This is a genomic window from Rahnella sp. PAMC25617, assembly GCF_050606005.1.
Taxonomy (GTDB): domain Bacteria; phylum Pseudomonadota; class Gammaproteobacteria; order Enterobacterales; family Enterobacteriaceae; genus Rahnella; species Rahnella variigena.
This window is the reverse complement of sequence record NZ_JBOCUM010000005.1, coordinates 21,057-76,239: the sequence shown is the minus strand read 5'-3', so window position 1 is coordinate 76,239 and position 55,183 is coordinate 21,057. Positions and strand designations below refer to the sequence as shown.

Below are 55,183 nucleotides of genomic sequence, written 5' to 3'. Positions count from 1 at the left end.
CGAAGCAAGGCATTGACCCGTTGCCACTGCTTTCATCAGGTATGGGGATGAGCTATCGAATTCTTTCTCGAAAATAAGTGCACCGTGAACACGTGTACCGGTCAACTTACCGGTATTACCATCCGTGGGGATATAGAGGTTATGGCTGAAGCTGGTGATTTCTATTGAATGCTCACGATCGTTAACATCTACAGAACCTTTGATCAGTGCGCCGCCATCGTCTTTAAGCCACAGATAAGCTGGGATTGCCATTTTTATAAATTCCTTTTAAATGTGAGGCTCTAAGCTATTCCTTCGCAGAGCAGGAAACAATTAGCGAATCTTGTAAAAATGAAACTTTCAGAAGTTTATTATGAGTTTTTGGCTGATTAGAAAAAGCATCAAAATCGCTTTTGTTGAACCTTTTAATTCATTGAAAACAGCGGCTTATTTTTTTCGTGAAGGCAGCAGGAAATTTAAAAACACAGTTATTGATAGCAAACATTAGAATGACTAGCTTCTAACATTCTAATAAATCACTACACACGCAGAGAAGCACAATTAATATATGAATAGAATAATTCGCCCCGCATCCTGAATGGACTCTACCGTGGACTACTCAGTCCGCCCTGATGGTTTCTCTTGTTGTGGGATTTTTTCCTTACTTATTCATTATCGCCGCCAGCACATCGCCCGGTTTTTCAAGTACAGCCAGATGAGTTCTCGCATCTTCAAGGCGTTTCACATCAAAGAAATCATGCGCCTGAGCAAAACGCTGCTGTAAGGCTAAGTAATCGTCATCTCTGTCGAGGGAGTAGATGTGGGTAGCCCTGGGGGGGTTTTTGAGTTTTTCCAGACGCTGGAGCGGTGAGCCGTATTGATGATAGGCGTCGCTAATCACCTGTCCTGCAAGGCGCCACAGTGTGTAACCGGACTCAGACATCCCGATTTTTAGATGATCATTAATAATGGCCGAGTCGCTGCCCGCTAACCAAAAATCGTACAGTTCATCCCGCGCAGATTGCCAGCTGTCTTCACGCTGCATCTCTTTGATCGAGGTGAAGAACGCCGGTGCAGGTTCATTCATGATCCAGTCAAGGAATATGACTTGAGGCACGCGATCCGCCATACTTTCTACCAAATCAACCGCTATCCAGCTGGCATGCGCGACGGAAACAGGCACAACGCGGGTCAGGCCAAGATGGTCAATCAGGGTCAACGCATCGGTTAATAACGCCGCACCGTCAAAATCATGACCATCGGTCGATGACTTACCATGGCCACGCCAGTCAATGATGACGACACGGAAGAATTCGGCGGCCAGTTTAGCGAAGTCATTGAAGACGGTTTTCGGCTGACACCAGCCCGGCATGAGGAACAGCGTCGTGTCGGCCTGACCGATATCCAGATAATCAATATCCCCATGATGCGTAGGTAAAATAGCCATGTCACTGTTATTCCTGATACTTTCTTGCGAAGACCTCGCAGAACCAGTCGATAAAAACGCGGACTTTCGAAGGCAGGTAGCGGCGATCGGGATACAGAACAGACACTGGTTTTGTGACAGGCGCATAATCGGTGAGCACTTCCGTCAGTCTGCCAGACTGAATGTGAGGTTCCAGCGCTGTCCGTAACGCATGCACTAAACCCAGCCCTTCCAGCCCGCAGGAAAGAAGTACATCGGAATTGTTAACCAACATATTGCTCCCCGGTCGCCGTGACATAATTTCTCCGTTCATCATATACTTCCAGTCCATCACTTCACGGCTGTGTTCACTGAAAAAATTGACCGCTTTATGATGCACAAGCTCATCCGGCGTCAGCGGAATACCGTACTTATCCAGATATGACGGCGCAGCACAGGTGGTCATACTGACGCTGCCCACACGGCGCGCGCTAAAACCGGAATATGGGTATGCCGCTGCCGGGAGCACTGGCTGAATATATGATTATTCACGAAGACAGTGCCGTCCGAGCCCCGGACAACATGACTGATGAGGAAGCGTCAACATTACTTATCGCCGCGCTGACCGCCTGGTATTCGCTGATGGACATCGGTCATCTTCAGCCCGGCCAGACGGTTTTGGTGCAAGGTACCGGTGGGGTATCTGTTTTTGCTTGCCTTTGATTTTCCGGCAGACGACGATACGCGGTATTGCTGTTGCACCGCGTTCATCCTTTGATCGCATGAATCCTTTCCTCACTGAACATAATATCAGGCCGGTCATTGAACAGGTGTACAGCTTCAGTGACGCGATCGAAGCGTTCAGACACCTCTCCCGTGGTGCATTTGGTAAAATTGTTATTAAGATTGGTGACTGATCGCCAGGGATTGCGCTTTGCACACAACGTGGTATGACCCTCTGTCCCTTGATATTAAGGAACAGGGGTCATATCAGTATGATGAGTCTGAAGGTGAAAAAACTAGAGGATCAACAGCGGTTTCAAAGCTGCGTCGCCGTTAGCGCAATCTTGTGATTCAACGTATCACTGATTGTATCGACCCAAACTTTGGTATTTTCCTGTGTACGGATCTTGCGCGGAATATCGATTTTAAATTCATCTGTGATGGTACCGGGTGAACCCGTCAATAAGAGAACGCGATCGCACAGCATCACGGCCTCTTCAATATCATGCGTCACCAGAATCATCGACTTGGTTTTAATGTAGTGCTTCTCCCACAGCTCCAGCAGATCCTGACGCAGCTTATGGCCGGTATAAATGTCGAGCGCGGAGAAAGGTTCATCGAGCAACAACAGCTGAGGTTCAACCGCCAGAGCACGTGCAAAACCAATCCGCTGGCGCATCCCGCCGGATAACTCTTTTGGATAGGCGTCCGCATAACCTGAAAGACCGATCAGGTCGATCATATCTACCGTTCTTCGGTTCACCTCACTGGCGGGTAAACCTAACGCCTGCAGGCCAAAGGAGACATTGCCAAACACGGTTAACCATGGGAAAAGCGCAAATGTCTGAAAGACCATACTGGTATCCGGGCAAGGGCCGGTGACGGGTTGATCATTACACACGATGGAACCGAAGCTGCTGTCAACCAGACCGGCAATCATGCGCAGTAAGGTGGATTTCCCTGAGCCAGATCGTCCGAGCAAGGCAACAATTTCATTTTCGCTGACCTCCAGATTGATGTTATCCAGAACGCATTGCGTATGTTTTTGGTCCTTCTGAAAGGACTTCGACACATTTTTAATTTCTAAAACAGTACGGGTATTTTTCATGTCATTATCTCTTTTTAACTTTATTTATAAGCGAGTTAGTCAAATTTAAACCGGGTTTCTGCAAAACGATAAAGTGGCTGCCAGATGAATATCACGCAAAGGGCAACCATAAAGCACATGGCAATGCAGCCCAGTGCAGCCTCAGGGTTTTGCCCCGCCTCGGTGGTGGTGGAAATGAATGCGCCCAGTCCGTTGGTTTTAAGAGTGACGTCGCCCCAGTTCAGTACTTCGGCAGCAATGGCAGCGTTCCAGGCTCCGCCGGCGGCAGAAATAATGCCTGTCACGATGTACGGGAAAATGGCGGGCAAAATATACTTGCTCCACCACATCCAGCCTTTCACGCCAAAGACCCGGCTCACATCCACCATCTGACTAGGGATAACAGACGCCCCGGCAATCACGTTAAACAACACGTACCACTGCGTACCCAGCATGATCATCGGGATTGTCCAGGCATTCAGACTTTGATGCCAGGTGATCAAAATGACGGTGACAATCGGATAGAAAACGTTAGACGGAATGGCTGCCATGATCTGAATCACGGGCTGGAAAATACGCACCAGTCGCGGACGCAGGCCGATCCATACGCCAAGCGGCGTAAAGATAACAATGCTTAGCAGCATGGCGATGATTACCCGCGCCGCCGTCAGTCCCATCCATTCAGGAAGCTTTGACAGATACTGGAAGGGCAGATAACCCCATAAAATATTGCCGTAGTACAAGCAGGCGACGGCAATCGCCAGATACCACAAACTCGCCCATAGCCAGTTGAGTAATCCGAGGAAATTAAACAGACGACTCAGCCCCAGCAGGTACCACGCCTTAGGCAATGTGAACAGCCAGAACTGGCAGAAGCGGCTGCCCAGTTTTCCCAGCAGCTGCCCGGTGAATGACCGCTGCAAACAGCTGTAAAACCAGGAGGTTGGCCGTTCAGCATAAGAGGTATCTTCATATTTAAACTGGCTGGCAAAGCGCACTAACGGGCGGAAAAGTAACTGGTCAAACAGCACGATGGTGATGACGAGAGCCAGCACGCCCCAGAGCACACCGTGGATGCTTCCGGCATCAATGGCCTGACCCAGCCAGGATCCGATACCGGGCAGATTGACGTTATTGTCGCCGATAGTCAGCATCTCGGAGGCAATCAGCGCAAACCATGCCGCCGACTGAGACACCATGGTATTCCACAGCAAACCGGGGAATGAGTAGAGAAATCCCAGCCGCCAGAACCGTTGCCACGGGTTGCATTGGAACGCGCACGAGACTTCGGTGAGTTCGTTCGGCACAACGCGTAAAGTCTGATACATCGTCAGCATCATATTCCACGCCTGCCCGGTAAATACGGCAAAGATGGCGAGCCCCTCAAGCCCCATAACACTGTGCGGATATAGCCCCAGGAAGAAAGCAGTGGTAAAGGTCAGGAATCCCAGGAGAGGAACGGACTCCATAAAGTTCACAAAAGGCAAAATAATGCGACGCATCGCAGCATATTTTGCTGCCAGCACACCAAATACGATGGTGAAAATGAGTGAGAACGCTAACCCAAACAGCAGGCGCATGGTGGTACGTAATGCGTAATAAGGTAAGTCTTTATAGTCTTGTGTGACTGGCGGCAGCGTGCTCCCGTCAAAAGGAGTATGCATACCTTGCCAGCCATAAATCAGTAATCCTGCTAACAGACACAATATTGAGATGATAATCAGATCATTCAGGCCGAATTTATTCCGGCTCATCACTGGGGTGTTCTTCTGCATAACGTTAATTCTCAGTGGGAATTTTTATATCGATTAAAACCGATAAGCAGAGAGAATAGGGCGTAATTAATCCCTCCGGATAAATGGAGTTATTTTTTGCGCCGTATTCAATTTAGAATAATGTTCATCACGATAACAGTGTAAGACGTCGATACCGTAATGAACCTCGCCCTCTCAGGGGAGAAGACTGTCTATTTGCGATTTAATCGCACGCTGATAATGGGTTGAGAAGTATTGCTTCAGGGTCTGAACGAAAGGAAAGGACCGCGGCGCCCTGGCAGTTGGGGCCGTAATGCTTTTATTGGCAAGCGTATCGCTGAAAGATGAAGAATCTGTAGTCTTCAACATCAATGGAAAAACAAATTTTTGTAACAGCATAAAGCACCTCGATATAACAGCATCGAAATAAAGATAATCTTCGCCCTTAATTTATCGGGCTTGTGGTTCTGATTATCCTTACAGACACTGACAGGTGCTGAGGATAATCAGGTGTTGGTCGGGATACCCGACGGGGGTTCATCGTTTAACATACACGTCCTCTTTAGATTTATTATTAATTGCAGGCGGATACTATCAGGGCAATATTAAACAGAACGTATATATACACACAATTGAGGCGACTTTCTCTGGGGGTGTTAATCGGGCAGGATATCCGAAAAGAATAACCCCGTTTCGTGAGCAAGACGTAACAGAGCCTGATTGTTTATCGAAAGGCATTATTAATATTATGTGGAGTGTTACTGAAGCGTAGTGACAGCGCCCGACGTCATATCGGGCGCTAATTTTTTGTCAGTCACGCATGATCAGAACGAGAAACACGAACATCCCAGCGCGCCCCAGAAGGCGTTGTCATTGGAAACGGGGACATCGGACCCGCGGGCGATGTCATGACTGTGTTTATGCACGCCACAAGGACCGGCGCACTGATGTGCCTGACGCACCAGTCCGATGCGCGCCGCCCCTTCTGGCGGGGCAGAGCGGTAATGGCCCGGCACGTTGGTGACCGGCGACCAGTCCGGTAAAACCGGGATCGCCGGCGGGGCGAGCGGTGAGAAACTGCCTGCCGCGTACACTACTTTGCCATCGACAACAGTCATCACCGATTCGATACCCTTGATGCGTTCTTCCTGCACACTGAAAAAATCCTCCGAAAGCACCGCCAGATCCGCCAGTTGTCCGGCTTTGATCTGCCCCTTTTTGCCCTGTTCGCTGGAGAACCAGGAACTGCCCTGCGTCCACAGCATCAGCGCGGTTTCGCGGTCGATGCGCGCATCGTCATCGTACATTGCCATGCCGCCGACGGTACGGCCGGAAACCAGCCAGTACAACGCCGTCCACGGGTTGTAGCTGGCAACGCGCGTGGCGTCAGTGCCCAGCCCGACCGGCAGACCGGCAGAGAGCATTTTCGCCACCGGCGGCGTGTGTCTGGTGGCCTCGATACCGTAGCGGTCAGCGAAATATTCCCCCTGAAACGCCATACGATGCTGGACGGCAATGCCGCCACCTAGCGCTTTTACGCGTTCGATATTACGCTCCGTAATGGTTTCCGCATGGTCAAAGAACCAGTGCAGGCCGTTGAACGGAATGTCGTTATTCACCTTTTCGAAGACATCGAGCATACGGCTGATCGACTCATCGTAAGTGGCGTGCAGGCGGAACGGCCAGCGGTGCTCCACCAGATGACGCACCACGCGTTCCAGCTCAACTTCAGTGCCCGGCGGTAAATCCGGACGCGGTTGCAGGAAGTCTTCAAAGTCAGCGGCGGAAAACACCAGCATCTCGCCCGCGCCGTTGTGACGGTAGAAATCGGTGCCTTGTCCCGGTTTCAGCATATCGGTCCACAGCTCGAAATCTTCCAGCTCATGCTGCGGCCGCTGGGTAAACAGGTTGTAAGCGATGCGCACGGTCAGCTGATCTTTCTGATGAAGTTCATCAATGATCTGATAATCCTCAGGATAATTCTGGAAGCCGCCACCCGCATCAATCGCACTGGTCAGGCCGAGGCGATTCAGTTCGCGCATAAACTGGCGTGTAGAATTCACCTGCTGCTCAAGTGGCAGTTTCGGGCCCTTCGCCAGCGTCGAATAGAGGATCATCGCATTCGGTTTGGCAATTAACATACCGGTCGGATTGCCGTTGCTGTCGCGCTGAATTTCTCCGCCCGGCGGATTCGGCGTGTCTTTGGTGTAACCGACGACCTTCAGTGCGGCGCGGTTGAGCAGGGCGCGGTCGTATAAATGCAGGATAAATACCGGCGTGTCGGGTGCGACCTGATTGATCTCTTCCAGCGTCGGCATCCGGCGTTCGGCGAACTGAAATTCCGTCCAGCCACCGACCACGCGTACCCATTGCGGTGATGGCGTGCGCAGTGCCTGTTCTTTCAGCATCCGCAACGCATCGGCCAGAGAAGGCACGCCTTCCCAGCGCAGTTCCAGATTGTAATTCAGCCCGCCACGGATGAGATGCAGGTGGGAATCGTTCAGACCGGGGATCGCCGTGTGACCGTGCAGATCCACCACCTGAGTAGACGCATCCGCGAACTGCATCACTTCATTTTCAGTGCCGACAGCAAGAAATTTGCCGTCTTTAATCGCCACGGCGTTCGCCAGGGGTTTCTCCCGGTCAACGGTATGAAATTTGCCATTAATCAGGATCAGGGAAGCAAAACTTGTCATTGGAAAAGCTCCTGTCATTGCGCGGAAGTGCGCGTCAGCCATGAATGGAAAACCCGGGTAATCACTGGCATCCAGAGGAAAACCACCAGCGCAACCACAGAGGCGTCATTGAGTAAATGACCGCCTTCCGTGCCTTTAAGCTGCGGCAAAAATTGCCCCCAAAACCAGGGCACAATGTGGGTCGAAGGGTAAATCACCAGCAAGGTAAGCAGGTATTGTTTCCAGCGGGCAGGGGGACGAACCGTCGCACTCGGCGGGGTAAACCAGAATTCCGCGCCGGGACGCACTTCGGTGCTGTCGTCCTGCAACAGCAGCGGACTGACTTCTGCCACCAGTTGTTTACGCAGTTCAGAGTTGTGCCAGGCGTTGAGATTTTCCAGCGTGTCGAAGCGCACCAGAATGGTGTACGGATCCCCGCTGCGGCTTGGACGGATGACGTTGACGCCCAGATGTCCCGGGAACGTGCTCGCCTGCGGCATGATTTTGTTCAGCCAGGCTTCATATTGCGCCTCGCTGGCGGGGGCAATTTTGTGCGTAATGACGAGCGTAACGTGTTGCTTGTGGGACTGGGACATACATCACCTCAGCTGATTTAAATAAAAGCATTTATCGAATCAATGAAATGATGTTAGTCGGCAGGTTGAATCAATGATAGGTGAGAATTTTTGCGTTCTTGTTAAGATTTTTTGAGGGTTATTCTTCGCCGACCACGCGCAGCTCGCGCTGCCTGAGAATGCGGTGCAGATTGAATTCCAGCCAGTCGGCCAGCCCGGCAACCTGGTCTTTCATCTCAAGTCCCAGAGGAGAGAGACTATACTCAACGTGCGGCGGCACCACCGGAAACGAATGCCGGTCAACAAAGCCATCTTCTTCTAAGGCCTGCAACGTTTGCGCCAGCATCTTTTCGCTGATGCCCCCGACTTTGCGGCGCAGTTCACTAAAGCGCAGCGTTTCGTCGCACAGGGCGATCAGGATCAGTAAACCCCAGCGGCTGGTGACGTGGCGCAGAATTTCGCGTGATGGACAATTCGGGTCGAGGACTTTCCCCTGACGAATTTGTTCTGACAGCGGCAGGCGTGCCTCAGCCGGGTCTGACGTAATTATTTTCATACTTACCTTTTGGTGCGTACTTACGAAAAGTAAGTGTATCGCATAGGATGTCTTCACGGCGACGAATTTCGCGTCTTGCAGAACATAAACCCAGAATATGAACAGTGTGTCGAACCCTTCAGGAGAATAAATATGATCGCAATTACCGGTGCTACCGGCCAGTTAGGCCGCCTTGTTATTGCCGCGCTTCTGAAAAAAGTGCCCGCTAATCAAATTATTGCCGCAGTGCGCAGCCCTGAAAAAGCCAAAGATCTGGCGGATTTAGGCGTTCAGGTTCGCCAGGCGGATTACAGCAAGCCGGAGACGCTGGATTCAGCGTTTAAAGGCGCAGAGAAACTGCTGCTGATTTCCTCAAGCGAAGTCGGTCAGCGTGAAGCGCAGCACAACACAGTGATCGCGGCGGCTAAACGTGCGGGCGTGAAACTTCTGGCTTATACCAGCCTGCTGCACGCGGGTAAATCTCCGCTCGGTCTGGGCGTGGAACACCGTGCGACCGAAAAAGCGTTAAGTGAATCTGGCATTCCTTTTGTCCTGCTGCGTAACGGCTGGTATACGGAAAACTATGCCGCGAGCATTGCACCGGCTTTGGCGCATAACGCCTTTATAGGTTCTGTCGGAGAAGGGCGGATTTCTTCTGCTGCCCGTCAGGATTATGCCGAAGCGGCGGCTGCCGTTCTGGTGCTGGAGGATCAGGGCGGGAAAATCTACGAACTGGCGGGCGATGAATCCTACACGCTGGCTGAATTCTCGGCGGAAATCGCGCATCAGTCCGGCAAAAAAGTGGATTACGTGAATCTGCCGGAAGCAGAATTTGCTAAAGCGTTACTGGGCGCCGGTTTACCGGAAGGTCTGGCGAATATGCTGGCAGATTCTGACGCGGGCGCAGAGAAGGGCGGTCTGTTTGATGATTCTCATTCATTGAGCAAACTGATTGGTCGTCCAACGACGCCGGTGAAAGACGTGATCGCTGCGACACTGAAATCGCTGTAATACACGAAAACTTCATTAAGAAGTGAACACCGGCCTGCTAGCACTGATGCTTATCAGGCCGGTGTATTTGTTAAATTACGTCATCTTGCGTGGAGAGCAAAACCAGCTCCAGCAAATTACGGCAACCCTGCTGGTTGCTGACGTTAGACTCCTGCTCCAGCTGGCGCAGCAGCCCTTCAATAATCGCTTTGTTACTCACCGGATAGCCGTTGTTTAACAGTCCAGAAACGATGGTGCCGAGGATCTCGACTTCGCTTAATGTTGGGGTTTCACGGACTTTGAAATAATCACTGATTTCTGTAACTGTTTGTTCTGCTTCGAGTTGCATGTAGACCTCCTCAAACTTTTCTGCGAATTATCATCGCCGGAAAAGTGCCTATTGCCAGTCAGAAAAGAGAATATTGTGAAGCGTTTCTTCACAATTGCCTTCCCTGTTCATCCCGTGATTATTTTGTACAAAAATAAAATCAGCCGTGAAAAAAACCTTTGGAAGAAGGGAAATCCAATTTTTTCTTCCAAAGGCCAGGCTGAAATTGCCCGTAAAAGACGGACTAATGATGAAGCAGGGGTACAAGAAAGTTATACAATGATTACAATTTTGTACAGGTATGGATGCGAAAATTCTTAAATAGTGTTGCTAGCAATGTTTAAAAAAGCACGAAATGCTCAATTTCTTCTAAAGCGGTTACATTCACAGGACGCGTTAGTTTCATATGTAATGGTAAATAAGGTGACTTCTGCGGTTGTCTATTGTGTCTGTACAACAGTCTGCCTGTGCGGCAGAATAACCGCCCTTTTTTTCGCCATCCGGCGAATTCTGCAACGGCAGATCAGGAGTCTTGCGGTGAAAGTTAACGTCATAGGCACCAGCGGCAGCGGCAAATCAACGCTGGCACGCGGCATTTCTCAGAAACTGAATATTCCTTATATTGAACTGGATGCCTTGTTCTGGCGGTCTGACTGGCAGGGTACGCCTGACGAACAATTTTTTGCCCGCCTGGAAGAAAAAATGGCAGCCAGCGAAAGCTGGGTCATCGACGGCAATTACAAACGCTCGCAACCCGTCAAATGGCGCAATATTGATGTGATCGTCTGGGTGGATTATTCGTTCGGGCGCACGCTGTTTCAGGCAGTTAAAAGGGCGGCTACGCGTGCGTGGGGCGGGCAGGAAATCTGGGCGGGGACAGGCAACTACGAGACGTTTCGCAAAAGCTTTTTCAGCCGGGAGTCGATAATTCTGTGGACGCTGAAAACTTACAGGAAAAACCGCCGCCAGTATGAGGCGTTACTCCGTGACCCCGCATGGCAGCATGTCCGGTTTGTGCGTTTACGCTCACCCCAGCAGACTGAGGTTTTTCTCAGAGATCTGACCCAGCTGTAACACCATCCACGGGCTGAAGGCCCACGGCGTTGTCTTTACGCTGCTGAGTAAATCTTCCGGTTTCACCCACTGATAATCCATTACTTCAGACTCGCGCGGTGCGGGTGTCTGGCCGGTGAAGGCGGTAAAAATCGGGCAGAATTCATTTTCGACAATGCCGGAAGCATCGGTGGCGTAATACTGAAATTCATCCACCAGCGAGGCGATGTTTTCCACGGATAAACCGATTTCATACTGACAACGGCGCAGAACCGCCGCCTGCAGGGACTCGCCGGGCAGCGGATGCCCGCACACGGAATTCGTCCAGACTCCCGGCCACGCGACTTTGCCCAGCGCACGGCGCGTCAGCAAAATCTCGCCACGATCATTGCGGATGTAACAGGAAAACGCCAGATGCAGCGGAGTATGTCCGGAATGCACCAGCGCTTTGTCCATGGTTCCCCATGGCTGATGTTGTCCATCCAGCAACACGACTTCTTCAATCATACAAACTCCCGTGACTCCTCAACCTTCAGTCTTCTGTTTCCAGCATTTGCTTTAGTAAACGCACCAGATGCTGCTGATCGTCAGGAGACAATCTTGCCAAAAACTCCGTATCTACCTGCTCACCGACTGGCTGAGTATTCGCCAGAACGGCTTTCCCCTCTGTGGTCAGCGAAATAAAACGACGGCGCTTATCCGCCGGATCGGCCTGACGCACCAACAGCCCGCGTGATTCCAGCCGCGACAGCATTTCTGCCAGGGTGGCCTTACTGCTGATCGCCACACCGGTCAGTTGTACCTGTTCAATTCCCGGATTTTCAGCAATCGAGCGCAATACGGCGTACTGCGGTTTGGTCAGTTCCGGGATGCATTGCTGCCAGCGCGCGGTGTGCTGCTGGAATACCTTACGCATTATGTGAAAGGCTTCCTGTCTCAATTGTGTGCTCATCATCGGTTTCCGCTGTTCTTATAGGTCTCCGGCTATTTTAGCAACCTCTGAGGAATGAATGCGACAGACCATTGCGGTGATTTGAAAAGGAGTATAAGGTAAAAATCATTCGTATACGAACGAAATGTTCGGGATCATGATCTGTGTGAGGCTGGAATGAAACTGATTGTAGGGATGACGGGCGCGACGGGCGCCCCGCTGGCGGTAACGCTGTTGCAGGCGTTACGGGATATGGACGGTGTGGAAACACATCTGGTGATGTCGAAATGGGCGAAAACCACGATTGAACTTGAAACGCCTTACACCGCACGTGAGGTGAGTGCCATGGCGGACTTCACGCACAATTGCGCCGATCAGGGAGCCACGATTTCTTCCGGCTCATTCAAAACTGACGGCATGATCATCATCCCGTGCAGCATGAAAACGCTGGCGGGGATCCGCGCCGGATATGCCGAAGGGCTGGTCGGGCGCGCAGCCGATGTGGTGCTCAAAGAAAACCGCAAACTGGTGCTGGTTCCGCGTGAAACCCCTCTCAGCACCATTCACCTTGAAAACCTGCTCGCACTTTCCCGCATGGGGGCCGCAATCGTGCCGCCGATGCCGGCTTACTACAACCATCCTGAAACCATTCAGGACGTGACCGATCACATTGTGACCCGCGTGCTTGACCAGTTTGGCCTTGAATATCATCGGGCTAAGCGTTGGGCCGGGTTAACGGCAAAGGGTGACAGTGTCACTAATTAGTTTCTAAAACGTGTTAAATTTACTACGTACCAAGTACAGGAGAATCGAGATGGCTTTTGATGATCTGCGCAGCTTTATGCGCGCACTGGATGAGAACGGACAACTGCTGAAAATCACCGAACAGGTGAAAGCGGAGCCGGATCTGGCTGCGGCGGCGAACGCCACAGGCCGTATCGGCGAGGGCGCACCTGCGCTGTATTTTGACAATGTGGAAGGGTTTACCGACGCGCGTATCGCCTTAAATACGCTGGGGTCATGGCCCAATCATGCCATCGCCATGGGGTTGCCGCCTTCCACGTCGACCAACGAACAGATTGCCGAATATATCCGCCGCTGGGATATGTTTCCGATCACACCCGAACGTCGTGAAAATCCGGCGTGGGCAGAAAATACCGTCGACGGGGAAGACATTAACCTGTTCGATATTCTGCCGCTGTTCCGTTTGAACGACGGCGACGGTGGTTTCTATCTCGATAAAGCCTGCGTGGTGTCCCGCGATCCGACCGACCCGGACAGCTTCGATAAACAGAATGTCGGCATTTATCGTATGGAAGTGAAGGGCAAACGTAAGCTCGGGCTGCAACCGGTGCCGATGCATGACATTGCGCTGCACTTACATAAAGCGGAAGAACGGGGCGAAGATTTACCGATAGTCATCACGCTGGGTAATGACCCGATCATTACGCTGATGGGTGCAACGCCGCTGAAATATGACCAGTCGGAATATGAAATGGCGGGCGCATTGCGTCAGGCGCCGTATCCGATCGCGACGGCACCGCTGACTGGTTTTGACGTGCCATGGGGTTCAGAAGTGATCCTCGAAGGGGTGATCGAAGGGCGTAAACGCGAAATCGAAGGGCCGTTCGGCGAATTCACCGGGCACTATTCCGGTGGCCGCAATATGACCGTGGTGCGTATCGATAAAGTCTCTTACCGCAATAATCCCATTTTTGAGTCCCTCTATCTCGGCATGCCATGGACCGAAATCGATTATCTGATGGGGCCAGCCACCTGCGTGCCACTGTATCAGCAACTCAAAGCCGAATTCCCGGAAGTGCAGGCGGTTAACGCTATGTACACCCACGGTCTGCTGGCGATTATCTCCACCAAAAAACGTTACGGCGGTTTTGCCCGTGCCGTGGGGCTGCGCGCAATGACTACGCCGCACGGTCTGGGGTACGTGAAAATGGTGATTATGGTCGATGAGGATGTGGATCCGTTTAACCTGCCGCAGGTGATGTGGGCGCTTTCCGCCAAGGTGAATCCGGCGGGCGACCTGGTTCAGCTGCCGAATATGTCCGTGCTGGAACTGGATCCGGGGTCATCGCCGGCGGGGATCACTGACAAACTGATTATTGATGCCACCACGCCGGTCGCGCCGGATAATCGCGGTCATTACAGCCAGCCGGTACGCGATTTACCGGAAACCAAAGACTGGGTCGCTAAACTCAATGCCATGCTGGACGGGCGCAAAGCCTGAACATTCATTAAAGATAGTAAGGAGTGATTATGATTTGTCCACGTTGTGCCGATGAGCATATCGAACTGATGGCCGTGTCCCCGGTGAAAGGTGTCTGGACCGTGCATCAGTGCCAGCGTTGTTTATACACCTGGCGTTCTACCGAGCCGTTACGCCGCACCAGCCGCGAACATTATCCCGAAGCGTTTAAGATGACGCAGGCCGATATCGACAACGCGCCGATGGTGCCGTCGATCCCGCCACTTCTGGCGGAGTAATGTGACTTTCTCCTCCCTCTGAAAACAGGGAGGAGAAGCTTCAGAAGCCGTTTTTACGGAAATTCATCTGAACATAAACTTTTCGCGTAAAAACAGTTTAGGTAATCTCTAAGAAAATTCCTGAAATCAAGTAGTTAAAATTCTATTTCCCTGAAAACCCCCTTCTTTTTTCTCCTGAATAGTCCCACATTTTTGCCAACATAAACTCTGTAAAGGTAGACAGTTGTCGACTTTTCCTCTAAAAGTTCTGCAGTTCTCGCCAGACAAAACTAGTTTCTAATGGCAAATAATAATTTCTGAATGTTAAAGAGCGGCGAAATGATAACCGCCAGGCATTGAGATTTTACAAACACTACGACACACCTTTTGGAGAGTTTATGCATTCCTCTGATCACAAAAACGAGAGCCGGACGTTCTTCGGTCATCCTTATCCGCTGGGTTCTCTGTTCTTCACAGAAATGTGGGAGCGGTTCTCGTTTTACGGTATCCGTCCCTTACTGATCCTGTTCATGGCAGCGACGGTGTATGACGGCGGCATGGGACTGGCGCGTGAAAACGCATCGGCCATCGTCGGTATCTTTGCGGGCTGTATGTATCTCGCGGCGCTGCCGGGCGGATGGCTGGCAGATAACTGGCTTGGGCAACAACGTGCAGTCTGGTACGGCTCGATCCTGATTGCGCTGGGTCACCTGGCGATTGCCTTGTCGGCGTTTATGGGCGACAACCTGTTCTTCATCGGCCTGATGTTTATCGTGCTGGGTTCCGGCTTGTTCAAGACCTGTATCTCGGTCATGGTCGGCACGCTGTATAAGAAGGGCGACGCACGCCGTGACGGCGGTTTCTCGCTGTTCTATATGGGCATCAACATGGGGTCGTTTATCGCACCGCTGATTTCCGGCTGGCTGATAAAATCGCATGGCTGGCACTGGGGCTTTGGTATCGGTGGTATCGGTATGCTGGTGGCGCTGATTATCTTCCGCGTTTATGCCGTACCGGCAATGAAACGCTATGACAGCGAAGTCGGTCTGGATTCCACCTGGAACAATCCTGTCGCGAAGAAAAACGGCGTCGGTGCCTGGTTACTGGCGCTGGCCGTCGGCGTGGCTGTCGTTGTAACGCTGATTGCGCAGGGCGTGATTGTCATCAATCCGGTCGCTGTCGCCAGCGTGCTGGTTTATGTGATTGCGGCATCCGTCGCCCTGTACTTTATCTACCTGTTCCTGTTCGCCGGGCTTAACCGCAAAGAGCGCGCCAGACTGCTGGTTTGCTTTATCCTGCTGGTTTCCGCTGCGTTCTTCTGGTCTGCGTTCGAGCAAAAACCGACCTCGTTCAACCTGTTTGCGAATGACTACACCAACCGCATGATCGGCGATTTTGAAATCCCGGCGGTCTGGTTCCAGTCTGTCAATGCGTTGTTTATCATTCTGCTGGCACCGGTATTCAGCTGGGCGTGGCCGATGATGGCACGTAAAAACATCCGTCCGAGCAGCATCACCAAGTTCATTATCGGTATTTTGTGCGCAGCGGCAGGCTTTGGCCTGATGATGCTGGCGGCGCAGAACGTGCTGAACAGCGGCGGCGCAGGCGTTTCACCGTTCTGGCTGGTGGGCAGTATTCTGATGCTGACGCTTGGCGAGCTGTGTCTGAGCCCGATCGGTCTGGCGACCATGACATTGCTGGCACCGGAGAGAATGCGCGGTCAGATGATGGGGCTGTGGTTCTGTGCCAGTGCGCTGGGTAACCTGGCGGCGGGTCTGATCGGCGGTCACGTGAAAGCCGATCAGCTGGATATGCTGCCTGATCTCTTTGCGCGTTGTTCCATCGCGTTGCTTATCTGTGCTGCCGTATTGTTCGTGCTGATTATTCCGGTACGCAGAATGCTGGAAAACGCACAGGCCAGTTCAGAACAGAAACCTGTCACTCACGCCTGACGGGAAATGATGTGATTATCGACCCGTAACCGGTCGGTGCAGTAACAGAAATGAGGTGGTCTTCGGACTGCCTCATTTTTTTTTGATCATATCCATGTTACCGGTATCACATTAATCAAAAAACATAAGAAATTTATAACATCTCGCAATTGTGACGGCCTTTTAACCATTCTATAACAAGTCCTCGGGCCACGGACGGACTGACTTTTTTGTGTTTAACCCTACAAAAGGCAGGACGAAAAATGACGGCGAAGTTATCCGTAAAAGAAAAAATCAGCTACGGTCTGGGAGATATGGCGAGCCATATTGGCCTGGATAACGTGATTATATTTTTGACGTTTTATTACACCGATGTTGTGGGATTACCGGCGGTTTTCGTCGGGACAATGTTTCTGGTCGCACGCGTCGCGGATGCGATTGTTGACCCCGCAATGGGGCTGATTGCCGACCGCACGCAAACCCGTTTTGGCAAGTTCCGCCCCTATATTCTCTGGCTCGCGCTGCCATTTGGTGCCAGTTGTTTACTGGTTTATGCGGTGCCGGAATCGCTGTCTTTGGGCGGCAAAATGGTTTATGCCAGCGTCACGTATTGCGTGATGATGCTGATGTATACCGCCATCAACATTCCTTACTGCTCGATGGGGGCGATCATTACGCCCGATAATACCCAGCGTATTTCTCTGCAATCCTACCGCTTTTTCCTCGCCACGCTCGGCGGCGCGATGTCCACGTTCCTGATGATGCCGCTGGCAGAAATGATGGGCGGCGGCAATAAACTCGACGGCTATTTCGGCGCGATGGCCATCATGGCGTCGATTGCCGTGGTGATGTTCCTGCTGTGTTTTCTCAATACGAAAGAACGTATCAGCGCACCGCCAACGCACGAGAATTTCCTCTCCGATCTGCGCGATTTAGTACGAAACGATCAGTGGCGTGTGGTCGCGGCCCTGATCTTCTTCAACATCTCATTCGGCGTCGTCCGCCTTGGCGCGATGATGTATTACGTCACTTATTATCTTGGCAATGCCAGCTACTTTATGTGGCTGCTGGCGGCGCACATTATCGGTAAAAGTCTAGGCAGTTTGATGGTCAAACCGCTGACCCGCAACCGCAGCAAACTGGCGGCGTTTACGCTGTGCGCCATTCTGACCGGCTTGCTGAGCATGGCGATATTCTTCGTTCCGGCGTGGATTTCCCTGCTGGTCGGCATGACGTTGCTGGTGTCCACGTTCTATCAGGTCACGACCACGCTGATGTGGGTGATGATGTCCGACGTGGTGGATTACGGCGAATACAAACAGGGCAAACGCATGGACGGCACGGTGTTCTCGACCTTGCTGGCGATCCTCAAAATGGGGATGGCGGTGAGCGGGGCAGTCGTTGGCTGGACCCTCGGCATGAGCGGTTACGTGCCACACGCCGCGCAACAAAATACCGCCGCGATGCTGTCAATTATCGCGCTGTTCTCACTGGTGCCGGGCGTGTTGTCGATGTTCAGCGCGCTGTCGATGCGCTGGTACAAGCTTAACGACGCGACCATGAAACAGATTAACCAGTCCAAAATTTCACGGGAACACGAGCCTGTCCCTCAGGCCACCTTGCATACACAGGAGTCCGCATGAGCGAATTAATCGCCGAAAAAAACCGTATCCTCTGGCATTTCGATCAGCAAACGCTGGTGATTGAACCCTGGGGTGAAAACAGCCTGCGCGTGCGTGCTACCTGCCGGCCTGAACTGAATGAACATCTTTGGGCGCTGCTGCCGCAAACCGAACAGCCGCAAACTGACATCAGCCGTGGCATGGAAACGCTGAGCATCCGCAACGGCAACATAACGGCGACGGTCAATATAAAAGGGCAGCTGGCATTTTATAACCAGCGCGGTGAGCTGATCCTCGAGGAGTTTTGGCGTCAGCGTTCGACGGTCGGTATCGGCGCGACGGAGAAAAGTCAGGACAAATACATCAGTGCGCTGAAAATGGATGCGCGCGAATTTAAGGCTATTCCCGGCGGCAAGCATCAGCTCACCGTGCGTTTTGAGTCGCGCTCCGACGAGAAAATCTACGGCATGGGGCAATATCAGCAAAGCTGTCTGGATCTGAAAGGCTGCACGCTGGAACTGGCGCAGCGCAACTCGCAGGCCAGCGTACCCTTTATGCTCTCGAGCCTTGGCTACGGGATGCTGTGGAATAATCCGGCAATTGGCGAGGCGACGTTCGGCAAGAACATTACCCGCTGGGAAGCGCAGGTTACAGAGCAGATGGATTACTGGATAACCGCCGGTGATACGCCGGCTGACATCATGCATCAGTACGGTTGCGCGACCGGTACTGCGCCGTTAATGCCGGAATACGCCACCGGTTTCTGGCAGTGTAAATTGCGTTACCGCACGCAGCAGGAAGTGCTGGAAGTGGCGCGTGAATACAAGCGCCGTCACCTGCCGATTTCAGTGATTGTGATCGACTTCTTCCACTGGCCGAATCAGGGCACCTGGTGTTTTGACCCGGTGGACTGGCCGGATCCGAAAGCGATGGTCGCGGAACTGAAATCGCTGGGCATCGAAACGATGGTCTCGGTCTGGCCGACGGTGGACAGCCGCACCGATAACTACAAAGAGATGAAATCCAAAGGTTATCTGGTGAATACCGACCGTGGCGTGTCAGTGAATCTGGATTTCCTCGGCAACTGCACGTTCTTCGATGCGACCCATCCAGGCGCACGTCAGTTTGTCTGGGAAAAAGTGAAGCAAAACTATTACGACCTGGGGATCCGCACCTTCTGGCTGGACGAAGCCGAGCCGGAATACCGCGCCTATGATTTTGATAACTATCGTTATCACCTCGGGCCTGTGCTGGAAGTCGGCAATATCTATCCGCAGAAATTTGCCCAAGGTTTTTACGACGGCCTGCAACAGGAAGGCGAGCACGAAATCGTCAATCTGGTGCGCTGTGCCTGGGCGGGAAGCCAGCGTTACGGCGTGCTGGCGTGGTCCGGCGATATCCATTCCTCCTTCCACGCGCTGCGCAATCAGATTGCCGCCGGACTGAACATGGGACTGGCGGGTATCCCGTGGTGGACGACAGATATCGGCGGTTTCCAGGGCGGCAACGTCAACGATCCGGCGTTTCAGGAACTGCTGATCCGCTGGTTCCAGTGGGGTGTATTCTGTCCTGTGATGCGTCTGCACGGTTACCGCGAACCACAAATCCAGCCATCAGAGCCGTGGCGTGACGGCATCGCCCAATGCAACAGCGGGGCGCCGAATGAAGTGTGGAGCTACGGCGAAGAGAATTACCAGCTGATGAAAAGCGGCCTGTTCCTGCGCGAAAAACTGCGTCCTTACATCAGCCGCGTCATGCAGCAAGCCCACGAAAATGGCGATCCGGCGATGCGCACGATGTTCTACCAGTATCCGCATCAGCCCGAAAGCTGGCAGGTTGAAGACCAGTACATGCTTGGCGCCGACATTCTGGTTGCGCCGGTCCTCTACGCGGGTCAGCGGGAGAGGGAAGTGTGGTTACCGGCGGGAGAGACGTGGGTGGCGCTGAATGGGGAACGCTATGAAGGTGGAAGGGCGGTTACGGTCGCCGCGCCAATGAGTGAAATCCCGGTGTTTATCCGCGGTGGCGCGGATGCCAGTGCTAAGGCGATCTTATAAAAATAGTAAGGTGACAGTTTCGGTTGCAGATGGCCGCTGCAATGGGCGGCTGTTTAGAACAGTAAGGTAACAGTTTCGGTTTCTCACGTGCGGTGACTGCTTAACGCGCTGCGCCGAAACCGCCCAAGAGAGGGAAGTGCTTTCCCTCTCTTGGATCTCTCCCCGCTTTTTTACTGCGCGCTCCGCTTGCTGGCTATGTTTCAGTTAACACAGTGATAGCCGCAAAATCCCGCCGCTGCGCGGTGCCCTCCGTTCGGGTTACAACCCGCGCAAACTACCGCGCGGTTTTACACCTCTCCTCCGGCGTGATTTTGGAACCGGCCTCAGGTTTATACTTGACAACCTCACATTTTTTATCTTTTAAAATGCTGCGGGCGATTCAGAAATCTTGCTGAACGGAGCGGCCTGAAGACCAGAGGCTTCAGGACCGAGTGAAGGCACCGCAACGCGGCAAGATTTCCAGCCTGTCGCTGCGGCGACTGAAACATAGCCAGCAAGCGGAGCGCGCAGTTTAAGGCGTGGAGATTCCAAAGAGGGCTCGTCATAGCCCTCTTTGGTCGGTTTCGGCGGCAATTGCTGAGCAGTCACCGCACGTGAGAAACCGAAACTACCTAATCCCAGCTTTACCCGAGCCCCGCAGTGCAACTGCCATCCCCCATTTATCACAAAACTGTTAACTCTCCGCGAGGATTCCGTAATCCCTCCCCTTGTAGTCTGATGCCATCGACAACAACCGGCACGGTGGCAAAAAATGATTAACAGACGCAATTTCCTGCTGGGCAGCAGTGCGGTTTCTGCGGTCGCTGTCATGGGGCTGATCCCGTCTTTTTTCCCGCGTAAAGCGGATGCCCAGGCGAAAGCCGAAAAGTTTGAATTTACCCTGACCGATGAGCAGTGGCATCAGAAGCTCAACGATGATCAGTACCACATTTTGCGCGAGGCGGGCACCGAACGGCCTTATTCCAGCCCGCTGAATAACGAACATCGGGCGGGCGAGTTTGCCTGTGCGGGTTGCAATCTTCCTCTCTTTTCCTCTGCGACCAAATTCGACAGCCATACAGGCTGGCCGAGTTTCTGGAAGCCGTTACCCAATGCCGCGCTGACCAGCCGGGATACCTCGTTTGGCATGGTGCGCGATGAGGTGCATTGCCGCCGCTGCGGCGGGCATCTGGGACACGTATTTGATGACGGCCCGCAGCCAACCGGCCTGCGTTATTGCATGAACGGGCTGGCGATGACGTTCACTCCGAAAGCTTAATCAGTCAGGACATTCATAATGAAAAATGCATCCAAAAAAGTGCGCAGCTTGCGAAATTACAGCCTGATCGCCGGACTGGTGCTGGCTTCAGCCTTTGCCTTTCAAAATAACGCCTGGTCGTGGGGCGGTGGCGCAGAACCGGCGGTGGTGATCCCGGCACCGGCAAAAGATGAGCCTGCGGGAACGTCGCACAGCGAGACGGCGCTGTTTGCCGGTGGCTGTTTCTGGGGGATTCAGGGCGTGTTTCAGCATGTGAAAGGCGTGACCAGCGCGGTGTCGGGTTATGCCGGAGGCGAGGCACAAACGGCGAGTTATGAACAGGTGAGCAACGGCGATACCGGCCACGCAGAATCCGTCAAAGTCACGTTTGACCCGACGCAGGTGAGTTACGGTGAACTGCTGCATATTTTCTTCTCAGTGGGACATAACCCGACGGAACTGAACCGTCAGGGGCCGGACACCGGCAGTCAGTATCGTTCGGCGGTTTTCCCGCTCAATCAGGCGCAGGCCGACGTGGCGAAAGCGTACATTGCCCAGCTCGATGCCAGCCACAGTTACAGCGAACCGCTGGTGACGAAAGTGGAAAACAATGCACACTTTTATCCGGCTGAGGCTTATCACCAAAACTTCTTAAACGATAACCCGGACTATCCGTACATTGTGGTGAACGATCTGCCGAAAATAAAAGATTTGAAACAGCATTTCCCGGCCGATTATAGCGAACAGCCGGTGCTGGTGAAGGGCGTTAACCCCTAGGAAAAAATAAAGAAGCCGCGGCGTTATCCGCGGCGGCTTCTTAAGGGGTTAACTGAACAGATTATCCGGATTTACCGTGGCTTAAAATCCGTAACGGATAGCATCTTTACTTTGCTGCATCAGCGCATCAATTTTTTCTGAATAGGCTTCCAGCCCTTTGCCGTCACCGGCCTCTGAGCACTGACGACGCCGCGCGTTGTAGGCTTTCATCAACTGTGCTTGTGCAAATCCCGGTTTGCCGTAACAGGCCATGCTTTGCTCCCAGCAGGCAATTGCGGCATCCAGATCCTGCTGCTCCTGATACTGTTTTCCCAGCTCGTTAAGCGCTTTCGCCGACTCCTGAGGCGGCAGTTGCTGCGCTAAAATTTGCTCAATACGAGTGTCCATAATCATGACCTCCGGCTCGCTTAATGGAAGAAGTTAAGGATATGACCAAATACCAGCCCGACGCTGATGACGTCCGAATCACTGAAAGTCACGTTCGAGAAACCGAACTTGCCGAGCAGTGGGAGTAAAAGAGCCGGCAGCAAAGTGATAAACAGGCCGTGGAAAATCCCGCCGATAATCGCGCCGCGACGCCCGCCGACGGCGTTACCGAAGATGCCCGCCGTGCCGCCCGCGAAGAAGTTGGTCAGCATGCCCGGTAAGATCATCGCCAGTCCGAGGCTCGGGAACAGGAACATGCCGATGACGGAACCGATGGTGGTCGAGATAAAGCCGATAATGACCGCGTTCGGGGCATAGGGGAAAAGCACCGGACAGTCGAGCGCCGGAATGGCGTTCGGCACAATACGCAGGGCGATACCGCGGAAAGCCGGGACGATTTCCGCCAGCAGCAGGCGGACACCTGACAGCAGCACGTAAACGCCGACCACAAACTGAATGGATTGCAGGAACGAATAGACCAGATAGTTAACGCTGCTGGCATAAGGCGCGATGACTTCTGGGCCTGCTGCAATTGCCGGGATCAGGTAAATCGGGATCATCACCACCATCATCGACAGATAGGTGTCTTGCAGGAAAGAGAAGGATTGCGGCAGCTCGAAGTCTTCGGTGCTTTTACTGACATCGCCGGTAAGTTTCGCCACACCGGCCTGCACGATATAGCCGATAGTGCAGAAATGGCCGAGTGCAATGTCATCGGAGCCGGTAATTTTGCGCACAATCGGCTGAGCCAGCACCGGCATCCCGACGGCCATTACACCGGCAATAATCCCGCCGGTCAGGATAAGCTCGGTACCGCGCAGACCGCCCATGTAGCCGATGACGGAACAGACCGTGGCCATCCACAGCGACGCCTGTCCGGTGAGGAAGATATATTTGAATCGGGTCAGGCGGGCAATCAGGATATTGACGATAAACGCCAGTACCATAATTAATGCCGTTTCACGCCCGAGAGTTTGCTGTGCGATACCGGCAATCGAACCGACGTCGGTAACAATCCCGCGCATATGAAATCCTTTCTGGAATATTTCACCCAGAAAGGTCAGGGTATTAACAATTATGCTGGCACCCGAAAGCAGAACCAAAAAGCCCAGAAGCGTTTTTAATGTACCGGTAATAACTTGTCCGGTGCTTTTCTTTAATGCGATCAGGCCAATCATGGCGATCAGTGATATTAATATTGATGCCTGGCCTAATACATCATTGACAATAAAGTGAAGGAAAGACATAAGCGTCCCCTGTAGAGTTCACGGTAATTGTTCTGTCGATTTATAAGTGTTTTTAATTTAAATAATAATTTATTAAATGGCCAGATGTCCCATTTCCTGAAGGATAGGAGTCAGCTTGGTCTTTATTTCATTTTTATCAACCAGACGCTTCAGATAAATAATGTTGGCGTTGATTGTATAATGCTGGAATTGCGATCTGAAGTTTTCGCCGGTCATAATAATGTCGGCTCTCGATGACGTGGCACTGGAAATATCACAATGTGATAAATCGGCTTCCACACCCAAATCTTTTAACGCTGCTTCGATACTCATTTCACAGGCAAAACTGCTGCCCAGACCCGCACCGCATACCGCCAGGATTGATAGCTTTTTCATCATTTTTCCTTACGTTCTTTGTAGGTGTTCATAAAGGGTTATGTTTATCTCTTTTCACTTCACGTTTAAAACTGCCGGATGATATCTAATGCTTCCTGTCTGTTTTTACTGCGTTTTAACCGCTCTGCCGCCTCGTCATCACAGAACAGATGGGAAAGGCTGGCAATCATTTCTATGTGCGAATGGCTGTCCACAGCGGCCAGCGCGAAGATGACGTAAACCGGATCGTTATCTTCACTGCCGAACTCAACGCCTTCTGAAACAATCACCAGGGACAGTGCCGTATGGTTAACCCCTTCTTCTGGCCGGGCGTGTGGCATTGCTATACCTTCGCCCAAAACATAATAAGGCCCGATTTCCCGGTGCATATCATATATAGCCTGAAGATAACGGTTTTCCGCTGCGCCCGAATCAATTAACGGTTGCACGGCAAATGCCACTGCACTTTTCCAGTCTTCTATTTTACTGATGATTTGCGTGTTATTTTCATTAATCCAGTCGCTTAACATAATGCCTCTTCATAAGAGTAGGGTATTTTCTCAGTATGATATTTAATTAAAATAAAAACTGTGATCTATCCAGTCCTGTTAGCCATCAATGAAAGATAATAATTTCAGGCGACCTGAAAGAATGAATGATAGCAGAGGTTTAACAACGTCCTGATATCAGAATTAACTTACTTTTTCGGTAAACGAATATTTCCTCTGGTCAGCTTTCATTGAATTTGTGTGTCGAATGAATTCATTATCCACTGATGAATATCAACAATATTTACAGGCTTATTTCGTTCAATAACATTCTGATCAACAGAATAAACTGGTCCTGATGTTATTGGCCGTGCATTTCCTGCAAGAATTTTTAATTCGGGAATATATTCTGCCCCGACATGTCCCGGTAAACGTTCGCCCAGTCGTGAGGCAAAACGTCCGGCAACCAGTTCAGCATCAATCTGGCACCAGATTTCCACGACCTGCGTGACGCCCGCCCGTTGCAGATAATCCTGCAAGACTTCCTGGGGCTGAAAACCAAACCACGCATCGACAATAAAAGTGCTGCCCTGTGGTGCGCCGCCGATGATGTCCCAGATAACCTGATAGCTTGCCAGCCCAAGTACGCGGTTAAAAGGGCGGTCAACGTTCTCTAATCGCTGAAGAAAAGGATTTTTAATGCCATCAAGCGACAGTTGCAGCCAGCCGCTGTGTGCAGAAAGCTCAACAGCGAGCCGGCTTTTACCTGACGCCGGGATCCCGTTCACCAGGATAACGCGTTTGCTGGTAAAGCCATTTCGTGAGGCGCTTCTGTTATCAGACATGTTCCACCTGTTGTGTTTGGTTATGTGCCGGTGCATGGAAATACTGCTGAATGACAGCCTGCAACTCGTTCAGACGCGGTACTGCCAGCGATTCCAGACGGGATTTCGTTGCGTTGCGATCCAGCGAAATGCAGTCTTTCCACAATGAACGGCCTGCGATAACGCCTGACGCGCCCTCACTCATGGCATCTGCTACTTGTTTGAGGAAAGTGGAATGGTCAACGCCCGCTGAAAGCACCGCCCAGGGCACGACCCCTGCAAGTTTGGTGATGTCAGCACAGGCTTGTTTCGAGCCCGGATAAGGGAGTTTTAGCACTTTCGCGCCGCATTCCAGGCAAATCTTCGTGCCGCCATAAATCAGTGACGGGACTTTTTCTTTATATTCTTCCTCGGTTTCGTTGTCGAGTTTATAGGTCAAAAACTCCACCACCAGCAGCAGGTCTTCGCGGGCGAAGTCCTCAATACACTGACGCAGAATATCAATGTTATGTCGGTTAGCAGCTTCCTGATCGGAGCGCAGATAGACCATGATTTTACCACCGGTCGCCCCCAGTTCACGTACGCGGCGTGCATCTACGTTAGCGACCAGGCGTGACAGACGATAACCTTCCGGCGAATTATCCCAGCCAGAAGCATCAAGGCCAATGAGCAGCGCGGTGTCGCGGGCAATAATCCCGTTATCCACCAGTTGCGGGACGGCGCAAACCGGATCGACCAACACACAGGAGGCTTTACTGGCGAGATATTGGGTGATGTCGGCTTTGATAAGCCCGAGTTCGTGCTCAGAAATGGCGGATTGTTGTTGCGGGTCGCTGGCGAGCAGGCTGCGCATGGCGCCACGCTGGTCACAGGCGATCACCAGCATCGCACCGTTCTTGCCGCAAATCTGCTGATAACTGCGTAATTCTGAAGTAGACATTTTTGACATGGAACTCTCCTTTGCGTGAAATTTATTACAGATGAAAAAATCTCGATTACACTGGACGTTCTGTCTTTGCCCCCTGACGAAAAGGGGCGGAAAATCGCGTAACACGCCGTTTTACTAGGGTTGAGGCCCGATCCGGCACATTGCATTTTTACAGGTGTTGCGCAATAATCCCTCAATCGACGATTTGAGTGTAATTCATTACTGAAAGGAATTTCAAGCTGAAAGAGCCAATTTTGCAAGATATTGCAGCAACGCGTGCCATGATGCATCTGGTGGCGAAGCTGCATTACGAGTCTGATATGTCTCAGGTGGAGATTGCACGCAAGCTGGATGTGTCGACGGCAACCATTTCCCGGTTGCTGAATAAAGCCCGTGCGGCAGGGATTGTGCGCATCGAAGTGGTGGGTTTATCGTCGCCGGAAGACATGACAACTGACCTGATGAAACGCCTCGGACTCAGACACGCTTATGTGGTGGATGCGCCACCGGGCAACGTGCTGGGCGCGTTGGCGACACCGCTGGCTTCTTTGTTACAGGAAGCCGGTTTAGGTGCCGGATCAGTGCTCGGTATCGGCTGGGGAAGGGCCGTGCGGGAAGTGACGCTGGCGGGTATGCCGCGTCTGCCGGGCATTATGACCGTCGCGCTCAACGGGGGTATGCAACAATCGGCCCCGCATTTCCAGATAACCGAGTTCGTGCGTCGTGCGGCAGAACAGATGGAAGGCACGCCGTATTTTCTGCACGCCCCTTATCTTTCATCGGCGGAATTGCGTGATGCGTTTCTCGCAGACCCGAGTGTGCAGGAAATTATTTCACTGTGGGATCGGCTCGATGCGGCGATTGTCGGTGTAGGCCTGACGCATACCCCTAAACCGAGTGAATCCACCACGGCAACACCGGGTGAGCAGGCGCTGAGTGATGCAGCGGGGGATGTGCTGCGTCATTACTTCACCGAATCTGGCGATTTACTGCATTGGGAAGGGGAAGAAAGAATGATTGCCGCCTCGGCAGAACAGCTGCGCAAAACGCCGCTAACCATTGGTGTGGCCGCCACCCCCGAAAAAGCCGCGGGGATTATTGGCGCAGTGCGCTCAGGAATGATCAATTCGCTGGTGACAGATGTGAATACTGCCCAGGCGATTCTGGACAAATTGCCGGTGTCCTGAGTTAAAAGAAAATTAAACGGAGGGGAGCGATAGCGGGGTAGTGAGTTGGCGACCGTTTTGATCGCTCAACTCAGACTATGTTCTTTTCAGCTTTGTGCTGGCTGACCACGTTATTTCGCCAGCAGTTCCTTACGCACGATTTCAGCACCGGCGCTTAACGCATCCAGCTTGCCGCGTGCCACGCCACGCGGTAACGGGATCATGCCGCAGTTAGTGCACGGATAAAGTTTGTCGGCGTCGACAAATTGCAGCGCTTTACGCAGCGTTGCGGCAACTTCTTCCGGTGTTTCGATAGTATTGGTGGCTACGTCGATAGCACCAACCATCACTTTTTTACCGCGGATCAGCTCCATCAGCTCCATCGGAACATGCGAGTGATGGCATTCCAGCGAGATAATATCGATATTAGATTTTTGCAGTTTCGGGAAGATCTCTTCGTACTGTCTCCACTCTGTGCCCAGCGTTTTCTTCCAGTCGGTGTTGGCTTTGATGCCGTAGCCGTAGCAGATGTGGACAGCCGTTTCGCACTTCAGCCCTTCGATAGCTCTTTCTAACGTGGCAATGCCCCAGTCATTAACTTCGTCGAAGAACACGTTGAAGGCCGGTTCATCGAACTGGATGATATCGACGCCCGCTGCCTCTAATTCTTTGGCTTCTTCATTGAGAATTTTAGCGAATTCCCAGGCGAGTTTTTCACGGCTTTTATAGTGATTGTCATAGAGCGTGTCGATCATGGTCATCGGTCCCGGCAGGGCCCATTTGATCGGCTGCGTGGTTTGCTTACGTAAAAACTTCGCATCTTCGACAAAAACGGACTTCTTGCGGCTCACCGGCCCGACAACGGTTGGCACACTTGCTTCATAGCGGTTGCGGATCTTGACGATTTCACGCTTCTCGAAATCCACGCCTTCGAGATGCTCGATAAATGTGGTGACAAAATGCTGACGCGTTTGCTCGCCATCGCTGACGATATCAATACCGGCCTGTTGTTGATCTTCCAGACATAAACGCAGCGCATCGAGTTTCCCGTCAACTAATTCCTGACCTTCCAGTTTCCACGGCGACCAGAGTGTTTCTGGCTGCGCAATCCAGGAGGGCTTCGGTAAACTGCCCGCAGTCGATGTCGGTAATAATTTTTTCATCACAGGTGACCTTATATTTTTTTGGGTAAATCAGAGAACGGGTTCAGCAGACCATTGTTTAAGAACGGTTTGGTAAGGTTTAATAAATTGCTCTTCAGTAAACCTCCCCTGTTCAACAGCCAGCTGACTACGTTCTTCCCGGTCATAAACAATCCGGGTTAATGAATAATCCTGGAAATTCAAACTCGGCTGATACTGTTTTCCCGCCGGTGAATTCGCGTTGTAAATTTCAGGGCGATAAATCTTCTGGAATGTTTCCATGGTGCTGATGGTGCTGATCAGCTCAAGATTGGTGTAATCACTTAGCAAATCGCCACTGAAGTAAAACGCCAGCGGCGCAACGCTGTTTTCAGGCATGAAGTAGCGGGCACGCAGTCCCATTTTGGCGAAATATTCATCCGTCAGGGAAGGCTCATCCTGCTGATATTCGATGCCTAAAACAGGATGTTGATTGCCGGTACGGTAATAGGTGTTTTTACTTGAAACGCTCAGGCAGATAACCGGTGTCTTATTAAAATACTGTTTGTAGGTATCTGAAGTAATAAAACGCTTAAAGATATCACCGTGTAATACGCCAAAATTCTCCGGAAGGCTGAATCCGGCTTTGTCCTTATTATGCTCAGGTAGCACAACGCTGAAATCATAATCACGAACATAAGAGGAAAAATTATTTCCCAGAATGCCTTCAAAGCGTTCGTTGGTTTTTTTATCGACGATATTGGTTTTTAATATTTCAATCACCGGGAAGGTGTCGGATTTTCCTTCACTACTGATATTCAACTGAGCGGTGATGATGTCCAGTTCAACCGCGTAGCGGTCACTGGTTGGGTTGTCCCAGTGTGCCAGAGAATTGAAGCGATTATTGATCATCACTAAAGTGTTGCGCAGGTTTTCCTGACGTTTTTCGCCCCTCGCCAGATTGGCAAAGTTAGTCGTAATACGCGTATTTTCCGAGGGGTTATAATCTTCGTCGAAACGAATGCTCTTAATAGTGAATGTAATTTCTTTTTTCATTTTTATCAGGTGTCCCGGCTGCTGAAAAACCTACATTATTTCAGTAGTCTTCATATTTTAAGGGTGAATCGCGATGACTCTTTTATGCCTGAGTCATTGAGTGAAAAAAAGTGATTTAAATTCACTGAACATGAGCAAAGTTCATGATCCTGCCTGCGCGTCGCCGACATACTTCGGCGCTGACCGAAGCATCCCCTTTTTGCCGGTAATAAGCTGAGTGAAATTCATGAGGGAGCAGAAAGATGATCGCTGTACTTTTTGAGGCAGACGCAGTACCCGAAGCGCGTGAGCGCTACCTTGAGCTGGCGGCAGAGCTAAAGCCGTTGTTGTCGGACACCCCGGGATTTATCTCTATTGAACGCTTCCAGAGCCTGAGCACGTCCGGGAAAATTCTTTCTTTGTCGTGGTGGGAAGATGAAGAGTCGGTCGCCGGATGGAAACAAAATCTGACGCATCTTGCCGCCCAGAAAGAGGGCAAACAGTCGATTTTTTCATACTACAGAATTCGCGTTGCCCGTGTATTTCGTGACTATTCTTCCGACAAATCTTCTCATCAGCCGTCTGGTAAAGGAGCGCATCAGCATGTATGACATTCACGTTATTCTCGACGATACTTCAGGTTCGCTGGCTTCATTCGGACGCGTTCTCGGTCTCAACGGCGTGGGTCTGGAAGGTGGCGGAGTATTTACCACGCCGGAAGCCACGCACGCGCATTTCCTGATAGAAGATGGCGAGAAAGCCCGTCAGGTGCTGACTGACGCAGGTTTTAACGTGAGAAACCTGTCACGTCCGCTGATCAGGAAATTACCCCAGAAACAGCCGGGCGAACTGGGCGAAATCGCCCAGACTCTCGCCCAGGCTGGCATTAACATTCTGGTACAGTACAGCGATCACGATAACCGGCTTATCTTGCTGACGGATAACGATATCCGCGCGGCAGAAGTCACCCAACAATGGGCAATACACTCTGCATGAATTTTCTTCATACCGAATACAACAGTGAGCCGGATGATTCTCTTGAAAAGTCCATGTCACTGGTCGCTTCTGCCATTTCTGACCCGTCGAGGGTCAGTATTTTGTGCGCGCTGATGGACGGGCGTGCATGGACAGCGACTGAGCTCAGTGCGGTGGCGGGCATCGCTGCCTCCACCACCAGCGGACATCTTACCCGGCTGCTCAGCAACGGGCTGGTGATTTGCCTGACGCAGGGACGCCACCGGTATTACAGTCTGGCGGGACATCATATCGCCGGACTGCTGGAAAATCTGATGGGCGTTTCTATGCGCAGTCACCGTTCTTTTACGCCCGGTACGCCGGTCGTTCTGCGTTACGCACGAACCTGTTACGACCATCTGGCAGGAGAACTGGCGGTAAAAATCTATGATTTTATGCTGCGTGAGCGATGGCTTGAGCCTGACGGTAATGCGCTGACATCCGAGGGAAAAGCGCATTTTCAACGGATTGGCGCAGTGCTTGATCCGCGTCCGCGTCGTAAGGCTTGCTGTCCTTGTCTGGACTGGAGTGAAAGACGTTTTCATCTGGGCGGGGATGCGGGGCAGGCATTGATGGCGCTGTTACTGCAAAAAGAGTGGATAACACGCACGCCGGGCTATCGCGAAGTGACCGTGACTGACAGTGGCAGAATTGCCCTGAGCCGCCTGTTCAGTTTAGATCCGGTCTGAACTCATGCTTAACATCCGTCCGGATGTTAAGCATGAGAAGTGTGATGTGCCTTCCTCAGACTGCCACTTTCGCTCGTTGTTTCACGGCATAAATCAGTACCACGGCGAAGCACACCATTGGCAGGGCGTAGGAAACGGCGGTGTTGTAATGGTCAGCAATCGCACCCATCAGATACGGCATCACCGCGCCGCCGACAATCGCCATGATCATCACTGAGCTGGCGCGTTTAGTTTGTTTGCCCATATTCTTGATGCCCATGGCGAAAATGGTCGGGAACATGATCGACATAAAGAAGAATATCGCCACCAGCGCAATCACCGAGACGTTATCAATCCCCGCCACCACCACGCCGCACAGCACAATATTGATGATGGCGTAGAGCACCAGCAATGTGGCAGGGCGGACGAAGCCCATCAGCCAGGTGCTGAAGAAACGCCCGACCATGAAGCTGATCATGCCGACCGAAAGCAGGTACGACGCATTCTGGTTCGACAGCGTGTGCCAGTGTTCGGTGGTGTAGTTGATGAAGAACGCGCCGACGCCAACCTGTGCCGCGACATAGAAAAATTGTGCGATTACGCCGCCGGTAAAATGACCGTGCTGCCACAATCCTTTCGCGATGCCGTGATCTTCCGACGTACTTTGCTCGCGGATGTCCGGCAATTTGGTGCGCCCGAACAGGAAAGCGATCAGCAAAACTAAGACTGCAATGGCGACGTAAGTGGTTTTGACCGAGGACAGGCCATCCGCCGTGGTGCCTTGCGTGGCGGAGAAGAACAGCGAGCCGCCGATGATCGGGCCGATAAACTGACCTAATCCGTTGAATGACTGTGAAAGATTCAGGCGACGTTCCGCACCGGCAGGGTCACCCAGGACGGTAGCGAACGGGTTAGCGGCGGTTTCCAGACAACCCAGACCAAGGGCAATCACGAACAGCGCAAACAGGAACATGCCGAAACTGCCTGCAGACGCGGCGGGGACGAATAACAGCGCGCCCAGCGCATACAGGCATAATCCGACCAGGATCCCGGCTTTATAGCCGAATCGGTCCATGAAGAAACCGGCGGGCAGGGCGATGATGAAATACGCCCCGAAATAAGCGGCCTGTAACAGGCCGGACTGGGCTTTATTTACGTGCAACACTTCCTGGAAATGTTTATTCAGGACATCCAGCAGCCCGTAGGATAACCCCCACAGGAAAAACAGCGTGGTGACCAGAATGAACGCCAGTCTGAAACCGGACGTCGTTTTGCGCTGCGCATAAGCAGGCGCGGCAGTTTTATCGGCAAGCATAGTGTATTCCTCAGTATCTGGTGATGCATGTAGGGGTTCAGCTCAGGTGGCTGATTTTTTATGTCAGATAATGTGAAAAACGGTTAACTACCTCACAGCAGGGAGGTGTATAGCTACTTCTGTTCGGCCAGAGAAAAAATCTTCTCCATTTCCACCCACTTTGCACCGGCGGGCGTCCACGGCGTGGGGCGCTGATATTTCCACATCAGGGCTTCCCATTCGCAGACTTTCGGATCCTCCAGACTGCGGCGTTCGAACAGACCGCTGTCAAAATCTTCCGTGGTTTCCATCACCATCATCAGCCGGTTGCCAAGCCGGTAAATTTCCATGTCTTCGATGCCATAACGGCGCAGATGTGCGGTAATTTCCGGCCAGATTTCGCGGTGATAACGCTGATATTCTTCGATAAGCGCCGGATCGTCCGCCAGATCCAGCGCCTGACAATAGCGGCGCGTCATGTCAGCGCCCGGTCGAGATGCATATAGCCGCCGTCTACGGTCAGCCACTGGCCGGTGGTGTGCGAGGCGCGGGAAGAAAGCAAAAACACCACGGTATTAGCGATTTCCTGCGGCGTGGTCATGCGCTGCCCCAGCGGAATATGCGAGGTAATTTGTTGCAGCTTTTCTTCAGGGTGATCGAAGCTTTTGATCCAGCGTTCGTACAGCGGGGTCATCACTTCTGCCGGGATCACCGCATTCACGCGGATACCGTCGCCGAGCAGCGCCGCCGCCCATTCGCGGGTCAGCGCCAGAATGCCGCCTTTGGCCGAGGCATAACCGCTGGTATTGCCCTGTCCTGTTAATGCGGTTTTCGAACTGATATTGACGATGGCTCCCCGGCTGGCGCGCAGGGCGTCAAGGCTCAGATGGGCCATCAGGTAATAGTGGATGAGATTCTGTTCGAGTGATTTCACAAAGGCTTCGCGACCGGCTTCCAGTCCCACGCTGTCGTTGGCACCGGCGTTATTCACCAGCCCGTCGATGCTGTCGAAACGGCTGAACACGTCGTCGACGGCGGCTTTGCAGCTGGCTTCGTCACGCAGTTCAGTCAGCACAAAACTGGCCTGTGGCGAAAGCTGTTGTAGTTTATGCATCAGTTCATTGGCCGGTTCGGTATTACTGATGATCACCGGGATCGCGCCTTCTTCCGCCAGCGTGAGCGAAATCGCCGCACCGATACCGGAACCGCCGCCGGTGACCATCACCACTTTATTTTGCAGATGCAGATTCATCAGTCATTTCCTGTAATCGGTAAAGGCTGTAATCGGTAAATCGTGCAGGCGTTGCCGCCATAAATGGCTGCCTGCTCATCAGTGCTTAATGTCGCTGTGGCCTGTTCGCATAAATCCCACGGATTTTCATCCACATCAGCCAGCAGGCACACCGGCCAGTCGGAGCCGAACATCAGCCGCTCAGCGCCAAAAATCTCCAGCGCGGCCTCAAAATATGGCAGCAGGTCGCGGGCTGACATGCCTGCCGGACGCGGCTCGGTCAGCAGCCCGGAGAGTTTGCAGCTGACGTGTTTTAACCCCGCCAGCGGCGCTACCTGCTGCTTCCAGTGCGCGGCACCCCGGCTCAGTTCGGGCTTGCCGAAATGATCGAGCACCAGAAAATAGTCGTCATGACGTTTGGCAAATTTCACGGCGTCCGTCAGATGGCGGTGCGTTACCAGAATTTCGTAGACATAACCCTTCTGCTGTAACTGACGGAGTCCGGCATTTATTGCCGGATCTGCCAGCCATTGCGCGGGCGCAGGTTCGTCCTGAACCTGATGACGGAAACCGCGCAGCAGGGGATGTGAAATCGCGTCCAGCGCCTGTTGCAGTGCGGGCGAAGACAGATCTACCCAGCCTGTCACGGCGCGCACAAAATCAGTTTTCCCGGCGAGATCCAGCAGCCAGCGCGTTTCCTGCACAGAAGAACACGCCTGAACCAGAACCGTGCCTTGAATGTCGTGACGTTGTAACGCGGGCCGTAACGTTTCCGGCAATAAGTCCTGCTTCAGCACCGCCATGTCATCGCCTATCCAGCGATAATCCTGCGGCGTGTAGCGCCAGAAATGCTGGTGGCTGTCGATGCGCATCGGCGTTCTCCTCGAGCTTTCTTTCGTATGGGTTTCAGGCGTGATGGCGATATTTTTCGATCGACGCCTGATGCATTTCGATGGAGAACCCCGGCGCTTTCGGCGGCATATACGCTGCGCCACGGATGTCGCACGGATGCACAAAATGCTCGTGAAGATGGTCAACGTATTCGATCACACGGCCTTCGTGCGTTCCCGCGATGCACAGATAATCAATCATCGACAGGTGCTGAACGTACTCGCATAACCCGACGCCGCCTGCGTGCGGACACACCGGCAGATTGTATTTGGCGGCCATCAGCATCACGGCCAGCACTTCGTTGACGCCGCCCATGCGGCAGGCATCAATCTGCACCACGTCAATGGCTTCCCGCATGATGAACTGTTTAAACATGATGCGGTTCTGGCACATTTCGCCGGTGGCGACTTTGACCGGCGCAACGGCCTGACGGATTTTGCGGTGGCCTTCGATATCGTCCGGGCTGGTGGGTTCTTCGATAAACCACGGACTGGCGAAGGCGAGGGCGTTCACCCACGGGATGGCGTCGTTGGTTTCCCAGACCTGATTGGCGTCGATCATCAGTTTGCGATCCGGGCCGATAACTTCACGCGCGATGCGCACACGGCGGATGTCATCTTCCAGGTCGCGTCCGACCTTCAGTTTCAGATAATCGAAACCGGCATCGACGGCTTCCTGACATAAACGGCGCAGTTTATCGTCGGGATAACCCAGCCAGCCCGCGGACGTCGTGTAACACGGATACCCTTCTGCCAGCAGTTTCTCTGTGCGTTGCGCCTTGTTGTCAGAACGCTGCTGCAATAGTGTCAGCGCTTCCTGCGGCGTGATGCAGTCGGTGATGTAGCGAAAATCGATGCAGCCCACCAGTTCTTCCGGCGACATGTCAGAGACCAGTTTCCACAAGGGTTTACCGGCGGCTTTGCTCCATAAATCCCACACGGCATTGACTACCGCACCGGTCGCCAGATGGATCGCGCCCTTGTCCGGGCCAATCCAGCGCAGCTGACTGTCACTGGTGAAATCGCGCCAGAACTGACCCATATCGGCGGTGATGGCCGCCAGATCCCGTCCGACGATCAGATGTTCCAGCGCTTTAATGGCCGCACAACAAATTTCGTTACCGCGCCCGATAGTGAACGTCAGGCCGTGGCCTTTGAGCGCAGGACTGTCAGTTTCGAGGATCACGTACGCGGCGGAATAATCCGGATCCGGGTTCATTGCATCCGATCCGTCCAGCGCCAGCGAGGTCGGGAAGCGCACATCTTCAACACGTAAAGCGGTAATGGTTGTCATCACAAAAAATCCTTCAGCTGCAAGAGGTTATGCCTGCACCGTCTTCTGACGTTGCTCACCCAAACCTTCAATTCCAAGACGTATCACCTGACCGGCTTTCAGATATACCGGCGGTTTCTGCCCCAGCCCGAAAATCGCACCGATCCATTTGCTGGAAATCACCGGTTCTTTCGGGATCTCCGCGCCGGTTTCAGCGGCGTGATCGGCGTAATTCAGGTCGATACAGATAAATTATCCCACCTTGCCAACACAGGCGCCGAGACGCGGTTCACCGCTGACCAGCGACAGACTTTGCGGATCGAGCTGACGCAATTTATTCAGCGTTTCCGGCTGTAAGAATTCGCCGCTGATGTCAGCGATATGGGCGTTGCGGCCTTCAGCCTATGCCTGAGCAGCAATGCGCTGGAGCAGGGAAGGTGATTCCACCGTGCCAGGCTCGCAGCTGTTCCCCGTAAAAGTGTCTTTAAAGGCCTAATGGTCAGGCCATTGGAGGTGAAAAAAAAGCGTGATAAGCACTGCTTTTTGCTAAGATGTTCGGCAAGCTTGTACTTAAAACGCCATTTCGTTTAACCAACTTTTTACATGCATAAAACAATTCAGCAAGATTTTTGTCCGGGAAATGCTAGCTGAATCACTTAATGAGAATTGACCTCAGGTGTCCGATGCCGATAAAAAAATTAGAAAACCCCAGAATTTACAGGCAGATAGCTGACCAGCTAAAAACGTTAATTGATAACAAAGAATTTCCGCCCGGCAGCCGTCTTCCTGCCGAACGTGAACTGGCCAGTCAGTTGCAGGTCAGCCGGGCGTCAGTGCGGGAGGCGCTGATTGCGCTGGAAGTGATCGGACTGGTGGATGTGCGTGTGGGAAACGGCGTGATTGTGCGTCAGCAACCGTCGAAGCCTGCCGCGCCTTCGCAGGAACCGGTGATGTCGCAGGCAGGGCGTAATCAGTGGGCGGACGTGGATGATGAGCTGAATATCGAGCTGGATTTCACTGCCGAATTGCCGCCATTTTCCCTGCTGCAAACCCGGCGTCTGATTGAACCGGAAACCGCGGCACTGGCGGCAAGAAACGCAACCGACGACGAACTTGCGGCGATCAGGCTGGCTTATGAACAGAACTGTCGCGATAACCGCAATGGCTCGGCGACGCATCCCGGTGACCGTTTGTTTCATATCCGCATCGCGCAGGCCAGCGGAAATCCGGCTTATGCTTTTATCATCGCGCACCTGCTCGGCCACCGTTATGGCACCATGTTCCGCAGCCTGCAATTACATTACACGCCGCAGGATATGCCGCACCGTTCAGAGATTGAACACCTCGAAATCCTGACCGCACTGGAAGCAAGGGACAGTCGTGCAGCAAAGAAAGCGATGAAAGATCATCTGGATGCGGTCATCAAGATTTTTGGCCAGGGATGAAAAGGCGCGGCATCTGAACCCTTACTGTATTTCAGTGCCTGCCGTGAGCGTTTACCAGACTTCTCTCGCCAGCCGTAAGAAGTTTTCCCCCAGCACATTGCGGATTACTTTTTCGCTGTGTCCTGACTGTAACAAATGGCCGACAACCTCTTCCAGCGCGGAGGGATGCACGTAGCCACCTTCCCCGGAATATTCCTCTGCGGGCCAGTATTCAGGATGTGCCGCCAGAATTTCGCCGGTACTGACATTGCCCACTGGAAAGGCATAATCCAGCGCTATTCCCACGTGGCGGGGACCGGCGAGATGAATCAGATAATCGACATGCCGGGCGAACAGCGCGGCGTCGGGGGCGCTGTCACCCAGGAACTCACCAATCCCGTTCACGCCAATCAGCCCGCCATTGTTCACACATGCCCTGATTTGTTCATCGCTGATGTTCCTGCCGTGCGCATGTACGGCTTTTGGATTGGAATGGGAAAAGATGACCGGCTTACGGGAATATTCAATGGCTTCGATGCTGGTCTGAAGACTGCAATGAGAGACATCAACGAACATGCCAACGCGGTTCATTTCATCGATCACTTCTTTGCCGAAAGAGGTTAAACCTGTGTTTTCATCATGGCAGCCGCCACCCGCCAGATTATTGCGGTTATAAGCAAACAGCATCTGTCGTACGCCCAGGTGATGATAAAACTCCACCATTTCAACGCGGCCATCCAGCGCGTTCATTCCTTCGATATCAAAGGTGATCCCCAGCTTTCCTGCAGCACGGGCGCTCAGAATATCCTCCGGCTGGTTCACCAGCAGATAGTCATCGGCATGATCAAGGATCCAGTGCCGGAACGCCGCCAGATTGCGTACTGTCTGCTCCCACGGCAGGACATCGAAGCCGACATCCACCGACAGGTAATGCACGCCCGCATCCCGCCAGAGTTGTAGATTATTCAGGTCTGCCGCCGGATCGGGCATGAAGCCGGAGTGGCCATCCCAGACCAGCGAGTCGGAAAAAATTGCGCGGGCGCGTCGGGCTATATCGGTCTGGATCATGTGAGTATTTCCTGCAATGACAAGGGGTGTTCGGGAGACGGAACCTTCAGGGCTGATGCCAGCCAGCCGGGTTCCAGCGTGGGTTCGGCCTGCAACAGACGCGCGGTGTAATCATCGAAAGGCGGCGTCAGCACCGTCTCCCGCAAGCCCTGACGCACCAGTTTGCCGCGATGCATGACGGCCACGGAATGGGCAATGCTGCGCACCGTCGCGATGTCGTGAGTGATAAAAAGCAAGGTCAGACCGGCAGACTGCTGAAGCTGTCTGAACAAGGCCAGTACGCCCTGCGCGACCAGCGGATCCAGTGCCGAGGTAGGTTCATCACAAATGAGAATTTCCGGTTCCGCTGCCAGCGCCCGCGCAATTGCCACTCGCTGTTTTTGCCCGCCTGAAAGCTGCGAGGGAAAACGATCGGCCAGCTCCGGCGCCAGTTCTACCTGCTCAAGCAACTGGCTGAGGCGTGCTTTAAGCGCGGCACCGTGTAAACCGCTGCGGCGCATGATATTCCGCCCGACCAGCTCACGTACCCGGTGGCGCGGGTTCAGTGCGGTATCCGCGTTCTGATAAATGTACTGGATTTGCCAGCGCTGCTGCGCAGTTCGCTGCTGACAATCAAACGACAGTGCCTTGCCTTCCAGCGTCAGCTCGCCGGATTGCGGTTTTTGCAGCCCGGCCAGCGTGCGGGCCAGGGTGGATTTACCGGAGCCCGACTCGCCGACCAGCGCATAGGTTTGCCCGCGGGGCAGTGCCAGCGAAAGTTGCGAGATAACCGGCGGCCCGTTACCGTACCCGACGGTCAGATCACGCAGTTCAAGCACCGGCGCATGGTGTTCAGCGACCGGCAGCGGTGCCGGATGTCGGGTATTGAGCAACGCACGGGTGTAAGGATGTGCGGCTGACCTAAGGATATCGGCAGTGCGGCCATATTCGATCTGTTTGCCGTGGCGCAACACCAGCAGGCTGTCGGCAATTTGCGAGACGACAGCAATATCGTGCGAAATATACAGCGCCGCCGTGCGGGTTTGCTTCACCGCGTGGCGGATAGCCGCCAGAACGTCGAGCTGCGTAGTGACATCCAGGGCGGTGGTCGGCTCATCAAAAACAATCAAATCAGGCGAGGAGCACAGTGCCATGGCAGTCATTGCCCGCTGCAACTGACCGCCGGAAACCTGATGAGGATAGCGTCTGGCGAACTGTACCGGATCCGGCAAACCGAGCAGGGCGAACAGCTGCAACATCTTTGCCTGTGCGGCTTCAGGCGTCAGGACACCGTGATAACACGCGGCTTCAATAACCTGCGAACCCAGCGGAAATGCCGGATTAAAACTGGCACTGGCCGATTGCGCGACATAACAAACGCGTTTGCCCTGATGTGTCGCTAAACGGCACGCATCCCGGGGATGATAAGTTTCCCCCTGAAAAGTAATGCTGCCGCTGAGCGGTCGCAGCGCGCCGCGATAATGCCCCATCACCGCGAGCCCGAGGGTGGATTTCCCGGCGCCAGATTCGCCGATTACGCCCAGCACGTCGCCTTTGCGTAATTCAAAAGACACGTTGTCAATCAATACGGTTTGCTGATGTCCCACGCACAGCTGTGCGACCTGTAACAGTGCCTCTGACATCACTGATCCTCCTGTTGTTGCAGCTTTCTGCTCAGGGCATCGACCAGCAAATTGACGGCAATGACCAGCAACGAAATGGCGATAGCAGGGTAAAAGGCGGCACTGACACCAAACAGAATGCCGTCTTTATTTTCCCGCACGATGGCGCCCCAGTCGGCTGCGGGGGGCTGGATCCCCAGCCCGATGAAGGAGAGTGTCGAGATAAAAAGAATGCTGGCGCTGAACTGCATTCCCCATTCAGCCAGCAGCGGAAAGCGGGCGTTGGGCAGCATTTCGCGGATGACCCGGTACGCGTGAGATTCACCGGCAAGCTTTGCGGCTTCCATGTAATCCGTGGCCAGAATATGCGAGGCAAGGCTGTAACCGAGACGGTAAACGCGCGTCGCACCGATGGCGGCCAGCACAATGACCAGCGTGCTGTTAGTTTGTGGTAACACCGCCAGCGCCACCAGCGCGATAATCAGCGACGGCAGTGACATAAACAGATCGTTGAGGCGTGACAATATCCCCTCCACCGCGCCTCCCACACTGACCGCCAGAAAGCTCAGCAGCGTGCCCGCAAGCGTAGCCATTACCGAAATCACAAAAGCAAATGACAAGGTAAGACGTGCGCCAGACAGCAGACGGGAGAACAAATCCCTGCCGAGATTATCGGTACCAAGCCAATGGGCGGCACTCATTGGTTGCCAGATTTCACCGCTTATCTGACGGGCATCGTAAGGCGCGATCCACGGCGCGGCCAGCGAGGCGAAGACAAACAGGATTAGCAGAAACGCACCGGTCACGGCGCTTACTGAGGAGAAAAGTGATTTCATCGCGGGAACCTCAGTCGTGGGTTTGCCACCATCGCCAGCATATCGACCAGTAAATTAAGCAGAATATACACGGCGGCAAACACCAGCCCGCAGGCCTGCACCACCGGGATGTCGCGTACGGTTACGGCATCCACCATGTATTGCCCGACACCCGGATAGACAAAAATCACTTCGATGATCATCGCACCGACAATCAGTCCGGCCAGATTCATGGCGATCACGGTCAGTACGGGGGAAATGGCATTTGGTGCGGCGTGTCGGCATAAAATACGCAGCGGCGGTAATCCCTTCAGCCGCGCTGTTTCCATCCATGGCGTACTGGTGACCGACATCAGCGCACTGCGTGCCGATCGCAACATGTTTGCCAGCACGGCAATCGCCAGTGTCAGCACCGGCAGCAACAGGGCGGAAAGACGATCCTGCAGGCTCATGCCGTCATAAATCGTAGAGGGAAACGTCGAGACGCCCACGTGTAACACCAGCACCTGAATCAGCAGATAGCCGATTAAAAACTCCGGCAGTGAGAGAATAATCAGGGATACCAGCGTAATCACACGGTCGGGCAGGCGGTGCAGATAGCGCACGGCGAACAGTCCGCCCAGCAACGCGACCGGGATCGCCAGTAACGCGGCGGCACCCGCAAGCCACAGTGAATTGAGTAACCGGTGCCCGAGCTGTGCGCTGACCGGTTGCTGACTGGCCCATGAGAGCCCGAAATCGCCTTTGAAAATCTGTAGCATCCATAGCAGATAACGGGTGACAAGCGGCTTATCCAGCCCGAGACTTTGCCTGATACTGGCAATCGCCTCAGGTGTCGCTGCGCGTCCCAGTGACGCGGCAGCAAAGTCACCGGGCAGGGCGTTGACGGCGGCGAAGATCAACAGCGATACACCCCAGAGTAAAATCACCGCCAGCAGCAGGCGGTGAATGATGGCGCGGGCGAGCGGATGACGGGGCGCCGTGCTGCGCACCCCGCGGGCAATAAGACTTTTCATCAGTTGTTCAGCCAGACGCGTGAGATGACGTGACCGTTGGATAAATCGTTGCCGACATCTTCGATATAACCCTGAAGTTTGTTGCTGCTGGCGTTGAGGTAATTATTGAACACCGGCAGCAGGGTGCCGCCTTCATCACGCACAATCAGCGCAATGTCGTGATACAGCGTGCGGCGTTTGGCCTCATCCTCTTCTGCCCGGGCAAGTTTGAGCAGGCTGGCAAATTGCGGATTAGCGAAGTTGGTTTCATTGCTGGCTGAAGACGGGCCCAGTTCGAGCGAATAGATCAGATCCTGGGTTAAACGCGTTCCCCATGACGACACGCAGAACGGTTTGTTACGCCAGACATTATTCCAGTAGCCGTCATCCGGTTGGCGGCGGATATCAATTTTGATCCCGGCTTTCTGCGCGCTGAGCTGGAACAGCGTGGCGGCATCGACGGCACCGGGGAAAACCCCTTCAGCGACATCCAGCACAATGGGCCCGCTGTAGCCCGATTTTTTAAAATGGAATGCGGCCTGATCGGCGTCGTACTGGCGTTGCGGGATATCGGCCGGGAACAACGGATACGCACTGTTGACCGGGAAATCATTGCCGAGCGAGCCATAACCGCCCAGCACGCGATCCAGAATTTGCTGGCGATCAATGGCCAGTTTCAGCGCCAGACGCAGGTCGTTATTGTCGAACGGCGGGGTGTTGACCATCATCGGCAACGTGTAATGTCCGCGTCCCGGTGTGTTGTAAATCGTGACCGGGCCGCTTTTCAGCAGTGCCACGATTTTCGGGCTCAGCCCGCTGATGAAATGCACTTTTCCGGTAGACAGTGCCGCAACCCGGCTCGATGCATCATTAATCGCGATCACTTCTGCGCTCGCCACATTGCCCCGGCTGCTGTCCCAGTCATGCGGGTTTTTCTCCAGTTGGGTATAGACGCCAGCCTCAAATTTGACGATGCGGTAAGGCCCGGTGCCGATCCCGGCGTTAGGATTTTCATAGCCGCCACCGGGCTGGATTTGCAGGTTCCACAGCGAAAGCACCAGCGGGAAATCGACATTGCTTTCATTAAGAGTAATGGTGATTTTATCGCCATCACTGGTGACGGTACTGATGGATGACAGATAGGCAATTACGCCGGAACGGAATTTCGGATCACGGTGACGGGAAAGGGTTTTGACTACATCTTCTGCCGTCAGCGCCTGGCCGTTATGGAACTGAACGCCCTTACGCAGGGTAAATATCCAGCGCGATGATTTGTCGGCGCTTTCCCAGCTTTCTGCCAGCCCCGGTATCGCTTTGCCGCTGACCGGATCGGTGCGCACCAGCGTATCGCCCCAGGCACAACCTACCACCATCATGTATGAACTGATCCAGCTTGCCGGATCCAACACGTCGGTGGTCGCCGCACCATCAATGCCCAGTTTGAGGTGTCCTCCTTTCTTGGGCGTATTGTCGGCAGCGGCAGCGGCAGCGGGCAGGGTAAAACTGAGCCCGGAAGCGGCGCCGGCTGCCAGAGAAAACTTGAGGAAATCGCGACGATTCCAGGAATTTGGCATTTTTTATTATCCTTATTTTATAGGCTGATACGGTGTAAATACCCTGCTGCACAGGCGAATCTGATGGTCAGAAATTGCCCCAAAGGGGCGTAATCCTAAGAAATAGGGAAGGGGGTGTCTAATACGTAAATAAGATAAGCGTATGATAAAAATAGAAATAACACAGACAGCGTAGCCGCGGGCGCAACGGCATGCTAGGGTGCATTTTTGACTGAATTTACCTGCTTATAATGAAAAAAAACCATGATCTGGCTGTTATGCACTGGGGAACGTACCGCGTTGCCACGGCTGACGGTGTTTTAAAATCTGTCGAACCCGTGGAATGGGATCGTAATCCGTCTGAAATCGGACAATCCCTGGTGGGTTCGGTAGACGGACCCAGCCGCGTGCGTCGCCCTGCGGTCCGGCTGGGCTATTTACAACACGGCGCGGCCTCGCGTGAAGGACGCGGCAAAGAGCCTTTTGTCGAAGTCAGCTGGGAGACGGCGCTGTCGCTGGTAGCGGCTGAACTTGCGCGCGTAAAGGAAACCCACGGTAATTCTGCGTTCTATGCCGGGTCTTACGGCTGGTCGAGTGCCGGTCGTTTTCACCATGCGCAAAGCCAGATGCACCGGTTTTTCAATCAGTTTGGCGGCTATACCGGCAGCACTAACACCTACAGTCTGGCCGCAGCGGAGCGTTTATTGCCGCACATAATCGGTGATCTGGATGTGCTGCAAAAACAGCATACTCACTGGTCCGTGCTGGCCGGAAAGTGCGAGCTGTTCGTCGCCTTCGGCGGACTGCCGTGGCGCAATGCGCAGGTCAACGGCGGCGGTGCCAACGATCACTCCCTGAAATACTGGTTGCAGGAAATGGAACGCACCGGTACCCGCTTTATCAACGTCAGTCCGGTAAAGAACGATCTCTCATCGGTAAAAACCGCTGAATGGCTGTCCCTCAAACCGGGCAGCGATACCGCACTTTTGCTGGCACTGAGTTATGTTCTGGTCGATGAATCCCGTTATGACGCCGGCTTTGTCGCCAGTCATACCGTCGGATTCGATACGTACCGCGATTATCTGACCGGCGTACGCGATGGGCAGGCCAAAACGCCGGAATGGGCTGAACCGCTGACCGGCGTCAGCGCGCAGGCAATCCGCACGCTGGCGCGTGAGATGTCCGAAAAGCACACCATGATTAATATCGCCTGGTCTTTGCAACGCGCACGACAGGGCGAACAAACTTTCTGGGCGACGGTGGCGCTGGCGTCTTTACTCGGACAGATCGGCACGCCGGGCGGCGGGCTGGGCTTTGCCTACGCGTCTACCAATCTTGCAGGCTCCGATCGCCGCACCTTTTCCGGCCCGCGTTTGCCAATGGGTCAAAATGCGGTGAACGATCACATCCCCGTGGCGCGGCTTTCCGACATGTTGCTCAATCCCGGCGGCGCGTATCAGTTCGATGGCAAAAACTGTCAGTATCCCGATATCCGGCTGGTTTACTGGGCGGGCGGTAATGCGTTTCACCATCATCAGGATATCAACCGGCTGGTGAAAGCCTGGCGTCAGCCCGATACCGTGGTGGTGCATGAACAGTACTGGACGGCGCAGGCTAAGTTCGCAGACATCGTGCTGCCGGTGACTACGTCACTTGAGCGCGAGGATATCGGCAGCGCCAGCAACGACGGCTATATGATTGCCATGCGTCAGCATATTGCACCGGTCGGTGAGGCGCGCAGCGATTACGCGATATTTGCCGCGCTCGCGCAGCAGATGGGCTTTGGTGAGGCCTTCAGCGAAGGGCGGGATGCGGCGGACTGGCTGCGGCATATCTACCAGCTTTCGGTTCCCCGTGCGCAGGCTGATGGCATTGAGCTGCCGGAATTCGATGATTTCTGGCAACAGGGCAAACTGGAATATGCGCGTCCGGATGCGCCGCAGATCCTGTTCGAAGACTTCCGCCGTGACCCTGAAGGATCGCCGCTGGCTACGCCGTCAGGCAAAATCGAACTGTTTTCACAGACGGTGGCGAATTTCGATTACGAAGAATGTCCCGGTTTCCCGTTCTGGTATGAACAGGACTTCCGTGAACAGGAGGCAACCCGTGCCCGCTGGCCGCTGCAATTGCTCTCAAGTCAGCCACGGACGAGGTTGCACAGTCAGTACGATCATGGCAGCGTCAGCCGTAAGACAAAAATCAGCGACCGTGAACCCCTCTGGATACATCCGCAGGATGCCGCCGCGCGGGGTATTACTGAGGGCAGTATCGTGCGGGTGTTTAACGATCGTGGCGCAATCCTGGCGGGAGTTCATCTGACCGAAGATCTGCGTCCCGGCGTGGTGCAAATGTCGACCGGTGCCTGGTACGATCCGCAGGATCCGTCGCAACCCGACTCGCTGGATAAACACGGCAACCCGAACGTACTGACGGAAGATCGCGGCAGTTCGCGACTCGGGCAAGGCTGCAGTGCGCAAAGTTGCTGGATTGATATCGAGCGCTGGGACGCACCTTTACCCGATGTCACGGCCTTCCAGCCGCCGGTGTTAAGTTCGGGAGCGTCGGACCATACCGACAAGACCTTAGGTTGACAGCCAAACTGGCCCTAAGGTCAAGGTCGTGGGCTCGCCGCCCACACTGGCCCAAAGGGTTTTAAACGAAACCCTTTGGAATCCTGCGTTTTTTTAACTGCACGCTCCGCTCGCTGGCTATGTTTCAGGTATCACCGCGACAGGCTGGAAATCTTGCCGCTTTGCGGTTCCTTCACTCGGTCCTGGAGCCTCCGGTCTCCAGGCCGCTCCGTTCAGCAAGATTTCTGAATCGCCCGCACGATCTTAAATCAACGGCAGATTGTTTTTATCTTTTAGATAAGTTTATTGGCGTGCTCAAAAATGGCACCGAATGAACGGTTCGAGACCTATGGCTCGAAACCTGAAATTCGGGGATCGCGCAGCGATGACATTTTGCGCCACTCACCAATGCACCAGAACATGTACGTCGTGCCTGCGATAGCGCGCAGTGAAAAAGCGCGGAGTCCAGAGGCCCGCGCGTTACCGGGTCTCTGGTCGGTGTGGGCCGACGCCCACGACCTTGACCTTAAGAGCCAGTGTGGGTGGCAACCCACGACCTTGATCATAATTTGTTTTTAAAAGCCGCCCCTTTGCAGCGGCCAACTGCAAATCCAAACTTCCCCATTCGCTACTTCAACGCTTCATCAACTGGCGGACAGTTGCTGCTTGAGTTTGAGCGGTTGCTCAAGTATCTTGCTGGCCTTGAGCGCTTGCTCAAAATCTATCTGAGGCACTTTTTATGTTCGTGAATAACCGCTGGCTGATACTTGCGATTGTCACCAGTACACTCTTTTTGATCATCATTGATATGACCGTGTTGTACACCGCATTACCGCGTCTGACGCAGGCGCTGGGTGCCACGGCATCGGAAAAATTATGGATAGTGAACGCCTATCCGCTGGTGGTCGCCGGTCTGTTACCGGGCGCGGGAATGCTCAGTGACCGTATCGGACACAAAAATCTATTTATGAGCGGGCTGCCGGTATTTGCGCTCGCCTCCCTGTGCGCGGCGTTTTCTGCCAGCGCTGAAATGCTGATCGCATCGCGCGTTTTCCTGGCCATTGGCGCGGCGATGATGATGCCTGCGACGCTGGCGATTGTGCGTCATGTCTTCACCAACGAACGTGAACGTGCGCTGGCGATCGGTATCTGGTCGGCGGTAGCGTCAGGTGCGGCGGCGCTCGGGCCGGTGATCGGCGGCGTGCTGCTGGAATACTTCTGGTGGGGCTCGGTGTTCCTGATCAACGTGCCAATTGTGCTGGCCGTTTTCCCGTTTGCCCAGGCGCTGATCCCACGCGGTGAAGGTAATAAACAACGTCCGTGTGATTTTGCCGGTTCTGCGCTGGTGATGGCGGGGCTGGTCGGGGTGATTTACGCGCTGAAAGAGCTGAGCCAGATTAATTCGTCCTGGCTGGTGATCATGGGTTCTGCGGCCGCAGGCGTGTTGTTCCTTGGTTTATTCGTCAGAAGACAAAAACGCGCTGTACAGCCGATGATCGACTTTTCACTGTTCCGCAATCGTGCCTTTGCCTGTGGCGTGGGCGTGGCAATCACGTCAATGATTGCGCTGATCGGTATCGAACTGGTGCTGAGCCAGCGGTTGCAGCTGGTGCTTGGACTGACGCCGTTTATGGCGGCGATGTTTATTCTGCCAATTCCGGTGGCGTCTGCACTGGCCTCGCCGCTGGCGGGTATGCTGATCCCGCGTGTCGGCGTGCGCAAAATGATGCTCGGCGGCTTCGCGATATCTGCGCTCGGCATCGTCATTCACGCACTGGTCTATGATGGCAGCGCGGTGATGCAGCTGATCAGTCTATTTATTTTAGGTTTTGGCCTTGGCGGCGCGGTGACGGCGGCTTCCACCTCCATCATGCTTAATGCCCCTGAAGACAAGGCTGGCATGGTCGCCGCGATAGAAGATGTGTCGTGGGAAATGGGCGGCGTGCTTGGCGTCACCTTGCTGGGTGGTCTGATGACGGCCGTTTACAGCCGCAGTCTGACCCTTCCGCAAGGACTGGTCAGCGGTGAAACGGCGTATGACAGTCTCGATGAAGCGTTAACGATTGCTGGTCATCTCAGCCCTGAGCATGCGTCGTTGCTGACCAGCCTGGCACGAACCGCGTTTGATCAGGCGTTTCTGGCGGTACTGATTTCTGCGGCTGCGCTGGTGATTGCCAGCGTGGTAGTGCTGAAAATCGTGCTGCGTAAGTCCGTGGGCACACGCCGGGCTTCCTGATAAAATGCCGGTCTGAGCAGTTGCTCAATGCCAGCACAGGATAAATGATGAAAGAAAACCGGGAAGTGTTAAGGGCTAAAATTCTTGACGGCGCCATCAGTCTCTTTATCGAAAAGGGGATTGAGAAAGTCACGACGCGCGAGCTGACGGAGTACGTCGGGATTTCCCGCAGCCATATTTATCATTATTTTCCTGACTGGCAGACGCTGTGCATTGAAGCGCTGTCGGTGGTGATGATGGCAGAGCTGAAAGAGTTTTCCGCTGAAATCGCACTGCTGGAACCGAAAGCAAAATTGCACACGCTGGTGTGCAATTATCTGCCCGATACGCAGGGTGATATCTGGCAGTTGTACGGATCACTGTGGCAACTGGCGGCGCATAACGAGGCTTACGCCGAACTGGCGCGGCTGATGGTGCATAAGTGGCTGGAACTGCTGGCTGAAATTATCCGTGCCGGGATCGACAGCGGCGTGTTCCGCCCGACCGATGCCGGACGCGTTACCCGTCAGTTATCCGCCATCATGAATGGCTATTCCGATCAGCTGATCGTCATGCCTTCTGCCGAAGCCCGTCAGGAAGCGATGGATGATATTCTCGATTTTATCGGAAGGGTGCTGGAAAAATAAAAAACAGAAGGCCGCCATGATGGCGGCCTTTTTCACTTAATGACTTCTCATTCCCGCCGCGAACATCAGCAGATGAAACACCGATGCCACAACAAATAACGCCAGCACGCTGCCGCCCCAGATGACGGCCATCCAGCCGACTCGTTTTAAGAACGGGGCCTTAGTGATGTTGCTGTCATCCATTTTTCTGATGAGATTCATAATGCGATTCCTCAGTGATAACCCTGATCCGGTGTGACTTTCCCGCGGAATACGTAGTAGCTCCAGAAGGTGTACACCAGAATGATTGGGATGATGAACAGGGCGCCGACCAGAATAAAGCCCTGACTTTGCGGAGGTGACGCCGCTTCCCAGATAGAGATAGACGGCGGAATGATGTTCGGCCAGATGCTGATACCGAGTCCGGTATAGCCCAGGAACACCAGCGCCAGCGTCAGCAGGAACGGCGAGTGGTGCGCATTTTTGCTTATGGCGCGGTACATCCATGCAGAGACCAGCACTACCAGCACCGGTACCGGCAGGAACCAGTAAAGGTTAGGGCGGGAGAACCAGCGGGTGGCGATATCGCTGTGCGTCAGCGGCGTCCACAGACTGACTGCCAGTGTCACCAGCAGGAAGACTATCAGCAGCGGTTTAGCAATCTTGTGCATCGCTTCCTGCAATTCGCCTTCGGTTTTCATGATAAGCCAGGTGCAGCCGAGCAGGGCGTAAGCCACCACCAGCGCAAAACCACAGAACAGCGTGAACGGCGTCAGCCAGTCCAGCGCGCCACCGGCATACGTGCGGTTTACCACAGGAATACCGTTGATGACCGCGCCCAGCACCACGCCCTGACAGAACGTCGCCAGCACTGAACCGCCAATGAAGGACTTATCCCACACGTGGCGTTTGGCCGGGCTGGCTTTGAAGCGAAATTCAAAAGCGACGCCACGGAAGATCAGGCCGAACAGCATCAGGGTCAGCGGAATAGTCAGCGCGTCCAGTATCACCGAATACGCCAGCGGGAATGCGCCGTACAGCGCCGCACCGCCCAGCACCAGCCAGGTTTCGTTGCCGTCCCAGACCGGCGCAACGGTGTTCATCATCACGTCGCGGTCATGCTCTTTTTTCACCAGCGGGAACAGCAGACCGATACCCAGGTCGAAGCCGTCCATCACTACATACATCATCACGCCGAAGATGATGATCAAAAACCAGATCAGCGGTAAGTCGATACCCATTATCAAGCTCCCTTATTTTCGTCGGTCAGTGATTCTGAAATCGCAGACAGCGGACGTGCAGGCGTGCGGTGCTGGCCCGGACCACCGTGGTCAACGCTTTCGCCTTCATGCGCCTGTGGCCCTTTACGGATCAGACGCATCATGTAGCCGTAACCGACACCAAACACCGAGCAGTAAATGACGATGAACAGGATCAGGCTGACGCTCATTTGCAGCACATTGTGGTTGGATACCGCATCTTTGGTGCGCAGCAGTCCATAAACCACCCACGGCTGACGCCCCATTTCGGTGGTGATCCAACCCGCCAGTAACGCCAGCAGACCGGAAGGCCCCATCAGGAAGGCAAAGCGCAGGAACGCTTTAGAGGTATACATTTTGCCGCCACGACGCAGGATGAGGCTCAGCACACCCAGCAAAATCATCAGCATGCCCAGACCCGCCATAATGCGGAAGGTATAGAAGATGACGGACGAGTTCGGACGATCTTCTTTCGGGAAGGATTTCAGCGCCGGGATCTGATGCGTCAGGCTGTGCGTCAGGATCAGACTGCCCAGATACGGGATTTCAACCGCGTAACGGGTTTCTTCACGGTTCATGTCCGGGTAACCAATCAGCACCAGCGGGGACGGTTTGTTGTCTTTATTTTCCCAGTGGCCTTCGATGGCAGCAATTTTAGCAGGCTGATATTTCAGGGTATTCAGACCGTGGGCATCGCCTAAAAACGCCTGAATTGGCGAGACGATCAGGGCCATCCACATTGCCATCGACAACATGGTACGGATGGCTGGCGTGTCGCGACCGCGCAGTAAATGCCATGCCGCAGCAGAACCGACGAAGAACGCGGACGCCAGGAAGGCGGCGGTGGTCATGTGCATTAAGCGGAACGGGAAGGACGGGTTGAAGATAATCTTCATCCAGCTGACCGGTACCACCAAATTGTTAACAATCTCGTAGCCCTGTGGTGTCTGCATCCAGCTGTTAGAAGCGAGGATCCAGAACGTCGACATCAGTGTACCGAGCGCCACCATGCAGGTAGAGAAGAAGTGCAAACCAGGGCCGACGCGGTTCCAGCCGAACAACATCACGCCTAAGAAACCGGCTTCCAGGAAGAATGCGGTTAACACTTCGTAGGTCAGCAGCGGGCCGGTAATACTGCCGGCGAACGAGGAGAACATGCTCCAGTTGGTGCCGAACTGGTACGCCATCACCAGACCGGAGACCACGCCCATACCGAAGTTAACGGCAAAGATTTTCGACCAGAAATGATACAGGTCGCGGTAAGCCTCTTTCTTAGTTTTTAGCCACATGCCTTCCAGAACCGCCAGAAAACTGGCCAGCCCGATGGTGATTGCGGGAAAAATGATGTGAAAAGAGACGGTGAAGGCAAACTGGATCCGGGCCAGTTCTAGCGCATCAAGACCAAACATAACAACCTCTTTTTGTGTGTCAGATAACCCTTCCAGACGCTGGCACCGGTACGGGAACCGGCGATGTCGGACATTCGCAGGTGAAGTCTTGAATGAAAGGGCAGTACAGCTGGGGTTTCGCGAGGAATTGATTTAACCACAGCGGGAGAAGGCATTAACAGGGACGATCACGGGGGGGAATTACTGGCTGAAACACTTTCGTGTCGGGCAGAGAGTGAGGCGGGAGAAAACAATTTTCGATGTCAGAGGGCGTGAGGGGGGTTAACCCTAAAAAGAGGATGGTTATGTTGTTGCATTGATCTGGATCAAAGAGTTTTGATGTTTTCCAAATGTAATTACCCTGCATCCGGTAATGACTTTTTGTGTGCAAAATCGGTAACAAAAAGGTTAAATCTGGCGTGGCATCAGCGCATTCTTATTTCTAATGCAATGTAAATTTATGTCATCGATTTTGGCAAAAACCGCATCAGTTCAGGTAATGGTTGTAGCATTTGTTTACATTTGTGTTGCGGGTTCATAAAGTGTTGTTGAAAAAAATGACGCCCGAAGGCGTCATGGTAATAAACGTCCTACCAGTTCGAAAAAGGCGTCTTCGTCGAACGTACCGCCCGGTCCAGTAAAGGCATTGGCAGGGCGCCAGGTCCAGTGTCTGTTTTCACCTGCCTGCATAAATAGCCGGCACAAGACAGTGACACCGCCTTGCGTACACAGGCTGGCTTCCACACAGCCTGTCACTCCTTGCCCATATAAAAATACCGGCGTGAACTTAACTTTCCGGTCTTCATACTGCAGCTGAATACCCGGCACGCTGAACGATTTTCCTCCGATCAGGCATTCAACCAGCGAGACGCTGGTGCTTTCCAATCTGATACCGGTATCCGTCAGCCATTCCTCCATGTTTTCATGAAGTTCGCTCATCCGCTGGCGGAACTCGGCGATATCCGCCTGACCTTTGTTATCGAATGAGCCGCTGCGGGGCTGGCTGTCTTGCAGCTTTTTTAGAAACCGTTCTTTTGCTGACATACGTGCTTCTCCTTGCTATTTTTTGGCAGCGCCTGGATTGCGGCGCCGCCTGTTTAAATTATTTCTGTGCCGCAGAAGAGAGATCGATATTTTCGTCGTCAGTGTGCAGAATGAATGTCTGGTATTCCCATCGTCCCGTCGCGTTAGTCGCTTTTATATAAATATCACCGCTACCCTTCGTTCCGCTGACAGGGATTTTAATCGTGGCAGCACTATCACTGATTTCTCCTGAAACAAAGAAAGCATCAGAAATGTTATAGCCTAATTTTTCGATAACTCTCGAATCATGTGTGGCGGTGAGGAGCGATGTTTTATAGACTTCACTGCTTTTCATAAATGACAAAATGACGGTAAAGACTGCAACAAAGAAGCAGACGAACGTCAGTGGAATGGCCCACTTCCAGTTCCTTCCAAGCCATGTCTTCTGAGTGGTTTCGTTTGATACATCTGTCAGTGGATCCCGGGTGATGACAGCGTGATTCGTAAACCAGTCTTGTTTAAATGAACCGTTTTTAAAACGATAAGCACACAGGCCATATTTAAGATCCATACCGCCTTTATCTTTAACAAAACCACTATCTTTCCCTAAAGAATAAAGAAATGCATCTACAAGAAGCAGCATCGAATCTATCGCCCACCAGATCCCAAAACCACCCACCGTTATTAATTTTAAAATTCCGGTTGTCACTTTCCCAAGATAAAATCGGTCAGCACCCACGAACCCTGCAAAAAAAGACAGTATTAAAGCCAGGACTCTATTTTTACGAGCCATATTCTAAATTTCCTTCTGTTAAAAATTACACGGATTTCATATCCGATAGTTTGTAAAATAATAAAACGGTTGTTTTATTACTCAATATAACCCGGCAGAGTTATATAAAGTCGGGGAGCGAAATTCAGCGGAATTGTTTACTCCTTTACTACACTCGTTATTGAGTAATTCTCCCTTATCGCAGCAATATCAGGCATATCTGAAACTGAACGTCAGGGATGCTTTTCTGCGTGTGTCAGCAATGCATACCGGTTCAGCAGTTGCGTGAACTGATTATCCGTTTGCATCACCAGCTGCGGCGAAACATCTTTATTTTGCTGTTTATCCTGCGCCAGTTTACGCAGCGATTCCTCCACCGGCGGCGAGCTGTTCAGCGCCTGCTGGATGGCAAATACGGAGGATTTCAGCTGCGAAACGGTCATGTATTTACCGCGCTGCTCATCCAGCCCGTTTAATTTATCCGCCAGTTGCTGCAACTGGGTATTGGCCTGGTTCCAGCCATCGAGATTTTCCAGCGGAACCGCGCTGGCGTTCATATGTTGTGACCAGTTTTTTGCCAGCTGCTCAGTCGCCGGGTTATCCGGCCACAGCGTTTGTGTCTGTTTGACCAGTTGCGTTCCGGTGTCCAGTGCCCAGCGTGGGGAGAGTTTTGCCAGCTGGTCGACCTGTTTTTGCATCGCTGCAATCAGCGCGGGTGCTTCACGGTTGAGCATATCCGCCTGCTGAGATTTCAGCGTTTCAAGTGCCTGCGGGTTGAGCGGTTTCGGCAGAACCGGCAGCGTGGCGGTCAGTTGCATTGCGGCTTGCGGACGATAGAACGCATTGATGCCCGCCTGAAGACCAGCGCCTGCCAGCGCTGTGATCGCCATACCTGCAACAAAGCCTTTCCACTGGACGACGCGTTTTAACGGCGGCGGCGGAGCGATGACGACCTGAGGCTCCGCGGGTTCAGCCTGCGCGACATACACCCATTGCTCTCTGGGCGCGTTTTGCGACTGAGTTTCTGCCTGAACTGCAGCGGCGGGTAGCACTACGGCAGCATCGGTAGCGGCGTGCATATTTTCAAGACGGACGGCGGCTCCGTGCATAAACGTGCCTAATGCGTCGAACTGGCTGGCGTGTTTCAGTTCCAGCCGTTGCAGCACATCACACAACGACGTGATCAGCTTTTCCGCCTGATAAATCGCAGGTAGATCGCGATACTCCAGCGTCATGGTGCGCAAAGATTGCTGAAGCCGCTGGCTCAGACCAGTCAGAATTTCCATCCGGGCATGAACAGGCAACGGCCACAGCGCAGGCCACTGACGGGAGATCAACGCCTCAAGGATCGCCAGACCTTCATTGAGGCCCGTCAGGCCAATAAGCTGAGTTCTGGCCTGCGTATACCAAGACGCAGTTTGCAGCTCTATGCCGTTTTGCTGAAACAGGTTCAGGCACAGCTGTTCTACCTTTTTCCAGTCAACATCAGGACGGGCCGGATGCGTCAGTTTACTCAGTTCTTCGCGTAAACCGGCGTAATCAGCCAGCGCACGCGGATCGCCACCGGTGCGTAACTGGCGTTCAATAGACATAATCGTTTTCCTTAACTGACGTAATTCTGTTGTTTCATATGACGCATCAACACGCGCCCTTCGGGCATAAACTCTGTTCCGAAACGCACCAGCCCGAGGTCTTTCAGTTCAGCGTCGATGGCATATTCGAGGTGCCCAGGCGTGGACTGCGGCAGCAATATCACATTGATTTTTCTCAGGCGG

At 53.3% G+C, this 55,183-nt stretch carries 57 protein-coding genes and 3 pseudogenes (1 of these 60 running past the window's edge); 22 read left to right on the top strand and 38 right to left on the bottom strand.

The annotated features are described in order from the left end of the window. The 3 genes and pseudogenes from ACM615_RS05305 to ACM615_RS05295 form a co-directional block, all read right to left on the bottom strand. On the bottom strand, positions 1-252 hold the 5' portion of the coding sequence (locus ACM615_RS05305) for an Hcp family type VI secretion system effector (RefSeq protein WP_159281739.1). 234 nt of this gene lie to the left of the window's left edge; only the first 252 of its 486 coding nucleotides appear in the window; its start codon is at positions 250-252; its stop codon lies off the left edge, out of view. A gap of 388 nt (positions 253-640) precedes the next feature. After that, on the bottom strand, positions 641-1,426 hold the full coding sequence (locus tag ACM615_RS05300) for an alpha/beta fold hydrolase (protein ID WP_431011572.1): 786 nt from the start codon (positions 1,424-1,426) through the stop codon (positions 641-643). A gap of 7 nt (positions 1,427-1,433) precedes the next feature. Next, positions 1,434-1,886 (bottom strand): annotated as a pseudogene (locus ACM615_RS05295) (LysR substrate-binding domain-containing protein); the annotation flags it as partial. An 8-nt stretch (positions 1,887-1,894) separates the two neighbouring features. Here ACM615_RS05295 and ACM615_RS05290 point away from each other — a divergent pair. Beyond that, positions 1,895-2,107 carry a hypothetical protein gene (locus ACM615_RS05290; RefSeq protein WP_431011571.1) on the top strand — a complete coding sequence of 71 codons (213 nt, stop codon included), beginning with the start codon at positions 1,895-1,897 and terminating at the stop codon, positions 2,105-2,107. 59 nt (positions 2,108-2,166) lie between these two features. Continuing rightward, the gene (locus ACM615_RS05285; RefSeq protein WP_240783381.1) at positions 2,167-2,301 is read left to right on the top strand and encodes a zinc-binding dehydrogenase; all 135 of its coding nucleotides are present in this window, start codon (positions 2,167-2,169) and stop codon (positions 2,299-2,301) included. Positions 2,302-2,423: 122 nt separating this feature from the next. On the opposite strand, the gene ACM615_RS05280 is transcribed toward ACM615_RS05285, so the two are convergent. From ACM615_RS05280 to ACM615_RS05260, 5 genes are all read right to left on the bottom strand, one after another. Then, positions 2,424-3,215, bottom strand: a complete 792-nt coding sequence (locus ACM615_RS05280; RefSeq protein ID WP_431011570.1) for an ABC transporter ATP-binding protein — start codon at positions 3,213-3,215, stop codon at positions 2,424-2,426. A gap of 35 nt (positions 3,216-3,250) precedes the next feature. Further along, positions 3,251-4,969 carry an ABC transporter permease gene (locus tag ACM615_RS05275; RefSeq protein WP_132964705.1) on the bottom strand — a complete coding sequence of 573 codons (1,719 nt, stop codon included), beginning with the start codon at positions 4,967-4,969 and terminating at the stop codon, positions 3,251-3,253. An 803-nt stretch (positions 4,970-5,772) separates the two neighbouring features. Further along, positions 5,773-7,644: an amidohydrolase gene (locus ACM615_RS05270; protein ID WP_431011569.1), complete on the bottom strand. Its 1,872-nt coding sequence runs from the start codon at positions 7,642-7,644 to the stop codon at positions 5,773-5,775. A 14-nt stretch (positions 7,645-7,658) separates the two neighbouring features. Continuing rightward, positions 7,659-8,219 (bottom strand): antibiotic biosynthesis monooxygenase, encoded by a 561-nt coding sequence (locus tag ACM615_RS05265; RefSeq protein WP_112289680.1) that lies wholly within the window; start codon positions 8,217-8,219, stop codon positions 7,659-7,661. A gap of 118 nt (positions 8,220-8,337) precedes the next feature. Beyond that, complete coding sequence (locus ACM615_RS05260) at positions 8,338-8,754, bottom strand: winged helix-turn-helix transcriptional regulator (RefSeq protein ID WP_113876481.1); 417 nt, start codon at positions 8,752-8,754, stop codon at positions 8,338-8,340. 132 nt (positions 8,755-8,886) lie between these two features. Here ACM615_RS05260 and ACM615_RS05255 point away from each other — a divergent pair, with 132 nt between their 5' ends. Further along, positions 8,887-9,744: an SDR family oxidoreductase gene (locus tag ACM615_RS05255; protein WP_431011568.1), complete on the top strand. Its 858-nt coding sequence runs from the start codon at positions 8,887-8,889 to the stop codon at positions 9,742-9,744. Between the two features lie 70 nt (positions 9,745-9,814). Here ACM615_RS05255 and ACM615_RS05250 read toward each other — a convergent pair whose 3' ends face one another. After that, positions 9,815-10,072: a biofilm/acid-resistance regulator YmgB/AriR gene (locus tag ACM615_RS05250; RefSeq protein ID WP_113876479.1), complete on the bottom strand. Its 258-nt coding sequence runs from the start codon at positions 10,070-10,072 to the stop codon at positions 9,815-9,817. Positions 10,073-10,147: 75 nt separating this feature from the next. On the opposite strand from ACM615_RS05250, the gene ACM615_RS05245 reads away from it, so the two are divergent. Both ACM615_RS05245 and ACM615_RS05240 read left to right on the top strand, forming a co-directional pair. Continuing rightward, positions 10,148-10,372 (top strand): hypothetical protein, encoded by a 225-nt coding sequence (locus ACM615_RS05245; RefSeq protein ID WP_431011567.1) that lies wholly within the window; start codon positions 10,148-10,150, stop codon positions 10,370-10,372. A 216-nt stretch (positions 10,373-10,588) separates the two neighbouring features. Next, positions 10,589-11,125 (top strand): AAA family ATPase, encoded by a 537-nt coding sequence (locus ACM615_RS05240; RefSeq protein WP_431011566.1) that lies wholly within the window; start codon positions 10,589-10,591, stop codon positions 11,123-11,125. Here the strand turns inward: ACM615_RS05240 and idi are convergent. Together idi and ACM615_RS05230 are read right to left on the bottom strand one after the other, a co-directional pair. After that, positions 11,078-11,611, bottom strand: a complete 534-nt coding sequence (gene idi, locus ACM615_RS05235; protein WP_431011565.1) for an isopentenyl-diphosphate Delta-isomerase — start codon at positions 11,609-11,611, stop codon at positions 11,078-11,080. The genes ACM615_RS05240 and idi overlap by 48 nt on opposite strands. 25 nt (positions 11,612-11,636) lie before the next feature. Continuing rightward, positions 11,637-12,056: a MarR family winged helix-turn-helix transcriptional regulator gene (locus tag ACM615_RS05230; protein ID WP_113876475.1), complete on the bottom strand. Its 420-nt coding sequence runs from the start codon at positions 12,054-12,056 to the stop codon at positions 11,637-11,639. Between the two features lie 156 nt (positions 12,057-12,212). Here ACM615_RS05230 and ACM615_RS05225 point away from each other — a divergent pair, with 156 nt between their 5' ends. The 6 genes from ACM615_RS05225 (at position 12,213) to ACM615_RS05200 (ending at position 20,126) form a co-directional block, all read left to right on the top strand. Continuing rightward, positions 12,213-12,800, top strand: a complete 588-nt coding sequence (locus tag ACM615_RS05225; RefSeq protein WP_113876474.1) for a non-oxidative hydroxyarylic acid decarboxylases subunit B — start codon at positions 12,213-12,215, stop codon at positions 12,798-12,800. Between the two features lie 49 nt (positions 12,801-12,849). Next, on the top strand, positions 12,850-14,280 hold the full coding sequence (locus ACM615_RS05220) for a non-oxidative hydroxyarylic acid decarboxylases subunit C (RefSeq protein ID WP_431011564.1): 1,431 nt from the start codon (positions 12,850-12,852) through the stop codon (positions 14,278-14,280). 29 nt (positions 14,281-14,309) lie between these two features. Beyond that, positions 14,310-14,537 (top strand): non-oxidative hydroxyarylic acid decarboxylases subunit D, encoded by a 228-nt coding sequence (locus tag ACM615_RS05215; protein ID WP_112289696.1) that lies wholly within the window; start codon positions 14,310-14,312, stop codon positions 14,535-14,537. Between the two features lie 377 nt (positions 14,538-14,914). Beyond that, positions 14,915-16,468, top strand: a complete 1,554-nt coding sequence (locus ACM615_RS05210; RefSeq protein ID WP_129639518.1) for a peptide MFS transporter — start codon at positions 14,915-14,917, stop codon at positions 16,466-16,468. A 242-nt stretch (positions 16,469-16,710) separates the two neighbouring features. Then, complete coding sequence (locus ACM615_RS05205) at positions 16,711-18,090, top strand: glycoside-pentoside-hexuronide (GPH):cation symporter (RefSeq protein ID WP_431011563.1); 1,380 nt, start codon at positions 16,711-16,713, stop codon at positions 18,088-18,090. Further along, positions 18,087-20,126 (top strand): glycoside hydrolase family 31 protein, encoded by a 2,040-nt coding sequence (locus ACM615_RS05200; protein WP_431011562.1) that lies wholly within the window; start codon positions 18,087-18,089, stop codon positions 20,124-20,126. Before ACM615_RS05205 ends, ACM615_RS05200 begins: the two co-directional genes overlap by 4 nt. 360 nt (positions 20,127-20,486) lie before the next feature. Here the strand turns inward: ACM615_RS05200 and ACM615_RS05195 are convergent, their stop codons facing one another. Next, positions 20,487-20,792, bottom strand: a complete 306-nt coding sequence (locus tag ACM615_RS05195; protein WP_431011561.1) for a hypothetical protein — start codon at positions 20,790-20,792, stop codon at positions 20,487-20,489. An 85-nt stretch (positions 20,793-20,877) separates the two neighbouring features. On the opposite strand from ACM615_RS05195, the gene msrB reads away from it, so the two are divergent. After that, entirely contained in the window at positions 20,878-21,384 is a 507-nt protein-coding gene (msrB, locus tag ACM615_RS05190) for a peptide-methionine (R)-S-oxide reductase MsrB (RefSeq protein WP_129639515.1), read from the top strand. A gap of 18 nt (positions 21,385-21,402) precedes the next feature. Next, a complete protein-coding gene (gene msrA / locus ACM615_RS05185) occupies positions 21,403-22,140 on the top strand; it encodes a peptide-methionine (S)-S-oxide reductase MsrA (protein WP_132964722.1) in 738 nt (245 codons plus the stop codon). A gap of 81 nt (positions 22,141-22,221) precedes the next feature. Here msrA and ACM615_RS05180 read toward each other — a convergent pair whose 3' ends face one another. The 6 genes from ACM615_RS05180 to ACM615_RS05155 form a co-directional block, all read right to left on the bottom strand. After that, entirely contained in the window at positions 22,222-22,527 is a 306-nt protein-coding gene (locus tag ACM615_RS05180; protein ID WP_113876641.1) for a hypothetical protein, read from the bottom strand. A 20-nt stretch (positions 22,528-22,547) separates the two neighbouring features. Further along, positions 22,548-23,813, bottom strand: coding sequence for a PTS sugar transporter subunit IIC (locus ACM615_RS05175; protein WP_431011560.1), 1,266 nt, complete (start codon positions 23,811-23,813; stop codon positions 22,548-22,550). Between the two features lie 72 nt (positions 23,814-23,885). Then, positions 23,886-24,188, bottom strand: coding sequence for a PTS sugar transporter subunit IIB (locus tag ACM615_RS05170; protein WP_113876466.1), 303 nt, complete (start codon positions 24,186-24,188; stop codon positions 23,886-23,888). A 65-nt stretch (positions 24,189-24,253) separates the two neighbouring features. Next, the gene (locus ACM615_RS05165) at positions 24,254-24,697 is read right to left on the bottom strand and encodes a PTS sugar transporter subunit IIA (RefSeq protein ID WP_113876465.1); all 444 of its coding nucleotides are present in this window, start codon (positions 24,695-24,697) and stop codon (positions 24,254-24,256) included. 206 nt (positions 24,698-24,903) lie between these two features. Continuing rightward, positions 24,904-25,500 carry an AAA family ATPase gene (locus tag ACM615_RS05160; protein WP_431011559.1) on the bottom strand — a complete coding sequence of 199 codons (597 nt, stop codon included), beginning with the start codon at positions 25,498-25,500 and terminating at the stop codon, positions 24,904-24,906. After that, positions 25,493-26,428 (bottom strand): tagatose-bisphosphate aldolase, encoded by a 936-nt coding sequence (locus ACM615_RS05155; protein WP_119824137.1) that lies wholly within the window; start codon positions 26,426-26,428, stop codon positions 25,493-25,495. The genes ACM615_RS05160 and ACM615_RS05155 overlap by 8 nt, the downstream gene beginning before the upstream one ends. Positions 26,429-26,661: 233 nt before the next feature. Between ACM615_RS05155 and ACM615_RS05150 the strand changes: the two genes are divergently transcribed. Beyond that, positions 26,662-27,594: a sugar-binding transcriptional regulator gene (locus tag ACM615_RS05150; RefSeq protein ID WP_113876462.1), complete on the top strand. Its 933-nt coding sequence runs from the start codon at positions 26,662-26,664 to the stop codon at positions 27,592-27,594. Between the two features lie 110 nt (positions 27,595-27,704). On the opposite strand, the gene ACM615_RS05145 is transcribed toward ACM615_RS05150, so the two are convergent. After that, positions 27,705-28,736, bottom strand: a complete 1,032-nt coding sequence (locus ACM615_RS05145) for a methionine synthase (protein WP_113876461.1) — start codon at positions 28,734-28,736, stop codon at positions 27,705-27,707. Positions 28,737-28,766: 30 nt separating this feature from the next. Further along, on the bottom strand, positions 28,767-29,750 hold the full coding sequence (locus ACM615_RS05140; protein WP_431011558.1) for a DUF1852 domain-containing protein: 984 nt from the start codon (positions 29,748-29,750) through the stop codon (positions 28,767-28,769). Positions 29,751-29,992: 242 nt separating this feature from the next. Between ACM615_RS05140 and ACM615_RS05135 the strand changes: the two genes are divergently transcribed. Genes ACM615_RS05135 through ACM615_RS05125 form a run of 3 tightly spaced genes read left to right on the top strand, consistent with a single transcriptional unit; the run spans position 29,993 to position 31,432 of the window. Next, the gene (locus ACM615_RS05135) at positions 29,993-30,340 is read left to right on the top strand and encodes an antibiotic biosynthesis monooxygenase family protein (RefSeq protein WP_113876459.1); all 348 of its coding nucleotides are present in this window, start codon (positions 29,993-29,995) and stop codon (positions 30,338-30,340) included. Next, positions 30,333-30,725: an amino acid-binding protein gene (locus ACM615_RS05130; RefSeq protein ID WP_431011557.1), complete on the top strand. Its 393-nt coding sequence runs from the start codon at positions 30,333-30,335 to the stop codon at positions 30,723-30,725. Before ACM615_RS05135 ends, ACM615_RS05130 begins: the two co-directional genes overlap by 8 nt. Next, a complete protein-coding gene (locus ACM615_RS05125) occupies positions 30,722-31,432 on the top strand; it encodes an ArsR/SmtB family transcription factor (RefSeq protein WP_431011623.1) in 711 nt (236 codons plus the stop codon). Before ACM615_RS05130 ends, ACM615_RS05125 begins: the two co-directional genes overlap by 4 nt. 55 nt (positions 31,433-31,487) lie before the next feature. On the opposite strand, the gene fucP is transcribed toward ACM615_RS05125, so the two are convergent. From fucP to ACM615_RS05095, 6 genes and pseudogenes are all read right to left on the bottom strand, one after another. Continuing rightward, a complete protein-coding gene (gene fucP, locus ACM615_RS05120) occupies positions 31,488-32,726 on the bottom strand; it encodes an L-fucose:H+ symporter permease (protein ID WP_431011556.1) in 1,239 nt (412 codons plus the stop codon). A gap of 113 nt (positions 32,727-32,839) precedes the next feature. Beyond that, positions 32,840-33,184 (bottom strand): L-rhamnose mutarotase, encoded by a 345-nt coding sequence (locus tag ACM615_RS05115; RefSeq protein ID WP_431011555.1) that lies wholly within the window; start codon positions 33,182-33,184, stop codon positions 32,840-32,842. Beyond that, entirely contained in the window at positions 33,181-33,957 is a 777-nt protein-coding gene (locus tag ACM615_RS05110) for an SDR family oxidoreductase (protein WP_113876453.1), read from the bottom strand. The genes ACM615_RS05115 and ACM615_RS05110 overlap by 4 nt, the downstream gene beginning before the upstream one ends. Then, positions 33,957-34,808, bottom strand: coding sequence for an amidohydrolase family protein (locus ACM615_RS05105; RefSeq protein ID WP_431011554.1), 852 nt, complete (start codon positions 34,806-34,808; stop codon positions 33,957-33,959). Before ACM615_RS05105 ends, ACM615_RS05110 begins: the two co-directional genes overlap by 1 nt. A gap of 34 nt (positions 34,809-34,842) precedes the next feature. Next, the gene (locus tag ACM615_RS05100) at positions 34,843-36,120 is read right to left on the bottom strand and encodes an L-fuconate dehydratase (RefSeq protein WP_431011553.1); all 1,278 of its coding nucleotides are present in this window, start codon (positions 36,118-36,120) and stop codon (positions 34,843-34,845) included. A gap of 126 nt (positions 36,121-36,246) precedes the next feature. Further along, positions 36,247-36,489, bottom strand: a pseudogene (locus tag ACM615_RS05095) (ureidoglycolate lyase); the annotation flags it as partial. A 293-nt stretch (positions 36,490-36,782) separates the two neighbouring features. Between ACM615_RS05095 and ACM615_RS05090 the strand changes: the two are divergent. Beyond that, a complete protein-coding gene (locus tag ACM615_RS05090; protein ID WP_132964740.1) occupies positions 36,783-37,544 on the top strand; it encodes a FadR/GntR family transcriptional regulator in 762 nt (253 codons plus the stop codon). A 51-nt stretch (positions 37,545-37,595) separates the two neighbouring features. Here ACM615_RS05090 and ACM615_RS05085 read toward each other — a convergent pair whose 3' ends face one another. Genes ACM615_RS05085 through ACM615_RS05065 form a run of 5 tightly spaced genes read right to left on the bottom strand, consistent with a single transcriptional unit; the run spans position 37,596 to position 43,576 of the window. Beyond that, on the bottom strand, positions 37,596-38,591 hold the full coding sequence (locus tag ACM615_RS05085; RefSeq protein WP_431011552.1) for a dipeptidase: 996 nt from the start codon (positions 38,589-38,591) through the stop codon (positions 37,596-37,598). Further along, the gene (locus ACM615_RS05080) at positions 38,588-40,213 is read right to left on the bottom strand and encodes an ABC transporter ATP-binding protein (RefSeq protein ID WP_431011551.1); all 1,626 of its coding nucleotides are present in this window, start codon (positions 40,211-40,213) and stop codon (positions 38,588-38,590) included. The genes ACM615_RS05085 and ACM615_RS05080 overlap by 4 nt, the downstream gene beginning before the upstream one ends. Continuing rightward, the gene (locus ACM615_RS05075) at positions 40,213-41,028 is read right to left on the bottom strand and encodes an ABC transporter permease (RefSeq protein WP_431011550.1); all 816 of its coding nucleotides are present in this window, start codon (positions 41,026-41,028) and stop codon (positions 40,213-40,215) included. Before ACM615_RS05075 ends, ACM615_RS05080 begins: the two co-directional genes overlap by 1 nt. After that, a complete protein-coding gene (locus tag ACM615_RS05070) occupies positions 41,025-42,023 on the bottom strand; it encodes an ABC transporter permease (protein ID WP_431011549.1) in 999 nt (332 codons plus the stop codon). Before ACM615_RS05070 ends, ACM615_RS05075 begins: the two co-directional genes overlap by 4 nt. Beyond that, positions 42,023-43,576 (bottom strand): ABC transporter substrate-binding protein, encoded by a 1,554-nt coding sequence (locus ACM615_RS05065; RefSeq protein WP_431011548.1) that lies wholly within the window; start codon positions 43,574-43,576, stop codon positions 42,023-42,025. The genes ACM615_RS05070 and ACM615_RS05065 overlap by 1 nt, the downstream gene beginning before the upstream one ends. Before the next feature lie 230 nt (positions 43,577-43,806). Between ACM615_RS05065 and ACM615_RS05060 the strand changes: the two genes are divergently transcribed. The 4 genes from ACM615_RS05060 (at position 43,807) to ACM615_RS05045 (ending at position 48,987) form a co-directional block, all read left to right on the top strand. Beyond that, a complete protein-coding gene (locus ACM615_RS05060) occupies positions 43,807-46,146 on the top strand; it encodes a molybdopterin-dependent oxidoreductase (protein WP_431011547.1) in 2,340 nt (779 codons plus the stop codon). Positions 46,147-46,667: 521 nt separating this feature from the next. Next, complete coding sequence (locus ACM615_RS05055) at positions 46,668-46,874, top strand: hypothetical protein (RefSeq protein ID WP_431011546.1); 207 nt, start codon at positions 46,668-46,670, stop codon at positions 46,872-46,874. Beyond that, complete coding sequence (locus tag ACM615_RS05050) at positions 46,865-48,361, top strand: MFS transporter (RefSeq protein WP_431011545.1); 1,497 nt, start codon at positions 46,865-46,867, stop codon at positions 48,359-48,361. The genes ACM615_RS05055 and ACM615_RS05050 overlap by 10 nt, the downstream gene beginning before the upstream one ends. A gap of 47 nt (positions 48,362-48,408) precedes the next feature. Beyond that, positions 48,409-48,987 (top strand): TetR/AcrR family transcriptional regulator, encoded by a 579-nt coding sequence (locus tag ACM615_RS05045; RefSeq protein WP_431011544.1) that lies wholly within the window; start codon positions 48,409-48,411, stop codon positions 48,985-48,987. 36 nt (positions 48,988-49,023) lie between these two features. On the opposite strand, the gene ACM615_RS05040 is transcribed toward ACM615_RS05045, so the two are convergent. The 7 genes and pseudogenes from ACM615_RS05040 to ACM615_RS05010 form a co-directional block, all read right to left on the bottom strand. Then, entirely contained in the window at positions 49,024-49,188 is a 165-nt protein-coding gene (locus ACM615_RS05040; RefSeq protein ID WP_013577857.1) for a DUF2474 domain-containing protein, read from the bottom strand. Between the two features lie 11 nt (positions 49,189-49,199). Beyond that, positions 49,200-50,207: a cytochrome d ubiquinol oxidase subunit II gene (gene cydB, locus ACM615_RS05035; RefSeq protein ID WP_113876440.1), complete on the bottom strand. Its 1,008-nt coding sequence runs from the start codon at positions 50,205-50,207 to the stop codon at positions 49,200-49,202. 2 nt (positions 50,208-50,209) lie between these two features. Next, on the bottom strand, positions 50,210-51,634 hold the full coding sequence (locus ACM615_RS05030) for a cytochrome ubiquinol oxidase subunit I (protein ID WP_159281771.1): 1,425 nt from the start codon (positions 51,632-51,634) through the stop codon (positions 50,210-50,212). Between the two features lie 552 nt (positions 51,635-52,186). Next, positions 52,187-52,657, bottom strand: coding sequence for a hypothetical protein (locus ACM615_RS05025; RefSeq protein ID WP_113876439.1), 471 nt, complete (start codon positions 52,655-52,657; stop codon positions 52,187-52,189). Between the two features lie 58 nt (positions 52,658-52,715). Continuing rightward, the gene (locus ACM615_RS05020) at positions 52,716-53,429 is read right to left on the bottom strand and encodes a cytochrome c oxidase assembly factor Coa1 family protein (RefSeq protein ID WP_159281772.1); all 714 of its coding nucleotides are present in this window, start codon (positions 53,427-53,429) and stop codon (positions 52,716-52,718) included. Between the two features lie 212 nt (positions 53,430-53,641). Then, a complete protein-coding gene (locus ACM615_RS05015) occupies positions 53,642-55,000 on the bottom strand; it encodes a VasL domain-containing protein (protein ID WP_431011543.1) in 1,359 nt (452 codons plus the stop codon). Positions 55,001-55,011: 11 nt separating this feature from the next. Beyond that, a pseudogene (locus ACM615_RS05010) lies at positions 55,012-55,183 on the bottom strand (type VI secretion system baseplate subunit TssE); the annotation flags it as partial.

Excerpts from the sequence above, each read along its gene's own strand:
- ACM615_RS05300 (WP_431011572.1), bottom strand. The coding sequence starts at position 1,426 with ATGGCTATTTTACCTACGCATCATGGGGATATTGATTATCTGGATATC.
- ACM615_RS05290 (WP_431011571.1), top strand. The coding sequence starts at position 1,895 with ATGCCGCTGCCGGGAGCACTGGCTGAATATATGATTATTCACGAAGAC.
- ACM615_RS05285 (WP_240783381.1), top strand. The coding sequence starts at position 2,167 with ATGAATCCTTTCCTCACTGAACATAATATCAGGCCGGTCATTGAACAG.
- ACM615_RS05280 (WP_431011570.1), bottom strand. The coding sequence starts at position 3,215 with ATGAAAAATACCCGTACTGTTTTAGAAATTAAAAATGTGTCGAAGTCC.
- ACM615_RS05275 (WP_132964705.1), bottom strand. The coding sequence starts at position 4,969 with ATGCAGAAGAACACCCCAGTGATGAGCCGGAATAAATTCGGCCTGAAT.
- ACM615_RS05270 (WP_431011569.1), bottom strand. The coding sequence starts at position 7,644 with ATGACAAGTTTTGCTTCCCTGATCCTGATTAATGGCAAATTTCATACC.
- ACM615_RS05265 (WP_112289680.1), bottom strand. The coding sequence starts at position 8,219 with ATGTCCCAGTCCCACAAGCAACACGTTACGCTCGTCATTACGCACAAA.
- ACM615_RS05260 (WP_113876481.1), bottom strand. The coding sequence starts at position 8,754 with ATGAAAATAATTACGTCAGACCCGGCTGAGGCACGCCTGCCGCTGTCA.
- ACM615_RS05255 (WP_431011568.1), top strand. The coding sequence starts at position 8,887 with ATGATCGCAATTACCGGTGCTACCGGCCAGTTAGGCCGCCTTGTTATT.
- ACM615_RS05250 (WP_113876479.1), bottom strand. The coding sequence starts at position 10,072 with ATGCAACTCGAAGCAGAACAAACAGTTACAGAAATCAGTGATTATTTC.
- idi (WP_431011565.1), bottom strand. The coding sequence starts at position 11,611 with ATGATTGAAGAAGTCGTGTTGCTGGATGGACAACATCAGCCATGGGGA.
- ACM615_RS05230 (WP_113876475.1), bottom strand. The coding sequence starts at position 12,056 with ATGAGCACACAATTGAGACAGGAAGCCTTTCACATAATGCGTAAGGTA.
- ACM615_RS05225 (WP_113876474.1), top strand. The coding sequence starts at position 12,213 with ATGAAACTGATTGTAGGGATGACGGGCGCGACGGGCGCCCCGCTGGCG.
- ACM615_RS05220 (WP_431011564.1), top strand. The coding sequence starts at position 12,850 with ATGGCTTTTGATGATCTGCGCAGCTTTATGCGCGCACTGGATGAGAAC.
- ACM615_RS05215 (WP_112289696.1), top strand. The coding sequence starts at position 14,310 with ATGATTTGTCCACGTTGTGCCGATGAGCATATCGAACTGATGGCCGTG.
- ACM615_RS05210 (WP_129639518.1), top strand. The coding sequence starts at position 14,915 with ATGCATTCCTCTGATCACAAAAACGAGAGCCGGACGTTCTTCGGTCAT.
- ACM615_RS05205 (WP_431011563.1), top strand. The coding sequence starts at position 16,711 with ATGACGGCGAAGTTATCCGTAAAAGAAAAAATCAGCTACGGTCTGGGA.
- ACM615_RS05200 (WP_431011562.1), top strand. The coding sequence starts at position 18,087 with ATGAGCGAATTAATCGCCGAAAAAAACCGTATCCTCTGGCATTTCGAT.
- msrB (WP_129639515.1), top strand. The coding sequence starts at position 20,878 with ATGATTAACAGACGCAATTTCCTGCTGGGCAGCAGTGCGGTTTCTGCG.
- msrA (WP_132964722.1), top strand. The coding sequence starts at position 21,403 with ATGAAAAATGCATCCAAAAAAGTGCGCAGCTTGCGAAATTACAGCCTG.
- ACM615_RS05180 (WP_113876641.1), bottom strand. The coding sequence starts at position 22,527 with ATGGACACTCGTATTGAGCAAATTTTAGCGCAGCAACTGCCGCCTCAG.
- ACM615_RS05175 (WP_431011560.1), bottom strand. The coding sequence starts at position 23,813 with ATGTCTTTCCTTCACTTTATTGTCAATGATGTATTAGGCCAGGCATCA.
- ACM615_RS05170 (WP_113876466.1), bottom strand. The coding sequence starts at position 24,188 with ATGAAAAAGCTATCAATCCTGGCGGTATGCGGTGCGGGTCTGGGCAGC.
- ACM615_RS05165 (WP_113876465.1), bottom strand. The coding sequence starts at position 24,697 with ATGTTAAGCGACTGGATTAATGAAAATAACACGCAAATCATCAGTAAA.
- ACM615_RS05160 (WP_431011559.1), bottom strand. The coding sequence starts at position 25,500 with ATGTCTGATAACAGAAGCGCCTCACGAAATGGCTTTACCAGCAAACGC.
- ACM615_RS05155 (WP_119824137.1), bottom strand. The coding sequence starts at position 26,428 with ATGTCAAAAATGTCTACTTCAGAATTACGCAGTTATCAGCAGATTTGC.
- ACM615_RS05145 (WP_113876461.1), bottom strand. The coding sequence starts at position 28,736 with ATGAAAAAATTATTACCGACATCGACTGCGGGCAGTTTACCGAAGCCC.
- ACM615_RS05140 (WP_431011558.1), bottom strand. The coding sequence starts at position 29,750 with ATGAAAAAAGAAATTACATTCACTATTAAGAGCATTCGTTTCGACGAA.
- ACM615_RS05135 (WP_113876459.1), top strand. The coding sequence starts at position 29,993 with ATGATCGCTGTACTTTTTGAGGCAGACGCAGTACCCGAAGCGCGTGAG.
- ACM615_RS05130 (WP_431011557.1), top strand. The coding sequence starts at position 30,333 with ATGTATGACATTCACGTTATTCTCGACGATACTTCAGGTTCGCTGGCT.
- ACM615_RS05125 (WP_431011623.1), top strand. The coding sequence starts at position 30,722 with ATGAATTTTCTTCATACCGAATACAACAGTGAGCCGGATGATTCTCTT.
- fucP (WP_431011556.1), bottom strand. The coding sequence starts at position 32,726 with ATGCTTGCCGATAAAACTGCCGCGCCTGCTTATGCGCAGCGCAAAACG.
- ACM615_RS05115 (WP_431011555.1), bottom strand. The coding sequence starts at position 33,184 with ATGACGCGCCGCTATTGTCAGGCGCTGGATCTGGCGGACGATCCGGCG.
- ACM615_RS05110 (WP_113876453.1), bottom strand. The coding sequence starts at position 33,957 with ATGAATCTGCATCTGCAAAATAAAGTGGTGATGGTCACCGGCGGCGGT.
- ACM615_RS05105 (WP_431011554.1), bottom strand. The coding sequence starts at position 34,808 with ATGCGCATCGACAGCCACCAGCATTTCTGGCGCTACACGCCGCAGGAT.
- ACM615_RS05100 (WP_431011553.1), bottom strand. The coding sequence starts at position 36,120 with ATGACAACCATTACCGCTTTACGTGTTGAAGATGTGCGCTTCCCGACC.
- ACM615_RS05090 (WP_132964740.1), top strand. The coding sequence starts at position 36,783 with ATGCCGATAAAAAAATTAGAAAACCCCAGAATTTACAGGCAGATAGCT.
- ACM615_RS05085 (WP_431011552.1), bottom strand. The coding sequence starts at position 38,591 with ATGATCCAGACCGATATAGCCCGACGCGCCCGCGCAATTTTTTCCGAC.
- ACM615_RS05080 (WP_431011551.1), bottom strand. The coding sequence starts at position 40,213 with ATGTCAGAGGCACTGTTACAGGTCGCACAGCTGTGCGTGGGACATCAG.
- ACM615_RS05075 (WP_431011550.1), bottom strand. The coding sequence starts at position 41,028 with ATGAAATCACTTTTCTCCTCAGTAAGCGCCGTGACCGGTGCGTTTCTG.
- ACM615_RS05070 (WP_431011549.1), bottom strand. The coding sequence starts at position 42,023 with ATGAAAAGTCTTATTGCCCGCGGGGTGCGCAGCACGGCGCCCCGTCAT.
- ACM615_RS05065 (WP_431011548.1), bottom strand. The coding sequence starts at position 43,576 with ATGCCAAATTCCTGGAATCGTCGCGATTTCCTCAAGTTTTCTCTGGCA.
- ACM615_RS05060 (WP_431011547.1), top strand. The coding sequence starts at position 43,807 with ATGAAAAAAAACCATGATCTGGCTGTTATGCACTGGGGAACGTACCGC.
- ACM615_RS05050 (WP_431011545.1), top strand. The coding sequence starts at position 46,865 with ATGTTCGTGAATAACCGCTGGCTGATACTTGCGATTGTCACCAGTACA.
- ACM615_RS05045 (WP_431011544.1), top strand. The coding sequence starts at position 48,409 with ATGAAAGAAAACCGGGAAGTGTTAAGGGCTAAAATTCTTGACGGCGCC.
- ACM615_RS05040 (WP_013577857.1), bottom strand. The coding sequence starts at position 49,188 with ATGAATCTCATCAGAAAAATGGATGACAGCAACATCACTAAGGCCCCG.
- cydB (WP_113876440.1), bottom strand. The coding sequence starts at position 50,207 with ATGGGTATCGACTTACCGCTGATCTGGTTTTTGATCATCATCTTCGGC.
- ACM615_RS05030 (WP_159281771.1), bottom strand. The coding sequence starts at position 51,634 with ATGTTTGGTCTTGATGCGCTAGAACTGGCCCGGATCCAGTTTGCCTTC.
- ACM615_RS05025 (WP_113876439.1), bottom strand. The coding sequence starts at position 52,657 with ATGTCAGCAAAAGAACGGTTTCTAAAAAAGCTGCAAGACAGCCAGCCC.
- ACM615_RS05020 (WP_159281772.1), bottom strand. The coding sequence starts at position 53,429 with ATGGCTCGTAAAAATAGAGTCCTGGCTTTAATACTGTCTTTTTTTGCA.
- ACM615_RS05015 (WP_431011543.1), bottom strand. The coding sequence starts at position 55,000 with ATGTCTATTGAACGCCAGTTACGCACCGGTGGCGATCCGCGTGCGCTG.